We start from the raw sequence: 54746 nt of genomic DNA on the forward strand, positions 1-54746 counted from the left end.
CTGAGGACGGCCACCGACCGCTTTTCCGTTCGAGAATCCGCCCGCGGGCGAATCTTCCCGCTCAGACGCTCTGCCAGTATCACGTCCCCGTCCGTCGATTCGAGCGACGCGGCACAGCCGCGTCGCTCGCTCGGTCGGGCTGTCCCCGGCCGCCATCGCCTACCCTTTTGGCCTCCCACGACGATTCCCCGACATGACCTGTCCCGAGTGCGGAAGCGACCAGTTGGCGTTCGCCGTCCCCGGCGACCTCCGGGGATATCTCCCCGAGGACCCCGAACGCGTGGCGGTCTGTAGCCGATGTCTCGCCGTCGAACCGACAGCCGACGCGCCCGACGACCTCCCCGACTTCCGGCGTATCAGCGACGCGCTCCCGACCGGCGAGGGGGGCGCGGCGATGGTACTCGCGCTCGGCCTGCTCGACTCGCTGGCGCTGTACCGGACCGAGTTGGCGGCCCTGCTGGAGCGGGTCGAGCGCGCTGGCACGGACCCCCTGCTGGTCGTGGACCGGCTCGCGGCCGACCCCGACGTATCCCTGCACTTCGACGTCGAGCGGCGACGCCGACAGGTCGAGCAGTTGCTCTACGAGTAGCGCGTCGAGTCGTGGCTCTCGGAGTCGGTCACCGTGGCCGGTGTCGTTATGTCCGTGGCCGTGGTCCTACGACCCACCATGGCCGACTCCGTGTTCGACCGCGAGACGATGCTCGACATCTCGGTCAACATCATCCCGCTGGTCATCCTCGCGTTCTTCATCGCGTTGCTCGTGCTCACATCGCCGTTCGAGCCCAACCTCTTCCTCGAAGTGGTCGCGCTCTTGCTTCACCTGATTCCGCTCGTTCTGCTTGCCCTGCTGACCTACGTCGCCGCCCACTACATCTGAGTCGCGTCGGTCTCGCCCGCCCTTCGACCCCGTGGGTTCCGCGCTACCGATTTCCACAGCCGTCCTTTCGGGCAGTTTCACTTTCACTCCGGATGGCTGACCTTCATATCGCTCCCCGACAAGTCTCGGGTATGACACTCACGTTCGCTCGCGAGGAACCGGCGACCGCCGACGACGACGCCAGGGCGGTACTCGACGTCTCGGACGTAGAGACCGACCGCCTGCAGGAGTACGTCGGCGAGTGGTTCGCCGACGTGAGCGACGTCTACCTCGAACGCAAGGGCGGCAGGACCTTCCTCGTCGCCGGGGAGTAGGTCGACTGCGGTCGGCGGTGCGGATGCGGTCGGGGTCAGTCCCCGCTATTGTACCGCGAGCGACCGCTCGCGGGTCCTGAGCGCAGTAAACGGTTGTACGTAAAGGTTTAGGCCGCCGGGCCAGTAGCCACAGGCATGCCGGACTGTCCACTCGCGGAAGACTGCCCGAGTTTTCAGGAGCGAATCGAGGGAATGGGATGCCAGCACTACGGCGACCGGGGCGGCGCGGAGTGGTGTGACCACTACAACCAGCCCATCCGCGAACTCAAGACCGCGCCCGTCCAGCCGGGCGAGGAGGTCGTGGTGGACATCGAGGACATCCACGAGAGCGGCGCTGGCGTCGGCCGGACCGAGGACGGCTTCATCGTCATGGTCGACGGCATCCTCCCGGACGCCCGCGCGCGGGTGGAGATCACGAACGTTCACGGCAACCACGCCCGGGCCGACCCCATCGAGCGACTGCCGATGGACGAGGAGGACGAGGAGGGGACTGACGACGGCGACGCCGAGGAGTCTGACGCGGAATCCGGCGACGGAGACGACGAGGACGGCCGGTCCCGGCCGCAACTCGGTAGCCGCGACAACTTCTGGGGAAGCTGAACCCCGGGTCCGAGCGCGGCCGCTGGGTGGACAGTCCCAACAGCGTTCCGCGCCGCGGGTTTTTTCGGTCGGAGTGCGTAGAGGCGAGCATGGACCGACCACCGCAGACGGCGAGGCGGCCGTGGGAGGGTCGACCGTGAGCGAGGCCCCCGACCCCGAGGAGATGCTCGACCGCGCGGGATTCGACGCCGACACCAGCGTGCTGACCCGCCGACAGGCCGAAGTGCTGGCACTGCGCGAGCGCGGGGTCGCGCAGGCGACCATCGCCGACCGCCTGGGCACCTCGCGCGCGAACGTCTCCAGTATCGAGGCAAGCGCCCGCGAGAACGTCCGGAAGGCCCGCGAGACGGTCGCGTTCGCCGAGGCGCTCCACGCGCCGGTCCGGGTCGTCGTCGAGGCTGGGACCGACCTCTACGACGTGCCCTCGCGGGTCTACGACGCCTGCGACGAGGCGGGCGTGAAGGTCAACCACGCCGCACCGGAGCTGATGAAGCGAGTGAGCGACGAGGCCGGGGACGCGGTCGAGGACCGCGCCGTTCGCGAAGATTTGTTGATCGGCGTGACGGCCGACGGCGAGGTGACGGTCCGAAAGTCGGCGGAAGCGAGTCGGGGGTGACGAACGGCGTTTTGTGCTGTCGTCCCTTCCGTCGTCTCGGTGATGTCCGTCAGCGCGAAGCTAGCTATCTCCGGTACCTATGAGGGCCGCACCGCACAGCACCGCGACCGCACCGCACAGCACCGCGACCGCACCGCACAGCACCGCGACCGCACCGCACAGCACCGCGACCGCACCGCACAGCACCGCGACCGCACTGCACAGCACCGCGACCGCACTGCACAGCACCGCGCCCCGTACCTCCCCGCGTGCGGTCGCGCCTTCGGCGAAGGCGCGACCGCGGCGCATCCGGTGGTCTGTGGCGGCTCGCGGAACTCCCGGTGGTCGGCGGAACCCCGCGGAACCTCCCTCCGGTCGCTCCCGCGACCCGGAGCGTCGATTCAGTTCCAAGCAAACGCGCCCGCGTCCCGGAGAGCTTTGAGGGTGGCCTCCGAAACGGGGCACATGGACCTCGGAATCGAAGGCAACGCGGCAATCGTAACGGCGAGTTCGAGCGGGCTCGGCCGGGCGTCGGCCAAGGCGCTGGCCGAGGCGGGCGCGAACGTCACCATCTGCGCCCGCGGCGAGGAGAAACTCGCCGACGCCGAGGCGGAGATTTCGGCCGCGGGCGACGGCGACGTGCTCGCGGTCCAGTGCGACATCACCGACCCCGACGAGGTCGAGGCGCTCGTGGAGGCGACGGTCGAGGAGTTCGGCGGCCTCGACCACGTCGTCACCTCCGCCGGGGGACCGCCGAGCGGAACGTTTCTCGACACCACCGAGCGCGACTGGTACGAGGCCTACGACCTGCTGGTGATGAGCGTGGTCTGGCTGACGAAGGCCGCCCACCCCCACCTCGTCGAGAGCGACGCGGGCACCGTGGTCAACGTCACCTCGACCAGCGTCCGGGAGGCCATCGACGGCCTCGTCCTCTCGAACGCGGTCCGGCGCGCGGTCGTCGGCCTGATGAAGACTCAGGCCCGCGAGTGGGCCCCCGACGTGCGGGTCAACGCGGTCCTGCCGGGCGCACACGAGACCCCCCGCATCCAGGAACTCGTGGAGGCCTCGGTCGAGCGCGGCGAGCACGACACCTACGAGGAGGGGCTGGCCGACTGGTCGGCCGACATCCCGCTGGACCGCGTGGGCGACCCCGGGGAGTTCGGCGACGTGGTCGCGTTCCTCTCCAGCGAGCGCGCGAGCTTCGTCAACGGCGCGGCGCTCCCGGTCGACGGCGGCCGTCTCCGGAGCTGATGGCGACGGTCCTCTCGTGGAGCGGCGGCAAGGACGCCTCGTTCGCCCTCCGGGAGATGCACCGCGAGGGCGTCGAGGTCGTCGAACTCCTCACGACCGTCTCGGCCCAGACCGGCCGGTCGAGCATGCACGGCGTCGGCCGAGAGCTCTACGAGCGACAGGCCGACGCGCTCGGCCTGCCGATCCGGTTCGTCGAGATTCCGGCCGACGCCTCGAACGACGAGTACGAGGCCGCGCTGGCCGAGGCCACCGACGAGTACGAGCGCCGGGGTATCGACCGAATCGCGTTCGCCGACCTCTACGTCGAGGACATCCGCGCGTACCGCGAGAGCCGCCTCGAAGCGAGCGACATCGAGGGGTACTGGCCCGTCTGGGGCCGGGACACCGAATCCCTCGCCCGCGAGTTCGCCGACGCCTTCGAGGCGACCGTGGTCGCGGTCGAGGACTCGGCGCTCGACGAGTCGTTCGCGGGCCGCCCCTTCGACGAGTCGTTCCTCGCCGACCTCCCCGAGGGCGTCGACCCCTGCGGCGAGAACGGCGAGTTCCACACCTTCGTCCACGACGGCCCCGTCTTCGACCGACCCGTCCCGGTCCGGACCGGCGAGACGGCGACGGTCGAACCCCGCCACGGCGACATGGTGGTCCACCAGTGCGAGGTCCTCCCGGCGGAGTGACTCAGGACTCTATCTTCTCGACTATCTCCTTTGCCTTCTCGCGGGCCTTATCCTCGCCCACGTTCTTCTTGATGAGCACGCTCTGGACCTCCCAGTCGTCGCTCCCCTCTCGCTTGCCGGTCCGAACCTCCGAGCCCTCCGAAACGTCGTGGGCGGGATTCTCGGCCCAGTCGGGCGTCCGAATCTCGTCGAACTCGTCGGGGTCGCGGAACCGGACGTGGATGTACTCGTCTTCGGTCTCGACGGTCTGAACGTCTGGAACGTCGGCCATGGCAGGCGTGGTACGGCGTGGACGCCCAAAATTCGGACGGCCGAGAAAACGCGGACTCAGCGGTACTCTTCGATATCGATGACTTCCCGGCAGGAGGGATGGGTGTGGTCGCTATCGCTGGTGACGAGTGGCGCGTCTAGCTCGCGGGACGCGCCCGCGACGAGGGCGTCGATGGGAGAGAGGTGGGGCCCCTGCGCATCTATTTCGGCCGCGATTTCGGTGGCGTGCTCGGCTGTCTCCTCGCCGATAGAGTGGACCTCGACCCATTCCAGATTCTGCTTCGCTTTCCCGGGCGTACTCTCGGTACCGTAAACGCCACCGAGCAGGAACTCGGTGTAAATCGGGGCCGGAACGACGAACGCCTCGTCGCTGTGGTCGAGCAGGTACTCCTTGGTGGTGGGATGGCCGTCCTCGTAGTCCATCAGGAACGAACTGTCGAGGACCTTCATTCGTCGCTCCGATGTCGGGCGATCTCCTCGACCCGGTCTGCGCTCTCGCGCTTCCCCTGCTCGTGTAACTCTTCGACCACGCCGCGCTGGTCGGTCTCTTCCCACGCGCCGAATCCCGCCAGTAGGTCGCGGTCGTCGGCGAGGAGTCGCTCGACCACGTCGTCGAACGTCTCGTCCTCGCGTCGGCGGGCCTTCAGCCGCTCGTAGTTCTCCTCGCTGACCCGGACGTGCTTGTCGGCGGTTCCCATACGAGATTGTAAACTCCCGCGTTAACATCAACGTTGGGGTCAGAACAGTCCCTGTTCGCGCAACGCCGCGACGACCTCGCGCACGCGCTGGGCCTCGTCCTTCGGCACGACCAGCACTCGGTCGTCGTAGGCCGCGACCACCAACCCCTCGACGCCCACCGCGCTGACGTGGGTGTCGCCGTCGCTCGCGACGACGCTGTCGGCCACGTCGACGGTCACGGCGTCGCCCAGAACCGCGTTCTCGGCGTCGTCGGTCTCGACCACGCGCTCTATCGCGTCCCACGACCCCAGGTCGTCCCACTCGAAGTCGGCGGGCACGACGTAGGCGTCGTCGGTGCGCTCCATGACGGCGTAGTCGATGCTGACCGGTTCGACCTCGGCGAATCCGCGCTCGGGGTCGCCCGCCGCGAGCGCCGCGACGAGCGGCGCGAGCGGCGACTCGCGGGCCTCCCGGAGGAGGGCGTCGGGGGTCCACGCGAACAGCCCCGCGTTCCAGTAGAAACCCCGCCCCACGAACTCCCGAGCGGTCTCGGCGTCGGGCTTCTCGCGGAACTGCGCGACCTCGGCGTATCCGTCCCCGGTGTTGCCGTCCTCGGCGTATCCGTCCCCGCCGTTCCCGCCGCCGGGGGCGTCGACGCCCCCGGCGGCGGGTTCGATGTATCCGTAGCCTGTCGCGTGCCGGGTCGGTTCCACGCCGAACGTCACCAACCCCTCGGTTTCGACTGCGGCGCGGGCGGCGGTTCGGGCGGTCGTCTCGAATGCCCCCGAGACGACGTGGTCGCTCGGGACGCAGAGGACGACGCAGTCGCCCACCTGCTCGCGAACGCGGTGGGTCGCGTACACCAGCGCCGGGCCGGTGTCGCTGGCCTCGGGTTCCACGAGGACGCCCGCCCGGGGGACCGCCTCGCGCACGCGCTCGGCGTGCTCGACGGCGGTCGAGACGTACACCTCGTCGGCGAACCCCACGCGTTCGACGGTCCGGGCGAGCAGGGAGCCCTCGCCCCCCAGCGAGAGGAACTGCTTGGGCCGGTCGGCCCGGCTGGCGGGGTAGAGCCGGGTGCCGGTTCCGCCCGCCATCACGACCGCGACGAGCGGGCGGTCGAGGGGTCCGTCGGGCGACATCGTCACCACGTCTCGACCCGGCCGTCGCGTACGTCCTCGGCGCATCCCCGGCAGTCCGGATGGTCGGGGTCGAAGCAACTGGGTCGGGCCCGCGCGTCGAGCGCGACGGCCCGGCGCTCGGCGTAGCGCCGACAGACGATTCTCGCTCGGCCCTCCTCGTCCTGCGGGAGGTCGGCGAGCGCCGACTGGCGGGCGTTCCGGTAGGCCCGCCTCGCGTCGGCGTACTGCCGCCCGGCCGACCGGAGTTTCGCGCGGAGGAAGCTTTCGAGGCGGTCGTCCATGTCGATTCGTGGTAGAGCCTCGGGAAAGATAGGTCTGTTCGTCGGGGGTCGTTCCGACCGGCGCCCGATTATTTCTTCTATCTGACTGGGGGAAAGATTTAAAATGTTTGTTGAACATTTTCAACGCAGATTTCAGAATGAACCTCGAACGACGAACGCTACTCAAGGGACTCGGACTCGCGTCGATAGGCTGGGCCGGAAGCAACGCCGCCGGAGCGGCGCAACTGGGCGACCTGACCTACGCGACTCAGGAACCGTCTGGCGTCGGGAGTGCGGTCGATTACACCGACGACGTGATTTACCAGATCATCACCGACCGGTTCGAGAACGGTAACACCGGAAACGACCCCGACGGGGACCTCGCGAGCGACGACTGCTCGGACCTTCGGAAGTACTGTGGCGGCGACTGGCAGGGCATCATCGACCGAATCGAGGACGGATACCTGACCGAGATGGGAATCACGGCGCTGTGGATATCGCCGCCGTTCGAGAACGTGACCTCGGCCGACCCCGACATCGGGACGTCGTACCACGGCTACTGGGCGCGGGACTTCGAGGACGCCAACGAGTCCTTCGGCGACATGGACACCTTCGAGGAACTGGTGAGCGTGGCCCACGACAACGGCATCAAAGTGGTCATGGACTTCGTCCCGAACCACACCTCCCCCTCGACCGAGGACGGCGACATGGAGGACGGCGTCCTCTACGACGACGGCGAGCGCGTCGCGTCGTACAGCGACGACCCCGACGATTACTTCCACCACAACGGCGGGACCGACTACTCCAGCTACGAGGGTCAGATATACCGGAACCTCTACAATCTGGCCGACTTCGACCAGCAGAACTCGTTCATCGACCGATACCTCAAGGACGCCATCGAGGCGTGGCTCGACAGGGGCATCGACGGCATCCGGGTCGACGCCGTGGCTCACATGGCTCCGAAGTGGCAGAAGACCCTCATGGACACCATCTACGACCACGAACCGGTGTTCACCTTCGGCGAGTGGTTCCTCGGCACCGGCGAGTCGAGCCAGCGCTACTACGACTTCTCGAACGACAGCGGGATGAGCCTGCTCGACTTCCGATTCGGGCAGTCGCTCCGGCAGGTCCTCCGGGAGTTCGACGACGACTGGGAGGACTTCTGGGACGTGCTTCAGGAGACCGCGAGCGAACACGATCAGGTGGTCGATCAGGTCCCGTTCATCGACAACCACGACATGGAGCGGTTCACCGTGGAGGACGGGGAGGTCAACACCGACCTCGCGCTCGCGGTCCTGCTGACCTCGCGCGGAACGCCGACCGTCTACTACGGCACCGAGCAGTACCTGACCGGGGGCAACGACCCCGAGAACCGCAAGCCGATGCCGTCGTTCGACCGGACGACGACCGCCTACGAGATAATCAAGACGCTCGCGCCCCTCCGGCGGTCGAACCCCGCGCTCGCGTACGGAGGGACCCGACAGCGGTGGGTCAACAGCGACGTGTTCTTCTACGAGCGCGAGTTCGGCGACAACGTCGTGTTGGTCGGCATCAACCGCAGCGAGGATACCTACGACGTGTCCGGCCTGTCGACCGCGCTCCCCGAGGGGACCTACGAGGACCACCTCGACGGACTCCTCGACGGCTTCGAGACCACCGTCGGGAGCGACGGTTCAATCGACACCTTCTCGTTCGGGCCCAAGACCGTCTGCGTGTGGGAACACACCGGCGACACCACCGAACCGACGCTCGGCCACGTCGGGCCGACGATGGGCCGACCCGGCCACACCGTGACCCTCAGCGGCGAGGGCTTCGGGAGTTCGACCGGGTCGGTCGGGTTCGGGTCGACCGACGCGTCGGTCGTCTCGTGGAGCGACACGCAAATCGAGGCGGAGGTCCCCTCGGTCGCCGGTGGGTTCTACGACATCACCGTCACCGACGCCGACGGTGTCGAGAGCGACGCGTTCGCGGATTTCGAGGTGCTGAGCGGCGAACAGGTCTCGGTCCGGTTCGTCGCCGAGGACGCCGAAACCGAGACCGGCGAGAACGTCTACGTGGTCGGAAACGTCCACGAACTCGGGGACTGGGACACCGACCGCGCGGTCGGTCCGTTCTTCAATCGGGTCGTCCACGAGTACCCCGACTGGTACTTCGACGTCAACGTCCCCGCCGGAACCGACATCGAGTTCAAGTTCGTCAAGATAGCCGACGACGGCAGCGTGACGTGGGAGTCCGGGTCGAACCGCACGTACACGACGCCAGCCGACTCGACCGGCGAGTACGTCGGCGAGTGGCGGACGTAGGTCGACCGCGGCCCCCGGAATCGACGAGCCGGGGCCTCACGCCCGGCGACTCGTGACCTCACTCCAATCGGCTCGCGCGCCGACCGCGCCCCGGCGCGGTCGGCGCGCGAGCGTGAGGCTTACTTCCGGCGGCCCCGAAAGCGTCCCCGACGCCGATGCTCCCGACCATCGACCTCCACGCCTATCTCGTGTTCGTCGGCGCGGCGCTGGCCCTCATCCTCACGCCCGGCCCCGACACCGTCTTCGTCCTCACGCAGGGGGTCGGCGCGGGCAAGCGCGGCGGTCTCGCCTCGGCGCTCGGGGTCAGCACGGGCATCCTCGTCCACACCGTCGCGGCGACCGTCGGCCTCGCGGCGCTGCTCCGGACCTCGGCGCTGGCCTTCGCCGTCGTGAAGTACGCCGGGGCGGCCTACCTCGTCTATCTCGGCGCGAAGACGCTCCTTCGGGGCGGCGACCTGAACGACCTCGCGGGGTCGAGTTCGAGACCGGGTTCCGCGTCTGAGGTCGGCGTCCCCGGGTCCGGGGACGCCGACCTCAGACGCGGATTCCTGCGGGGCGTGACGGTCAACGTCCTGAACCCGAAGGTCGCGCTGTTCTTCCTCGCCTTTCTCCCGCAGTTCGTGGGGTCGGGTCCCGGAACGACCGCCGAGATGCTGGCGCTCGGTGGGACCTACGCCGCGCTGACCGCGCTGTATCTGGGCGGCGTGGGCCTGCTCTCGGGCGGGGTCCGGACCGCGTTCCGCGCTCGCCCCCGACTCGCCGACGGCCTGCGGTGGGTCTCGGGGTCGGTCCTCGTGGCGCTCGGGGCGGCGCTGGCGCTCGACGGTCGGTAGCCGCAAAATACCGCGAGAGCGTCCGAGAGTTCCACTTTCACTTCCACTCCGCACTCACCGAGGTTTTTATACCATAGCGCACAAACCCTTCGCATGTCTCCCGAAGAAAACGACGCGGAGACGGATACACCATGAGCGATGTGCGCCAGCACGCCGAAGAGATACGCGAACAGTTCTCCGAACATCTCGACCTGACGGCCGACGAGGTCGAGCAGCGCCTCGACAACCTCGTCAACGAGTACCGGGTGCCCCTCGAAGAGGCGCGCCGGAGCGTCGTCAGCCACTACCTCGACGAGGCGGGCCTCGAACGCGACGACATCCGGACCGGTGGCGGCGGTACCGAGAAGGTCAACGTCGAGGACATCGACGAGGACGAGCAGTGGATCGGCCTCACCGCGAAGGTCGTCGACCTCTGGGACCCCCGGAGCGACGCCGTCGGGCAGGTCGGCCTGCTCGGCGACGAGACCGGCACCACCAAGTTCACCAAGTGGGCCAAGTCCGACCTCCCGGAACTGGAGGAGGGGAAGGTCTACCGCCTCGGGAACGTCGTCACCGACGAGTACCAGGGCAACTACTCGGTGAAGCTCAACCGCACGACCACCATCGAGGAACTCGACGAGGACATCGAGGTCGGCGACGACACCGCCGAGGTCGAGGGCGCGCTTGTGGACATCCAGAGCGGCTCGGGTCTCATCAAGCGCTGTCCCGAGGAGGACTGCACCCGCGTGCTCCAGAACGGTCGCTGTTCGGAACACGGCGAGGTCGAGGGCGAGTTCGACCTCCGCATCAAGGGCGTCCTCGACGACGGCGAGGAGGTCCGCGAGGTCATCCTCGACGAGGAGGCGACCGAGGAGTTCACCGGCATCGGCCTCGAAGAGGCACAGGACATGGCGATGGACGCGCTCGACACCACCGTCGTCGCCGAGGAGATGCGCGAGCGGACCCTCGGAAAGTACTACCGGGTTCGCGGCCCCACGATGGGCCGATACCTCCTCGCCGACGAGGTCGAGGAGCTGGCCGGGCCGACGAACGCCGAGGACGTTCTCATCAAAGCGAGGTCGATGTGACATGAGTGGAGCACCAATGCGAGAGGTCGCCCGCCGCGTGTTCGCGCGCGAGTTCAACGACGCGACCCACACGTTCAAGGAGTCGGACGAGGAGCGAGCCCCGGTGTACGCGCTGTTGCCGACCGGCGAGAAGGCCAACCGCATCTTCGTGGTCGGCACGCTCACCGAGACCGAGGACGTGGGCGAGGACAGCGAGTACTGGCAGGGCCGGGTCGTGGACCCGAACGGCGACCCGTTCTTCGTCTACGCGGGCCAGTACCAGCCCGAGGCCGCGAGCATGCTCCGGGAACTCGAACCACCGGCGTACGTCGCCATCACGGGCAAGCCCCGGACCTACGAGACCGACGAGGGCGACGTGAACGTCTCCGTGCGACCCGAGTCCATCACGCTGGTCGACGCCGCGACCCGCGACCGATGGGTGGTCGAGACCGCAGAGCGGACCCTCGACCGAATCGCCGCCTTCGAGGAGGGAGAGACGGCGGAATCGTCTCACGAAGGCGGCATCGCCGCCGGAGCTAACGAGTACGCCCGGATGGCCGAGGAGGAGTACGACCTCCCCCTCGACCGCTACCAGCAGACGGCCATCTCGGCGCTCGAAAGCCTCGAAGACGAGGCGACTGACGACGACACCGACGAGCCCGAACCCGAGGCCGAGCCGCAGGCGTAGGCCTCGGGTTCGGGCGACCGAACCGCCACGAGAATCGACAACGAACCGACTTTCGGGGGGAGGTAGGCGGGACGCTACGCGACGAGGAGTGGGCCGAGAGACAGAGAGCCCAGCGTCGGCGCTCCGAAACGCGTCCGGGTGGTACCAGCACCCGCACGCTGGGCGTGCCCAGACCAGAGCAGCCCAATGTCTACGGATACGCCACGGTCACAAGAAAGTACCGGGACCGTCACCGGGCCCCACGTCGGCCGCGACCGCGAGGGGAGACGCGACCACCGCTTCTGGCGGTGTGAGCGTTGCGGCCTCGAAAGCACCGACCCACGGCTCCGCGAGGGGTGTTTCCGGTGTCACGGAGGAACGAATGCCCCGCGAGCGTGAGTCGCCCAGCGCGGGATGGCGCGAGGTCTACCGCGAGCTGGACGCCGCCACCGACGCCGAGGAAGCGACCCGCGCCTGTCCGTACTGCGGACGGACGTGCGAGAACGTCCTCAGAGACCTGTACGACTGTGACGAACACGGCGTCTTCCGGCCGAGCACCGAGGGTCGGGATTCGGCCGAATCCGGCGATTCGGCCGACCCGTCCCCGGAGCACGACCCAAAAAATCGAGCGTCCGGGACGGCTGACTAGTCGGACCCGGGCTTCTCGCGGCCCGCACCGAGGACCAGCGCGGGCCGGGTCGCCTCCAGGAGCACCTGCTGGGTCACGCTACCGAACAACGCCTTGCCGGTCGGCGACCGGCCCCGCGGCGCGAGACACAGCAGGTCGGCGTCGATGTCGGCGGCGGTTTCGAGGATGGCCTCGGCTGGCGCGCCGCTCGACTCCGCGTAGCCGACTTCGACGCCCTCGTCTTCGAGGTGTTCGGCCGCCCGGCGGACCGCGGCCACTTGATGAACCGAGGCCCCTTCCGGATTGTCGGTGAAGTCGTGGAACAGCGTGACCGACACCTCGGGGCCGACGCCCGGCAGGCCGGTTATGGTTCGGGCCTGTTCGAGCGCGCGCTCCTCGTCGTCGCCGATGGCGGCGAGTATCCTGTACATGCGCGAGAGTACCCTATCGAACCTGATAAATCGGGGACCCTGTTTTCAGATTCCGAGATTCGGAAGGTCGGTTGAAGTGGTTCGTGGGACGACCACTAGACGTGAGGTGACCCACCATGTCCACCCGCCAACTCGAAACCGAGCTGTTCGGTCGACGCACCGACTTCGAATACTCCGAGACGTGGGTTGGTTACGCCCTGTTCGGCCTCCGGGTCGTGATGGGGTGGACGCTGTTCTACGCCGGAATCACGAAGGTGCTCGACCCCGAGTGGTCCGCCGAGGGCTTCCTGCTCAACGCCATTCCCGCGGGCAACCCCTTCACCGGGCTGTGGGCGACGCTCGCGAGCGACTGGCTGTGGCTCATCGACCCGCTCAACGCGTGGGGACTCACGCTGGTCGGGTTCGCGCTACTGGTCGGTGCGTTCGTCCGTTGGAGCGCGTTCTGGGGCGCGGTGATGATGGTGTTCTACTGGGCGGCCAGCCTGCCGCTGGAGAACGGCATCGTCATCGACGACCACATCGTCTACGCGCTGTTGCTGTTCGGTCTCGGGGCGTTCGGCGCGGGTCGAATCCTCGGCGTCGACGAGTACCTAGAGGAGACGAGCGTCGCGAAGCGATACCCGACGCTCCGGTACCTCCTCGGGTGAGCAGATGGCCGATCTCTCGACGCTCCTCCTCGCGTTCGACGCGCTCGTCGTCGCGCTCGGCGTTGCCGTCGCGTGGCTCGCTTTCGGGGCGTTCCGCCGGACCGGCCTGCAGGGCCTGCGACTGGTGGCGTTCGCGGTCGCCCTCGTCGCCCTCGGGGCGGTGCTTCCCGGGGTGACCTACCTCGCCACCGGGGCGTCCCCGGTGGCGAGCATGCTCGCCGGGAGCGTCGTCACGACGGTCGGGTTCGTCGCGCTGTCGTACTCGCTGTACGCCGAGTACTCCGACGATCCGCCCGCACCCGGACGGAACGCGGGCTGAGCTATTCGAGCGACTCGAAGAGCGCGTCCTCGACGCGCTCTTCGAGCAGGCCCGACGCCACCAGCGCGTCGGCGCGCTCTACGTCCTCGTGGACGGGTCGGTCCTCGACCAGCGGAGCCACGACCTCGCGGACCGCCTCGTAGGCCGCGGCGGTGCCGACGCCGTGGTCGAGGTCGTCGGGGAGGAACTCCGCGGCCTGCGCGCCACAGAGGAGTTCGATTCCCACCACCGTGGTCGCGTTCTCGACCGCCGCGCGGGCGTCGAACGCGCTCTGGGCGCTCATGCTGACGTGGTCCTCCTGATTCCCGCTGACCGGCGTGTTGTCCATCGAGGGCCGTCCGGTCGCGCGGTTCTCGTTGAGGAGCGCCGCCGCGGTGTACTGGGCTATCATGTACCCCGAGCGCAGGCCGCTGCCCTCGGTGAGAAACGGCGGGAGGTGGTCCTCCTGGACGTTCGGGTTCACCATCCGGTCGACCCGGCGCTCGGAGATGGCGGCGAGTTCGGTCATCGCGTTCGTCAGGTAGTCGAGCGGCATGGCGAGGGGGTCGCCGTGGAAGTTGCCGCCCGAGAGGACGGCGGCGTTCTCGGTGCCCGACGCCCGGGGGTCGGTCTCGTCGGCGTCGAAGATGAGGGGGTTGTCGGTCGCGCTGTTGAGTTCGATTTCGACCGCCTCACGCAGGTGGCGGGCCGCGTCCCGGACCGCGCCGTGGACCTGCGGCAGGCAGCGAATCGAGTAGGCGTCCTGCACCCGGTCGCAGTTGCGGTGGGACTCGACCACCTCCGAATCGGCGGTGAGGCGCTTGACGTTGCGCGCGCTCTCGGCGTGGCCCGGATGGGGCCGAACCCCGGCGATGGAGTCGTCGGCGGCGGCGGTGGTCCCCATCGTCACCTCGGTCGTGAGCGCCCCGGCCACGTCGGCGGCCCGGACCGCGCGCTCGGCGTCGACCACCGCCAGCGCTGCGAGGCCGACCGTCAACTGGGTGCCGTTGATGAGCGCGATGCCCTCCTTCGCCCGTAGCGTCAGGGGTCCGAGGTCGGCTGTCGCGAGCGCGTCCGCGCCGTCCATCCGCTCGCCGTCTACCTTCGCCTCGCCCTCACCCACGAGCACGAGCGCGAGGTGCGCGAGCGGCGCGAGGTCGCCGCTCGCGCCGAGGCTCCCGCGGGACTTCACGACCGGGTGGATTCCCTCGTTGAGCATGGTCGCGAGGTGGTCGACGACCACCTCGCGGACGCCGGAGTAGCCCTTCACGAGCGCGTTGAGTCGGCCGAGCAGGAGCGCACGGACCTCCTCGCGGTCGAGTTCCCGGCCCGCGCCCGCGGCGTGGCTCCGGACCAGATTCAGCTGGAGTCGCTCGATGTCGTCCTGCGGGATGCGCTGGTCGACGAGCTCGCCGAAGCCCGTGTTGACTCCGTACACTGGGTCGCCGCTCTCGACGACCTCCTCGACGCGCTCGCGGGCGACCCGGACCTTCTCGCGGGACTCCTCGGGAATCTCGACCGGGGCGTTCTCGCGGGCGACGCGCGCCACGTCCTCGGGGGTGAGGGTCTCGCCGTCGGCCCGAACCGGTTCAGCCACGGTGGACCACCTCCCCGTCTTTCAGCACCGCATCGACCGCGTTCACGCCGAAGTTGTACGGGACGTGGACGTGGGTCGGCGCGTCCAGCACCGCGAGGTCGGCGGGCGCGCCCTCTCGGAGCGTCCCGTGGTCGTCGGGGAGGTCGAGGGCGTCGGCGGCGTTGGTCGTCGCGGCCACCAGCGCCTCGGCGGGGGTCATCCCCATCTCGACGCAGGACAGCGAGGCGGCAAAGCCCACGCTCTGGGAGTAGCAGTTGGGGTTGAAGTCGGTCGCTATCGCCACGTCGGCGCCCGCGTCGATGAACGTTCGAGCGTCGGCGTAGGCCGCCCCGAGGCCGAAGGCGGTGCCGGGGAGCAGGACCGGGACCACGTCGGCCTCCACGAGCGCATCGATGTCCTCCTCGGTCGAGTGGAGCAGGTGGTCGGCGCTCGCGGCGCCGACCTCCGCGGCGAGCTTCGTCCCGCCGATGTGGGCGAGCTCCTCGGCGTGGACCTTCGGCGTCATCCCCGCGGCCGTCCCGGCCTCCAGCACCTGACGGGACTGCTCGACGTCGAAGACGCCCTCCTCGCAGAACACGTCGCAGAACCGGGCGATGCCCTGCGAGGCGACTTCCGGAATCTGCTCGTCGACGACCTCGTCGACGTAGTCGTCGGCGTCTCGGCCCTCGGGGACCGCGTGGGCACCCATGAACGTCGGAACCACGTCCACGGGGTGGCGGTCGTTCGCGCGGTCGATGACCGAAAGCATCCGGAGTTCGGTCTCGGTGTCGAGTCCGTAGCCCGATTTGACCTCGACCGTGGTGGTCCCGTGGGCGAGCATCGTGTCGAGGTGACCGAGCAGGTTCGCGAGCAGTTGCTCGTCCCCGGCCTCGCGGGTCGCCCGGACCGTCCGGAGGATGCCCCCGCCCTCCGCCAGAATCTCCTGATACGTCTTGCCCCGCAACTTCGCCTCGAACTCGTCGGAGCGGTCGCCCGCGAACAGGGCGTGGGTGTGGGGGTCAACGAACCCGGGAATCACCGACTTGCCCGAGGCGTCGACCGCGTGAGCCGCGTTCTCCGGCGGGAACTCCCGGGTGACCGGGCCGGTCGAGCCGACTCGCGCGACCTCGCCGTCCTCGATTGCCACGGCGGCCTCCTCGTAGACGCCGAGTTCGCCGTCTTCGTGTACCGTGACGACCTCCGCGGCGTCGTGGACGACTGCCGTCAGGGTCACGCGCGACCACCTCCCGCGGCCCGCGCGCTCAGGAGGTGGGCGACCGCGCGCGCCCCGGCGGTCGCGGTCAGATTCGCGGTCCCGGATTCGAGCGGCGGCGCGCACTCGACGACCTCGAAGCCCGCGAGTCGGTCCTCGCTCCCGAGCAGGCGCACCATCCGGAACAGCTCTCGCGTCGTGATGCCGCCGGGCGTCGGGGCGCTCACGCCGGGCGCGGCCGATGCGTCGAGCACGTCCAGATCGACGCTGACGTAGACTCGGTCCACGTCGCCCATCGCGTCGAGCGCGCGGTCGGCGGCCTCGACCCCGTCGTCGCCGACCTCCTCGGCAGTGACGACCTCGCCGCCCCGCTCGGCGACGTAGTCGGCGTACGCGGTGGAGGTCTCGAAGTGGCGCGCGCCGACGCAGGCGTAGGCGTCCAGCCCCGCCTCGTAGAGCTGGCGGTAGGGCGTCCCGCTCGTGGGGTCGTCCCGTACTTCGCGCACGTCGAGGTGGGCGTCGAAGTTGACGACGCCGAGCGTTCCCTCGTCGAGGAGGGGCGCGGCGTTCGGGTAGGTCATCGAGTTGTCGCCTCCGAGGAACACGGGGAAGGCGTCCGCATCGTGGACCCGCGCCGCGATGGTCCAGACGCGCTCTTGGAGGTCCATCACCGACTCGGGCTCGGAATCACCGAAGGTCACGTCGCCGAGGTCGGCGACCGACCCCACGGGTCCGGCGTCGAAGTGGTGGGTCTTCGCGCCCGCGAGTCGCCCGCGGAGCGCGGACGGCCCCTCGGCGGCCCCCTTCCGGCCGATGACCGCCCTGTCGAACGGTTCCCCGACCAGCACGGCGTCGAAGCGGTCGGCGTCGTCGATGCTCGCGAGTTCGACCACATGGCCGAACTGCTCGTCGTTGGAGTCGCTTGAGGTGCCCATCCAGTCGAAAGTTGGTTCCAGTCCGGTCATTCGTCGGCCCTGTCCCGCATCGGCACCGAGACGTTCGAGTCCTCGGCCTCGGCTATCGCCTCGTCGTAGCCCGCGTCGGCGTGGCGAATCACGCCCATCCCGGGGTCGGTGGTGAACACCCGCCGGGCCTTCTCGGCCGCGAGGTCCGACCCGTCGAGCACGACGTGGTTGTTGGCGTGAAGCGCGTTGCCGATGCCCACCCCGCCGCCGTCGTGGACGCTCACGATGTCGGCCCCGGCCGCGCAGTTGAGCAGGGCGTTCAGGATGGGCCAGTCGGCGACCGCGTCCGACCCGTCCTTCATCGCCTCGGTCTCGCGGTTGGGGCTGGCGACGCTCCCCGCGTCGAGGTGGTCGCGCGTGACGACGATGGGCGCGGAAATCTCGCCCTCGGCGACGAGTTCGTTGATGCGCAGGGCGAACTTCGCGCGCTCGGTGAGGCCGTCTTCCGAATCGGTTTGATAGCCGAGCCAGCACACCCGCGAGGGAAGCCCCTGGAACTCGACCTGCTCTTGGGCGAGGTCTATCCACCGGTGGAGTCCTTGCTTCTCGGGGAACAACTCCTTGACGGCCTCGTCGGTCCGGTGGATGTCGCTCTCCTCGCCCGAGAGCGCGGCCCACCGGAAGGGACCCTTCCCCCGGCAGAAGAGGGGTCGGATGTACGCCGGGACGAATCCGGGGTAGTCGAAGGCGTCCCGCTTGTTCCGATGCTCGTTCACCTGCCCGCGGATGTTGTTGCCGTACTCGAAGGCCACCGCGCCCTCCTCCTGCATGTCGAGGATGGCCTGTACGTGGCGTTCCATCGTGTCCAGACTCTCCTCGACGTAGGTCTCGGGGTCCTCCTCGCGGAGTCGGTCGGCCTCCGCCACGGTGTACCCCGAGGGGTAGTAGCCCTCCAGTTCGTCGTGGGCGCTGGTCTGGTCGGTGATCACATCGGGCACGAACCCCCGGTCGAGCATCCCCTCCAGCATGTCGGCGGCGTTGACGTGGACGCCGACGGAGTAGGGCTCGCCCTCCTCGGCGGCCTCCTGAGCCCTCTCGATGGCCTCCTCTACGTCGTCGGTCTTCTCCTGACAGTACCCCGTCTCGATGCGGCGGTCGATGCGGTCCTCGTCGACCTCCGCGGCGATGCAGACGCCCTTGTTCATCGTGACCGCGAGGGGTTGGGCACCGCCCATCCCGCCGAGACCGCCCGTGACGACGATGCGCCCTTCGAGGTCGCCGTCGTAGTGCTGGCTCGCGAGTTCCGCGAGCGTCTCGTAGGTCCCCTGGATGATGCCCTGCGTGCCGATGTACGCCCACGACCCCGCGGTCATCTGGCCGTACATGATGAGGCCCCTCGCTTCGAGTTCGTGGAAGTGCTCCCAGTCGTCCCACTTGCCGACGAGGTTGGAGTTGGCGATGAGGACCCGCGGCGCTCTCTCGTGGGTCGTGAACCGACCGACGGGCTTGCCCGACTGGACGAGCAGGGTCTCGTCGTCGTCGAGGTCTCGCAATTCCGCGAGGATGGCGTCGTAGGCGTCCCACGACCGCGCGGCCCGGCCGGTACCGCCGTACACCACCAGTTCCTCGGGCTTCTCGGCGACCTCCGGGTCGAGATTGTTGTTCAGCATGCGGAGCGCGGCCTCTTGGCGCCATCCCTCGCACTCGATGTCGGTGCCGGTGGGTGCGCCCCGGTACTCGCGCCACTGGTCGCTCGGCTCGCCGACGCCCGCGCCAGCGCGGGCGTCGGCGTCGTCGGCGTCGATTTCGGTCTGTGGGCTATCGCTCATTTCTATTGTACTCTTCGCGCGCGAGACGCAAATAGCTGAACACCGCCTAAGGGAGGGTGTTTTAAAATGTTGTGGCGGTAGTCCCAGTCGGGTCGGTCGTAGCACCGTCGAAGCCACCGCAACATATATTAATGAATTGGTGATTATGGTAAGATACGCGCGTCCCATATCCGGGACGTCTTCCTGTAGTCCCTTTCCCGGGACACAAATACAGACTCATCCTCGGTCCCCTATCAGGGACCGGACTTCAAAAGTACTCCCGAGCCGTCAGTCCCGGAGTCTGTTCGTGAAATACGCGATTGCGTCGCCGCGAGTTATGACCTCGACTGACTTCCTCGTATTCAACTCGGCGTAATCTCCGAGATGTCCCGCTGTATCGTTCAAGCTTACGATGATGTCGCCCTCTGAGAGGAAGTCTCGATCTTGATTCTCCTCGAAGAACTTGACGCACCCGTTCTCTTCCATCGCGTACCGACAGGCGTGTGCGAAGAGGTCGAGCGACGTGAGTTTATCTTTCGGCATTCCAGCGCGGTCGATGTGAATCGTCGGACTGGGATAATGGAGTTCGTTTCGAATGCTCTTGTTCTTGTGAGGAACGAGACGCTCTAATTCGCTGTCGTCGATGTTGTCCGAGTCGACGTACCCGACCGTCCGGTCTTTCAGGTGTTCGTAGATGTTCTGCGCAAACAGCGGGTAGACCTCCTGTTTCAGAAGCCCCATGACGAGGTCCGCAGTCGCCAGAAGCGGATAGGTAACGTCGCCCTGTGGAATCACGCGAAGCGAGTCAGCATTCCGACCGACCTCTTCCCACGCTGGGAACACTTTCCCGGAGAAATCGTCGGTCATGATGTTGTATCGGTTCTCGGTCGGACGGCCTCGACCGGTTCCGTTTTCGAGGTACTTCCAGATAGAGACGACGTTGTAGTACGACGAGAGGACGTTGTTCATGAAATCGTCCGAGTTCATCCGCTCGAACTCGCCTTCGTCCTCGCCGTAGAGTTCTATCCACTGCGTTTTGAGCGACGTTTCCGTAATCTGAATAGTTTCGATGCAGTCGATATCGAGTATTTGCTCGACGATATCGCGGCGAGCGCTCTCCTGCGCCCAGTTCGGTAGCCAGCGCGTGATATCCTGATCCTTGATGATCGGATACGGTATCTGGATTCCCAGTTCCTCGGCGAAATCCCTCACGACGGCCGTATATTCGGCGTTGTAGGCCTCGATATCGTCCACTGCGACGGCGACCGAGACGAGACTCATCCCTCCCGGACGTTTGTTGTGAAACCGATTGACGACCGAGTCCGACGCCACCATTCCTTCCGACATACTCGTTTCGAATGATTTCCCGATGATAGTCTTATCGCTATTATCTGGAATATAGTCGAGAAAGACTGAAACAAGTTACTTGTACGCCCACCTGCATCTCCGAACGATGCACGAGGCCGTCCTCGGAATCGAGCAACCCGGCGCGTACGCCGACGCGACCGCGGGCACCGACACCACCGTCGAACTCTGGTGCAACGACCACTGCGACCTCCTCCACGTCGGCGGTGCGGGCGGGACGGCGGTCGTCGAACACGTCGAGGAGGCGGTCGGCGTGCGCGAGCGACTCGTCGAGGGCGACGAGCGCCTGCTCATCACCGACGCCTGCCTCAAGGAGCGGGCCGACGACAACATCGAACCGATGCTCGCGGCCCACGACTGCCTGCTCGTGCCGCCGCTCCGGTACTCGCGGGGCGCGAAGTGGTGCCGGGTGCTGGCGCTCGACCCCGCGAGCCTCACCGGGTTCTATCGGGACGTGGCCGCCGAGTACTCGGTCACCGTCGAGTCAAAGCGCGAGGTCGAATCGGTCGCGGCCGACCGACCGCTCCTGACGCTCGACTCGGCACTCCCGGACCTCTCGGCCCGCCAGCGCGAGGTCCTGCTGGCGGCGGCCGAGGCGGGCTACTACCGCATCCCCCGCGGGGTGACGACCGCCGAACTCGCCGCCGAGGTCGGCGTCGAGCGCCGGACCCTCGAAGAGCACCTCCGGCGCGCGGAGAACAAGCTGGTCGCGTCGCTCGCGGAGTACCTCTAGTTCTGCTCGCGCGGCAGGTCGATGCCCTCCGACGCGAGCCGCCTGCTCACACGGCCGAGGTACTCGGACTTGACGGTCACGAACGTCTCGCGGGAGGGGCTGTCTATCCAGAACCGCGCCTGCATCCCCGCCCGACCGTCGTCCAGTTCCACCACTCGCGCGGTCGGCGTCGGGCGTTCGAGTATCTCCTCGTGGCCCTCGGCCTCGGTGACGAGGACGGAGGCGACCCGGCCGAGGTCGGCGTCGGCGTCGACGTGGAGGGTGTGAGAGACCCGCCGGGGGGACTTGGCGACCGCGTTGACGACCGCGGAGGTCGCGAGCTGGGAGTTGGGCACCGTCAGGAGTTCGTTGTCGAAGGTCCGGACCCGGGTGACCCGGAAGCTGATGTCCTCGATGACGCCCTCTCGGTCGTTCCACCGGATCCAGTCGCCGATGTTGAACTCCGGGTCGGTCACGATGAACACCCCGCCGACGAGGTTCGAGGCGATGTCCCGGCTCGCGAACCCGACCGCGACCGTCAGCGCGGCCACCACGGTCGGGGGAAGAGACAGCAGGTAGCCGTAGTCGGCCACGTCGAGCGCCACCCGGAGCGCGGCGACCAGCACCGCGACGTGGAGTATCTTCAGCAGGGCGTTCGCGGCGGTCCGGTCGACGCGCCACGCGTCGAGCGTCCGCTCTGCCAGCGGTTCGACTCCCCACCGCCCGACCGCGTAGGCCGCCCCGAACGCCACGAGGAACTCCGCGACGCTCCACGCGAGGTCGACGTACCTCCCCGCGGGTATCTCGGTGACGCCCACCCCGAGAGCCACGCTCACCACCGTCACGCCGACGCTCACCGCCGTCACGCCGACGCTCACCACCGTCACGCCGACGCTCACCACCGTCACGCTGAGGCCCGCCACCGCCGCACTGAGGCCCGCCACCGTTCCAGCCACGGCGGCGAGCGCCCTCAAAATTCCGGCCGGTCAGTACGCCTCCTCGGCGTCTATCGGCCCGCTGAACGCCGAGTAGAGCACCGCGAAGTACGTCACCACCAGCGGTATCAGTATCGCGGCACCGACCGTGAGGAGTTCGACCGCTGGCGACCCGATGATGGCCGACTCGACGGTCAGGCCCGCCACCGGGTCGACGACCGGATACCGGAGCCACGCGACCAGCGCGACCAGCGCGCCCGTGAGACCGCCGGACGCCGCGAGCGCGGCGTACCGGCGGTCGCGTCGGATGGCGACGGCGTAGCCGCCCGCGAGTACCACCGAAACCGCGACCAGCGCGAGTGCGGGGCCGGTGAGGAGTTCGGCCCGGAACGCGGGCCGCGTCCAGAGGCCCGCCAGCGCGACGACCACGAGCGCGAGGTAGGCGACCACGGCCCGGGTCCCGTAATGGGCCATCTCCTCGCGGAGGGGGCCGCGGACCTTCAGCGCGAGGAACGCCGCCCCGGAGACGACGGTGAGCGCGACCACCGCGAGGCCGACGACGACGCTCGTGAGGGCGAGGCCGGTCGCGCCCACAAGCCAGTTCCCGACGAAGATTCCCAGCAGGAGGGGCGCGCCCACGCTCCCGACGACGAAGGCCCGGCCCCACCACCGGTGCCACGCCTCGTCGTGGCGCTGTTCGTACATCTCCGGCGCGAGTCCCCGGAGGATGAGCGCGCCGAGGACGCCGAACAGCAGGAGGTAGTGCCTGCTGAACAGCGCGGCGTACACCGGCGGGAAGGCGGCGAACAGCGCCCCGCCGAACACGACCAGCCACACCTCGTTTCCGTCCCAGAAGGGACCGATGGCGGCCAGACACTGCTCGCGCTCGCGGGGGTCCTCCCGGGTGGCGAATATCGCGCCGACCCCGAAGTCCCAGCCGTCGAGGAACAGGAAGACCCCGAGGAACGCGAACACGATACCGAACCAGAGGGTCCCGAACGAGACGGGCAGATCAATCATCGACGCTCGCCTCCGGCGACTCGACGACCGTCGGGTCCTCGCGCTCGCTCTCGGGGAGCGCGGGCTCGGGTCCGCGACGGACGAGCCGTCCCACGACGTACGTGTAGAGGCCGAGCAGGCCGAGGTAGGCGACCGCGAACCCCGCGAGCGTCAGGGTCGCCTCCCCGCCAGTGAGGTTCGGCGAGACGCCCGCGTCGGTCTTCATCACACCCTGAATCACCCACGGCTGGCGGCCGACCTCGGTGACGACCCACCCGACCTCGACCGCGACGATGCCGAGCAGGGAGGAGGCCATCAGCGCCTTGTGGAGCAGGCGGTCCTCGTAGAGTTCGCCCGAGTACCACCGGTAGGCCGCCCAGAACGCCAGCAGGACGAACCAGAATCCCAGACCCACCATGAGGCGGAACGACCAGAAGACGATGGCGACCGGCGGGGCCTCGCCGAACTCGTTCAGTCCCTGGATTTCGGCCTGCGGGTCACCCCCGCTGGCGAGCCACGACGCCCCGCCCGGGATGCCGATACCGAAGATGTCCTTGGCGCGCGGGTCGGTCAGGTCCTCGACGCTGGTCGGGAACGCGATGATGTACTCGGGGACGTAGCTGTCGGTCTCCCAGACCGCCTCCATCGCGGCGAACTTCTGGGGCTGGGTCTCGGCGACGTGTCGACCGTAGGCGTCGCCGTGGACCACCTGAAACGGCGCGGTGATCACGAGCACGACCAGCGCGACCTTGAGGGTGGTCCGCCAGAACTCGGCGTCGAGGTTGCCCGAATCGACCACATCGAGGTGGCGTCGCCGGTAGATGTGATAGGCCGCCACGCCCGCCATGAACAGCGCGACCGACAGCACCGCGGCGTTCTGCATGTGGACGAACATCCACGGGAACCGCGGATTCGCGTAGGCCGCCAGCGGGTCGGTCAGCAGGACCACCGGCTGGCCGCCCCGCGTCGCCATCTCGAAGCCCCGCGGCGTCTGCATCCACGAGTTCGCGATCAGAATCCACACCGCCGACAGCCACGTCCCCAGCCCCACGAGGACGCTCGACACGAAGTACAGCCGGTCGGAGACGCGCTCGCGCCCGAAGACGAAGATACCGAGGAACGTCGCCTCCAGCATGAACGCCATCATCCCCTCGACCGCGAGGGGCCCGCCGAACAGTTCGCCCGCCGCGGTCGAGAACGCCGCGAAGTTGGTGCCGAACTCGAACTCCAGCACGAGGCCGGTCACGGTGCCGACCGCGAAACTCAGCGCGAATATCTTGACCCAGAACCGGCGCAGGCGCTCGTAGAGCGCCTCGCCGGTTCGAATCTCCTTCCATGTGAAGTAGACGAGAAACGGCGCGAGTCCCATGCTCATCACGGGGAAGATGATGTGGACGATGGTCGTCAGCGCGAACTGGAGTCGGCTGGCGATTACCGGGTCTACCATCGTCCCACCTCCACCCCTCCCCTCCGCGGCGCGTCGAGCGCTACCGTCGGCCGACTGCGTTGCTCCCGATTCATCGAACGTCGTTACGGACCGCTCGGGCAAGAGGGGGGAATCCGGTTCCCAACCGAACGGAATCGGGGTCGAATTCAAGTAGGTTCGACCCCAAGTATACGGGGCAGTCGCCCGCTAACTCCGCCCGGCGTCTGACGAACCATTAAGTGGCGTCGCGTCCGACGTGTCACCGAGATGGGCAACAAGAACAAGACGATCTCGTTCCGGGTCAACGAGGACTCCTTCGAGACGCTCCGCGAGATAGCCGAGGAGCGCGACCTCTCGCTGTCGGCGGTGTTCCGCGACTACGTCGACACGCTCGTCGCCCACGACGGCCGGGTGAAGGTCGTCCCCGAGAGCGAGGTCGGCGAGGCGACCGACGGCGAGGAGTTCCCGCCGACGGTCGAGGTGCCCAAGAGCTTCGTCCGCGAACACGAGCGACTCGAACTGGAGGCCGAACACCTCCGCGAGCAGTTACAGGAACACAAGCAGTACGTCACCCACCTCCAGAAGCGCGTCGAGAGCGACGAGAGCGTCGAGGAGGTCGTCCAGTTGGAGGAACTGGACGAGGAACTCGACACCGAGGAGACCTACCGGCTGGGTTAGCCCGACAGATTCCGCTTCTTCCGGCGGGCCTCGTCGGCCATCTCGCGGTCATCCTCCACGTCGGCCAGTTCCTCGACCGCTTCGAGGGTCCGGACCGAGTCGTCGAGAAACGAGAGCACGTCTCCGGGATAGGCGTACACCATGTAGTCGTCGGTCATCACGTCCACGATGGCCTCCGGGCCGAGCCCCTGCTCGCGGAGTTCGAGCAGGTAACGCATGAACTTCTTCTCCGCACACCCGCAGTAGGGATTGGCCTGACAGTCGCAGTCGAGGAAGTCCTCCGCGAAGTCGAGCACGCGCTCCTGAGTCGTGTCGTCCAACTGCGCGAGGTTCTCGCCCTGAAACAGCATGTCGAGCGTCGCGCCCTTGAAGGCCCCCTTGGGGATGTTGGTCTCCAACTGGGAGCCGAGTTGGCGGTGGTTCTTGACGTATATCTTGTCCGTGATGGCCACGCTTGCGCGGGAATTGGGGCGTCCCGGTCAAAAGCGTGTCGTCACCCCGCGTTTCGGACGTGGGTGCCGTCTCGGGACTGTGAGCGAATATCAGTCTCGCACCGAGTCGTAACGTATTTTAATCGCCGACGGCTACGACTACGTGCGTGTCCGGGTTGGGGTAGTGGTTATCCTTCAGCCTTGTGGAGGCTGAGATGTGGGTTCGATTCTCACACCCGGACTGCCAAAAATTTCACACTTTTTCGTCGGTTTTGATCCAGTATCCTCACCATTTCAACCAGTGATCTCTATCTTTATTATCTGGCCTGCTCGGATGCCTCTTAATTTTTGATTTCGTTTCCTATCGAAAATTATTTTTGGGCCTACTGTGACTATATAGTCGATACTGATGCATACCTGCCCCACATGTGGCCGCGAATTCGAAACGGGACGTGGTCTGGGTGTTCATCACAGTTCCGTCCACGACCAGCGATTACCGAATAGAACGTGTTCGAACTGCGGTGAGGAATTCCACTGCGAATACGAGAAGAAGTACTGTTCCGACGACTGCCACGACGAGGCCGTCTCGTACGAGGGGGAGGCGGCTCGAAATTTCCAGGGGAAGCTGGAACGCACCGAGTGCGAACTCTGCGGTGAGGAGTTCGAGTACTATCCGTCCGAGAAGGAGGGGTTGTACTGTTCTACGTGCGTCGAAGAGGAGAACTGGCGACACCGCCCGTCAATCGAAGGCGACGACAATCCCCGCTGGAACGGCGGCAAGGTCGAACTCGACTGCGAGGTCTGTGGCGAAACGGTCGAACGCTACCCGAGCAACGTCACGGGCGAGGTCACGGTCTGTGGCGAGGACTGCCGAACCGCGTGGCTCTCGGACGCCTTCACCGAGTCGGGCCACCCCAACTGGAAGGGCGGCGGAAACGGCGCGTACGGCAAGGGGTGGAGCAGGGTCCGGCGGAAGGCGCTCGAACGCGACGGCTACGAGTGCGTCGTGTGCGCCAAGACGAGCGAGGAGATCGGCCGTAACCCCGACGTCCACCACATCACGCCCGTCAGGCTGTTCGCCGAGTCCGAGAGCCACTCGAAGACCGACGCCCACTACCTCGCGAACGTGGCGTCGCTGTGCGTCGAGTGCCACCGGAAGGCCGAGTTCGGGAAGATATCGAAGCGCGAACTCCGCTCGCGAATCGGCGTTCCGACCGCGGCCCCGCCGTCAGCCGCGTGCTGACCCGCTACAGACCCCTCTTGAAACCGAGATGACACCCCATAACAAAGTCCGAACCCGCCAAACAAGCGAATGCGCCCGGCGGCTCGGGCGCAGAGCGTGCAACGACGCGGCGACCCGGCGGAGCCGGAGGCGCTGGTGGCGGGCTGGCCTCCCGCCGACGTGTCACCAACCCTTCCACGAAAGTTCTCGTTCCGGCCGCCGCGATGTCTCGCTACCTCTCTTTCCGATTCCGTGATGGCCGCTCTATTTCCTCATATTTCCAAGCGAAACGAAGGGGTGGTTCCGAGGCCGTGGTCTAGAATTCGTCGAGTCCCGTCTGGACCTCCTCCTCGGCGGGAACCTCCTCGACGACCGCGGGCGAGTCGTTTTTCGGATTGCCGACCGCGTCCGGGACCGGGTAGGCTCGTAGCTCCTCGGCGGGATACGGACCGAGGAGGTCGCTGTCGCCCTCCCGGAGCCACCGGGACTCCTCGCCGCGCCGGAGCATCGCTGGCATCCGGTGGTGGATCGGCTCGACCACGGCGTTCGGTTCGGTGGTGACGATGGCGAACGTGGCGGGTTCCGCGTCGGTTCCGCCGCTCGGCTCCCACAGACCCGCGAACGCGAACGGTTCGCGGTCGACGCGCTCGACCCGGTAGGGTTGCTTGCCGGTCGGCGTCTCGGTCCAGTCGTAGAAGCCGTCGGCGAGGACGAGACACCGCCGCTCGGCGAACGCCTCGCGGAAGCTGGGCTTCTCGGCGAGCGTCTCGGCGCGGGCGTTGATGTGCCCGCGGTTCGCGTTGCGTCCGCCGCTATCGCGGTTGCGCTCGGGAACGAGCCCCCACGTCGGGAACCGGATTTCGTCGGTCGCGTCGTTCCGGACGACGGGGTGTCGCTGTCCGGGCGAGACGTTGTACCGCGGTTCGAGGGGCCGAATCGGCTCGGCGTCGAATCGCTCGCAGACGAGTTCGGGCGGCGCGAACAGCGAGGTTCTCCCGCACATAGCGTCCGAATCGGTTGGTCACCGGAAGGATTGTTCGGTTTCGGGCGACGGGCGCTCGGTCTCGGGTGCGACCTCTTGGACCCGGCCGCTCTGCTGGATGACGTCGAATGCGGTCATCAGGTCGGTTCGGGAGATGAGCCCCGCGAGTTCGCCGTCGGCGTCGACGACCAGCAGGCGACCGATGCCGTGTTGCTGTATCTGCTCGAACGCGGTCATCGCGTCGGCGTGGGCGGGAATCGTCTTGAGGTCGGTCGACATCACCTCCCGGACGGTGTAGGCGTCGCGCTCGACCTCCCGCACGTCGCGGGCGTCTTCGAGGGTCACCATCCCGACGAGGTCGCCGTCCTCGACCACCGGGAAGCCGGTGTGGCGCTCGCGGAACATCGCCTCCAGCAGGTCGGCGACGCTGGTATCGGGGGTCACCACGTCGAGTTCCTCGGCCTCGGTCATGACGTCGCGCACCCGGACGTTCCGGAACGCGGCGTTCATCACGGTCTGCTGGGCCTCGCTCGTCGCACCGATGTAGATGAAGAAGGCGATGCCGATGAGGATGATGTTCAACTGGAAGATACCGAACAGGCCGAGCAGGATGGCGAACAGCTTCCCGACCTCTGCGGCGGTCCGGGTCGCGTCGGCGAACGGGCGGTTGCGAGCCAACAGCGCCCGGAGAACCCGGCCGCCGTCCATCGGGAACCCCGGCAGGAGGTTGAACGCCGCGAGGACGAGGTTCATCAGCGCGAGATAGGCGACGACGAACCGGACCGACGCCAGCCCCTCGGGAATCACGAACACCGCGGCGTAGGCGACGACCCCGATGGCGATGCTCACCGCGGGCCCGGCGATGGCGATGTTGAACTCCTCGCGCCACTCCTCGGGCTGCTCGGTGAGGTGAGCGATGCCCCCGAAAATCCACAGCGTGATGGAGTCGATGGGGAAGCCGTACCGCATCGCCACGAGCGAGTGGCCGAGTTCGTGGAGGATGACCGCGACGAACAGCCCGACCGCGGCTATCGCGCCCAGGACCCACCGCTGCGACCCGGCCGTGAGCACCTCGGGGTCGAGGTTCACGCCCCAGAGAAGGTTGAGGTTCTCCACCCAGAGTTCGACCTGCGAGCCGATGACCCACGCGAATATCGGCAGGATGAGCAGAAACGTGAGGTCGAGCTTGATCGGGATGCCGAACAGCCGCCCGATAGTGAAGCTTCGCATACCCGTGTGTTACCGTGGCAGACCCTTAACAGTAGCCGTGGCAGACTCTACACAGTAGCCGTGGCCGTCCCGACGGGAGCCGGAGTCGGGCTCCGTCGACCGATTCGGACGGCACCGCGGGGGCCGACCCGCGGGTCGGCCCCCGCGGTCGGCGTTCGGCGAGCGCCAACCCAAGTATTCAAGAGGCCCCCTGAGACAGACACGTACAACGTGGCAGACACCGAGTACTGCAGACGGACGGCGGTCACCGGACTCTCCGTGTCTCCGACGGACGCCACACGGCTCCGCGAGCTGGTCGAGGAGTGGAAGCGCGGGTGCCAGCTCGCGGTCAACGAGGCGTGGGGTGTCTGTCACACGCGGAGCGAGGTCCAACAGCTCGCGTACGACGTTCTCCGGGAGGAGACCGACCTCGGGAGCCAGCACGCGGTGCTGGCGACCCACCGGGCGGCGGAGGCGATAAAGCGCGCCCGGGACGGCGGCGAGAAGCCCGAGTTCACGGCCCCGACGGTCGCGTTCGACACCCGGACGATGACGGTCTTCGACGACCGGACCGTCAGCCTCACCACGACCCGCGAGCGGGTCCGTTGCGAACTCGACGTTCCCGACGACGGCGGGTATCAGACCGAGTACCTCGACGACGAGCGGTGGGAGCCCGCAAAGAGCGCGCTCCACTACCGGGACGGCGAGTTCGTCTTCCACCTCGGATTCCGCACGCCTCGGCCGGGGATGGACCCGCCCACGGAGGGGGCGACGGTGCTGGGCGTCGACCTGGGCGTCGAGAACCTCGCGGTCACCAGCACGGCCCGCTTTTTCCCCGCGGGCGACCTCCAACACCGCCGCGAGGAGTTCGAGCGGGTGCGGGCGTCGCTCGAAGCGACCGGCACTCGCAGCGCCCAGCGGACCCTCCGGCAGGCGGGCTACCGGCTCGACCAGCAGGTCGGCCACCGCCTCCACGAGGTCGCCAACGGCATCGTCGCCGAGACCGACCGGTACGACTGCGACCTCGTCGCGTTCGGCGAACTCGACGAGGTCCGCGAGATGCTCCCCGACGCCGGGCCCTACCACCAGTGGCTGTTCGAGCGCCTCCTCTCGTTCGTGGAGTACCGGGCGGCCGAGCGCGACATCGCGGTCGTGGAGGTCAACCCCGAGTACACCAGCCAGCGGTGCATGGAGTGTGGGTTCACTCACCCCCAGAACCGCAACCTCGACGCGGGCCAGTTCGAGTGCCTGAAGTGCGGCGCGTCGGCCAACGACGACTACAACGCCGCCAAGAACATCGCGTTCCGGTGCGTCCGTCGCGGGCCGCTCTCCTCGCGGGGGCTGGGCGCGGCCGCGTGTGCCCTCCAGTCGGGCGTGGTGACGCCCGACGACGGCTTTACGCCCTACGCGGAGCTGTCGGAAGCGCCGAAGTCGGACTGAGATTCGTCCGTTTCTGCGGTCTCCGCTATTCGTCGGCTTCGAATCCGCTCGCGTCTAATTCTCCGTCGAGATATCGGCGACCGCGCTCCGTAATCGTGTAGTACGACGTGTAGTTTTCGTCACGCGCCACGAACTCGTGCGCTTCCAACTCCTCCAGCGCTCGCTTTATCGTCCGATAACCGGGGTCGAGTTCGTTGTCGAGAACCCCGATGGGAACCGAAATATCGTGGTCGTTCAAAAATTCCAGAACGGGGTCTGTCGCCGTATTCATCCACTGACCCCGCTTCCGGCGTGCCATTGACAATAGCAGTACAACGGGCTACTTACGGGATTTGGTTTGTCACCAACTAGACAATTTGGGGTGCCATATTGGCACTTTAAACTGCCAAATTATAAGTGTATGTATCGGCAATTCTGAATCACGGAAGCAAAACGCGGACCAGTCACTCGAAACGAGGTCTCGATGAATCGAAACGGACCGGTGTGTGTGTGCACCGGGTCCGCGAGACGCTCCCGTAAGCAAGGTACGAGAGCATGACCCACTACAGGTGTGCGGGACAAAAAGTTCCCGCTCGACTGGATCGGTTTACGACCACCTTCGACTACCGGAGCCTCGACAAATGAAGGCTACTCACCTCCTCTTGGAGGGCGTTTCCGAGGACGATATCACGACCGAGTTTCTGGTCGCGGTGATGGATGTGGCCGACGAGCAAGGACTCGGTCTTCGAGGAATTTCGGTTCGTCACCGCGACGACGCCGGGGAGTAACTGCTGTCGAGGACCTTCACAGCTCCCGCTCGAAGTCCTCGTCCATCTCCGACTTTACCTCGCGGACGACTTCGTCGATGCCCCGTGTCGCTCCACGCCCCAAATCCGGCGAGGGGGTCGTCCTCTAGCTCGTGGGCGATTACCGCGTCGAAACTCTCGTCCATCTACACAGGGATGTGTACGCTCGTTTCATTTCGGTGTTTCCCCGCCTACTACACGGGAGGCTTCGAGTGCTACTCGGGGACTTCCGACGACGCCAGCTACTCCCGTCACCGGTGAAACCGCACCGCGACCGCAGGCCTCACGCCTCCCCAGCCTCGGCGGCCGCGTCGCGGCCGCCTCCCTCGCGCGCGTTGCTCGCGCGCGCCGACGACCATAAGAATAGGATGCGCTCGGACTCCACCTTTTTATCCCTCCGCGCGCGTACTCACGCCCATGAGTCAGAACCCCGAACCGCTGGTGCGCCGGAGCGACGACATCGAGTACGAGGACGTGGGTGCCGCCGAGGGAATGCGAAAGGGCGTCCTCGTCGACGAGAGCCGCGGCGCGCCCAACTTCGCGATTCGTCGGTTCGAACTCGACCCGGGCGCGTCGGTCCCCGAACACACCAACGAGGTCGAACACGAGCAGTACGTCCTCTCTGGCGAGTACGTCGTGGGAATCGGCGACGAGGAGTACACGGTGGCGGCGGGCGACTCCCTGCTAATCCCCGCGGGCGTCGTCCACTGGTACCGAAACGAGGGCGACGAACCGGGTGCGTTCCTCTGTGCGGTGCCGAACGGCGACGACGAGATAGAACTGGTCGAGTAGTCGAGCGGGAGGCTACTCGTACTCGGGGAGCGAGACGAGGGCCGAGATGTCGGCGGAAATCCATTCCTCCGGGGAGGTCCGGTCCTGCATCCTGACCGTGGGTCGTCCGTCGGCGTCGTCCTCGATTTCGAGTGTCACTCGGTCGTCGAACCGCTTGGGCAACTTCCTGTTGTGGCTCCCCCTCATGTCTTCTGTGGGTATCCGGCGGTAGCGACGAGTCGGTCTTTGTTATTTGCCGATTGCCGGGTCGGTATTCCCGGAATACCGCCTGCCGGACTCGGTTATGCCGAGCTTACCCAGCGTTATCGGCGCGTTTCCCGGGGGCTGTGCGCTCCGCGGCGGTCCACGGCGGTCGCGAGGGCGGGCGGTCGGTTCGCGTCGCCGACGCGAACCGACCGTTCCGAACCGCTCAAATACCGCGAGCCACTACGGAGGGGTGTGTCGAAGCAGGTCCCGCAGGTGGACACGCTGTTCCTCCACGAGCAGTCGGGCGACTACCTCGCGGTCGTCGAGCGCGAGGGGTCGCGCGTCTTCCGCGCGAAGCTCGAACTCAAGGAGACGGGCGCGGGTCCCCGGCCCGCGAAGCTCCGGATTCAGCGCGGGTCGAGCGAGGAACCGCGGAGTCCCGACCAGTTCGTGGAGATCGCGCGCAGAGCCGACCGCACCCGCATCTCCGAGCAGACCTCCCCGGAGGGCCGCGAGGAGCTACGGGAGATGCTCGACGGCTACCAGCTCGACGCCAAGGTCGTCCGGACGTGTCGGCTCTGCGCGTCGGGCGGCCACTACTCGCCCATCACGAGCGAGACGGCCGTCGATGCGGGCGAGGAGTACATCTGCCCCGACTGCGCCACGGAGGAGCTGGAGCGCGAACTCTCCTTCCGGGGCGACCTGACGGGGCAGGCCCAGGACCGGCTCGAAGACCTCCTGCTCGAAGTGCAGGACTTAGAACGCATCACCAACCTCCTCAAGGGTCAGCTCGACCCGGACCTCACCAAGTTCGACGAGATAAGCGCGAACGTCGAGGACGTAGACAACATCCGGGTCGAAACGCTTTCCCTCCATCCGGGCATCCAGAACCTCCTCGAAGACCGCTTCGAGGAACTGCTCCCGGTCCAGAGCCTCGCGGTCCAGAACGGACTGCTCGACGGCGACGACCAGCTCGTGGTGAGCGCCACCGCGACCGGCAAGACCCTCGTGGGCGAGATGACCGGCATCGACCGCGTGCTCAACGGCAAGGGCAAGATGCTCTTTCTCGTCCCCCTCGTCGCGCTCGCCAACCAGAAGCACGAGGACTTCGCCGAGGAGTACGGCGACCTCGTGGACGTGACCATCCGAGTCGGCGCGAGCAGGGTCCGCGACGACGGACAGGCGTTCGACCCGAGCGCCGACGTCATCGTCGGCACCTACGAGGGCGTCGACCACGCGCTCCGGACCGGCCGCGACTTGGGCGACATCGGGACCGTCGTCATCGACGAGGTCCACACCCTCAAGGAGCAGGAACGCGGTCACCGACTCGACGGCCTCATCGCGCGGCTCAAGCACTACTGCGAGACGCGCGCCTCGCGCCGCGAGAGCTACGACGGCGCGCAGTACGTCTACCTCTCGGCGACGGTGGGCAACCCCGCCAGCCTCGCCGAGTCGCTGGCGGCCAACCTCGTGGAGTTCGAGGAGCGGCCGGTCCCGCTCGAACGCCACGTCACCTTCGCCGACGGCAAGGAGAAGGTCGACATCGAGAACAAGCTGGTCAGACGCGAGTACGACTCCAAGTCCTCGAAGGGCTACCGGGGCCAGACCATCATCTTCACCAACTCCCGGCGGCGGTGTCACGAGATATCGCGCCAGCTGGAGTACAGCTCCGCGCCCTACCACGCGGGGCTCGACTACGGCCGCCGGAAGAAAGTAGAGCGCATGTTCGGGAATCAGGACCTCGCGGCGGTCGTGACGACCGCCGCGCTCGCCGCGGGAGTGGACTTCCCGGCGTCGCAGGTCGTCTTCGACACGCTCGCGATGGGCATCGAGTGGCTCTCCGTGCAGGAGTTCCACCAGATGCTCGGGCGGGCGGGCCGCCCCGACTACCACGACGAGGGGACGGTGTACGTTCTCGTCGAACCCGACTGCGCGTACCACAACAGCATGGAGATGACCGAGGACGAGGTCGCGTTCAAGCTCCTCAAGGGCGAGATGGAGGACGTGCGGACCCTCTACGACGAGAGCGCGGCGGTCGAGGAGACGCTGGCGAACATCACGGTCGCGGGCAAGCGTGCCAAGCGGCTCAACGACCGGATGATCGGCGAGGTCCCGACCAAGCACGCGCTGGGTAGGCTCCTCGAATACGGCTTCATCGACGGGCTGGAACCGACCGACCTCGGTCGCATCGTCACGACCCACTTCCTCGCGCCCGACGAGGCGTTCAAGATACTCGACGGGATTCGAAAGGACAAACCGCCGTTCGAAATCGTCGCGGAACTCGAACTCCACGGCGAGGACGAGTGACCGGTCGCCCCTCGAATCGCCGGACAGCCGTCGAATCGCCGGTTCGTCGACCGAACCGGGTCGAGCGTCTGCACTCGTCTACCGGGTTTTAATAGGCTGTACTATCAAACCCCGTACCGATGGCGACAGCAAACGGCGACCGACCATACTGCGGCGTCTCTCCGGTTTGCGAACTCCGCCACGACACGTCCGGTGACACACATCTCAGCTCGTCGATAATCGAGGCCGTTTCGACCGCCAAGAAGGTCGACCCGACCGACTGCGACCTCGAACTGTACGACGCGGTGGACCTCGAAGCGCTCGATACCCTGTTCGAGCGGCGAGCGCCCGACGGCCACTGGAAGTTCGAGTTCGGAGTCGGCGACCACGTCGTCGTGGTGAACGGTTGCGGTCGCATCGCCGTGTACGACAGCTCGTAGTCCCGACACGTTTCCCGCCGAAACCGGGCCGGTCGGCCCGGTTTCGGCGTTCGGCCGGGACTGGTCGGCGTTCGGCCGGGACCGGTTGGCTTCGTCCGGAACTGGTCGGCGTTCGGTCGGGACCGGTTGGCTTCGTCCGGGACCGGTCGGGGGACCGCGAAGTCCGTACCATTTTTCCGCCCCCGTCGAGTTGTAACCGCCGTGGTAGTCTCGGAGCTGACAGCTGGCATCGTGGTCGTCCTCCTCGTCATCCTGGCGGCGCTCGTGCTGTTCGCCACGGAGCCGGTGCCCATCGATATCACCGCTATCGGCATCATGGTGGCGCTGATGGTGCTGGAGCCGTGGACCCGGGTCTTGCCGACCGAGGGCGTCTCGGGGTTCGCCAGCACTGCGACCGTCACGGTGCTGGCGATGTTCGTGCTGAGCTACGGCGTCCAGCGGACCGGCGCGGTCCAGATACTCGGGCGCAAGATAGCGGGGTTCACCCGCGAGGACGAGAACCGCCAGCTCGGCGCGACAATCGGCGTGGTCGCGCCCATCTCGGGGTTCATCAACAACACCGCGGCGGTCGCCATCCTCATGCCGATGGTGACCGACCTCGCCCACGAGGGCAAGACCTCCCCCTCGAAGCTCCTGCTCCCGCTGTCGTACGCCTCGATGTTCGGCGGGACGCTCACCCTCATCGGCACCTCGACCAACATCCTCGCCAGCGACCTCTCGGCGCGGCTCGCCGTCGACCACCCCGACCTCCACGCGTTCTCGATGTTCGAGTTCACCGCCCTCGGCCTCCTCGTGTCGGTCGTGGGCGCGGCGTATCTCATGACGGTCGGGAAGTGGCTCACCCCCGCGCGCATCCCCGTCCGGGACGACCTCACCGAGGAGTTCGAGCTTGAGGAGTACCTGACCGAGGTGGTGGTCGAGGAGGACTCGCCGCTGGTCGGTAGGATAGTCGCCGACGCGCTCGCGGAGACCGACTTCGACATCGACCTCCTCCAGCTCATCCGTGGGCGACAGACGTTCGTCGAGCCGCTCGGTCCCAAGGAGATACAGGCGGGCGACGTGTTCGCGCTCCGGACCGACCGCGAGACGCTCGTCGACCTCCTCGACGCCGAGGGGCTGTCGTTGCTCCCCGAGGTGGACGTGACCGACGAGGAACTCGAAGAGCGCGGCGACGCCGAGCGGAGCCTCGTGGAGGTCGTCATCGCGCCCCGGTCGTCGCTGGTCGGCGAGACGCTCGCCTCCGCGAGCTTCCGCGACCGATACGACGCGACCGTGCTGGCGCTCCGGCGCGGCCCGGAGTACATCCGCAAGCGCATGGACCACACCGCGTTGCGGGTCGGCGACACCTTGCTGGTGCAGGCGACCGAGGACAGCATCTCGCGGCTGAACGTCAACCGCGACTTCATCGTGGCCCAAGAGATCGAACGCCCCGATTACCGGGAGTCGAAGATACCGCTCGCGGTCGGCATCGTCACCGTGGTGGTCACGGTGGCCGCGCTCGACCTGCTTCCGATCATGGTGTCGGCGCTCGCCGGGGCGCTCGCGATGGTCGTGACCGGCGTGCTCAAGCCCCCGGAGGTCTACGAGGCCGTCGAGTGGGACGTCATCTTCCTGCTCGCTGGCGTCATCCCGCTGGGCATCGCGCTGGAGAAGACCGGCGGGGCCGACCTCCTCGCCGACCTCGTGGTCGCGTCGGCCGACTTCCTGCCCGCTATCGCGGTGCTGGGGCTGTTCTACGTCGTGACCGCCGCGCTCACCAACGTCATCAGCAACAACGCCAGCGTGGTGCTGATGATCCCGGTCGCCGCGGAGGCCGCGGCCCAGCTCGGAGCCAACGCCTTCGCGTTCGTGCTGGCGGTCACGTTCGCGGCGTCCACCGCGTTCATGACGCCCGTGGGCTACCAGACCAACCTCTTCGTCTACGGCCCCGGGGGCTACAAGTTCACCGACTACATGCGCGTCGGCGGGCCGCTCCAGTTGGTGTTCGCGCTCGTGACGACCTTCGGCATCGCGGCCATCTGGGGCGTGTGACTCGGCGTCTTTTCGGACCTCCCACCGCCGCCACAAACGAAACCCTTTACAGGACCTCGCGCGCTATTGAGAGATGCGGGACCGTGGGGTAGCTTGGTATCCTTTCGGCCTTGGGTGCCGATAACCTCGGTTCGAATCCGAGCGGTCCCATCTCCGGCGACAAAACGGTGAGCGACGCGTAGCGGCGCGAACTACTACTGTCGCCGAAAGTGGCCCTACCGAGGATTCGAACCCTGCAAGTCGCACGCCTGGAACGGCCGGACCGAGGCGCGAAGTGCTGTCCGGAGTGCGATTCGCGGTGCCCGTCCAGTACGAACCTTCGACGTGGTGTGTCGGGTCGCCACGGGACCGAGAGGACACCAATTACTATGTTCCGGTTCGGTCCTCCTGGATTCGAGCGCCGGTAATGCAAGCTTCGACGTTGGGGTGTGCGCTGGCCGCTTGGTCTCCTTCGCTCACTCTTCGGACTCCTCGCCGCCGACTAACTGACGCTTTAACAAGTACACGGCACCAGTCAGTGCGCCAATCGCTGTACCGAACCCGAAGCCAGGTTGGTCTGCCTCCGATGCCGTCGACGTTCCGCGAGCCGTGCTTTCCGTCCCCGACTGGTGGGTAGTCGTCGTTTCCGAGGTATCGATACGTTCGGACTCATTCGTCTCGCCCGTGGTTGACGTGAGAGTAGAGGTCGATGTCGAAGTCTCGGTCGAACTAGTCGTCTCCGTGGTGGGTACCTCGCTCCCATTCTCCGGAACGGTCGCCGACGCGGTTGATAACGCCTGTCTCGCGTACGGGTCCGTACCGTCGACGAGCGCGAGTTCGATTTCGTCACCGGGACGGAACGGCACACTTGGCTCGTCGTAATTGACCCGGACGCTTGTCCGCTGGTCTGCGCCGGGAGAAGGCTCTACCAGTAGTGTTCCCCACGAGGAACCTGCCTCGGTGTAGAGTCGGATAGCTGGCGACCGCTCAGGCGAATACCCTTCTTCGAGCCCGTAATCGATAGTGAGGGAATTCGTGTAGGGTGCTGGCGGTTTCGCGATTTCGACGACGGTTTCTTCACCCGCCGTCGTGACCGTCGCGACATCCACTGGGTCGTCCACCGACTCGTGAACCAATGCGAGTTCCACGTCGGTGTCGGACGGCAATCCATCATTGAGGTCGGCCACCTCGTCCAAAACGAACGTCCGGCGGTCGTACGCCCCCGGTTCGACGCTTGTAAGCGTCGCAGTACGCTCGCCGCCGATGCGTAGTTCCACCTGCCCCTCACCGGTGAGGGTTCCGGGAAGCAGGAACTCGGCCGTGAGGTCAGAGGCTCCCGCGATAGGAGCTTCTACGTACTGAATTCCCGCCACTACGGTACATTTGACCACGATAGCATCGTCGATGTGCCCCCAATCTTCCGGAAACGCACGTAGCGTGGCGGTCTCGCCGAGTTGGAGCGTCCCCGACGGAATCTCGTAGGCGTCCGTCCCGGACGATCCGGGATCGACGAAGTCCAACCCAATACCCCACTGACCTCCACCGTTTTCGGGAAAGAGACGCGTTCGAACCGCCTTACCGAACGACTCGGCGACACTGGTCTCCACCTGAATAGATGTCTCGTCGACAGTCGGGGGCCCGGCGAAGCTGATGTCGACTTCGTCGTGTTGCATGGTCTCGACATCACAGGAGCTCATCTCCGTCTCCTCTCCGGTAGCGTCCCCGCCGACCGTGACCGAATCCGTCGCGACCGCACGGGACGGGGTGATATTGCCGGGAGGGATCAGCCAGACTTCCACCTCGTCGCCAGACGCGAACGGAATTCCGGTTTCGCTGGACGACAGTTCGAACGTTTCCGTTCGACTCTCACCAGGCCTGACGCTAGTCAATTGAAGGTTACGCTCCCAGTGCGGCCCTTCCCCGTCGGGGACGAGATACAGATCCGCCCTGTCGGCGGATTCGGAAGCTCCGTACGTAATTTTGACCGTGTCATCGTCGGGCCCCACGGTCCGTTCGAACTTGGTCGCGTAACGTACCGTCGCTGACCGAGACAGCACCACGTCCCCCTCTGGCGGTGACACCCGAAGGGTGACTTCGTCGCCGAGTGACAGTGGGCCTTTGAGTTCGATTCGGACACGATTCGAGACACCGGCGACCACCGTCGTTGGCTCTACGGAAATCTCTTCGCTTCCGCGATAGACCCGAACCCGCAACCGGTCCTCTGCTGTACCTTCCACGTAACAATCGACGGTGAGCCGTTCCACGCCCGCAATCAGCTCCTCCCGAAACGAGACTCCCTCGATTTCGTTACGGCTTCGATGGTGTGCGATCAGGTCTGAAACGATTTTCGGCGAGTACGAGTGATCCGTATCGTCGTACACCTCGAATCGGGTGTCGGCATCGACACGGTCGTGAACCGCTTCGCTGAACGTCATTCTATCCTCTTGCATGTCCTCTCCGTACACCTCCTGGGCCTTCTCGGCCTGCTCCTCGCTCCAGACGTCCCGGTACGGTAGCGTGTCGTCGTTCGGACTCGTCTCCGTTTCGCCCATGTAACAAAACAGCGCTACGTCCCGCCAGGCGTTGAGGTCGAACGGCGAGCCGGTGAGTTCTTCCAAATCTGCGATGCCGATCTGATAATTGAGAGTGTGGTCCTTCGCTTCCCGTACCGGGAGCGTGGCCATCCCGTTCACCGCCCCGGCAGTCACTGACGTGAGACGCTCCGGGTGCATGACCGCGAAATTATCGACGAAGTTGCCGGATGCGGAGAACCCGTTCATCATGAAATCGGACGGAAGCTCGAGGCCGTCCTCGGCAATCCGCTCTCGGGCGTCGTCGACCATCGCGATGAGTTGTCGGTCGATTCGCTCGAATCGCCCGGAGTCGATATGCATCGTCTCGGTATCCAGCGACTGGACGAACTTCTCGTAGAATCCGTCGGAGACGGGGTTCGCAAATACGGGTACGACGAGCGCAACTCGAAGTTCGTCACAAAGACGCCGTGCTACCCCGTCTGTTACGGTGCTCTCGGCCGCGTCCAAATCCTCTTGGAACTCGTCGGAGCCAGCCCCCGAGTTCACTGGTTCGACGAGTAGCGGCTTCTCACGCGCCTCTGGAGGCACGTACAGATAGTACGGGAAATTGAACCCTGCGTCCGGATCCTTCTCGATGAGCGTCGGCCCGCGGCGAGACTCCTGTGACTGCTGATTCGCCGACCCTGTTCGGGCGCTCGCGTCACTCAGGAGCCCCATCCCGACAGCGACAGAGAGCGATTGCAACGCCGCCCGGCGCGAAAATCCCGTGTCGCCGTGACACCCCTTTTTTATCGGTCTCCGGTGCCCGTCCGTGGTGTCCTTCGGAGATTTAGTCAATTGTGGCCCTCCATGGTAGTTGTTCCCGATAAATCAAGCTGTCATCTTAAATTATTTGTACTGGAGAGGGTTCATCGAGAACATATAATATAGCAGAATACTATCACCATGTCCGAGCGGTCCCATTCTGCTGACCCGAGTCGCGAGGGAGGCGTCGCGTCTATCGCTGTCCGGTCCCGAGCAGAGGAGCCGGAGAAATAATTATGTTCTATGGTGGCAAACTGTTGCCCGGTACGGAGCTCACATGAGCGACTCGACACCGACGCGCTCGGCGACCGCCGACGAGGACCGCTCGATGTCCCTCGACGAGATCCGCGGGGTGTACGCCGACCAGGCCGACTGGGTCGCCCGGATGGCCCCGCTCGACCGGCTGTTCATGGGGCGGTACCGGCGTCGGCTCTTCGGGCGGGCGGAGGGCCGCGTGCTCGACGTCGCCTGCGGAACCGGGACGAACGTCCCCCACCTCCCCGACTCGGTGGCGTACGTCGGCGTCGACATCAGCCCCGAGATGCTGGCGAAGGCCGCAGAGCGGTTCGACGACCTCGAACTCGGCGAGGACCTGCTGGAGATGGACGCCCAGGAACTCGACTTCCCGGACGACAGCTTCGACACCGTCATCTCGGCGCTCTCGACCTGCACGTTCCCGGACCCGGTCGCGGCCCTGCGGGAGATGAGCCGGGTCTGCAGGCCCGACGGACGGATTCTCCTGCTCGAACACGGACGCAGTGACGTGGGTGCCGTCGCGCGGTTCCAGGACTGGCGCGCCGACGCCCACTTCGAGAAGCACGGGTGTCGGTGGAACCAGGAACCGCTGGCGGTCGTCTCGCGCGCCGACCTGCCGATTCGGGAGGCCACCTCTCGATTCCTCGGGATTCTCACCGCAGTCGAAGCGCGACCCAAACGGTAGTTTGCTCGAACGAACCCTCCGCCATCGCGCACTCGAACTTCCACCGTCTCGATTGGGCAGTTGCTCACCCCGGGTCGGCCCGGTCTCTCTCGTCAGTTCCGTCTCACTCCCCGCCGTCCCACTCCTGCACGATGGGTTCCTCGTCGCGAACCGCCATGTAGCAGAGCGGGTCGTTCTCGTACACCGCCACACCCTCGGGTCGCCCGGTGACGTAGCCGTCGTGATCGGACTCGACGGTCGCCTTCGGGTCGCCGTGGGGTGTGACGATGTCGGCGACGGGGTCGCCAGCCTCGACCACGTCGCCCGGTTCGACTCGGTGGCGCACGATGCCCGCCGTCTCGGCGTGGGGGTGCTGGGCGCGTCTCACCGGGTACTCGACGGGCGACTCGTGGCCGGGGTCGGCGGCCGCGATTTCGTCGGCCACCGAGTCGAGCATCCCGAGTTCGACCATCACCCGGTGACACCCCGCGACCCCCGCGGCCACCAGGTCGTCGTCGACGACGCTGTGGCCCCCGATTTCGGGCGTGAACGCGGGGATACCCGAGGTGTCGAGCGCCGCGCCGGTCGTCGAGCGCTGGAGCCCCCGGTCGGTGTACTCCCCGCCGGGGTACTGATTCACGATAGGGAGGCCGAACGCCTCCATCAGGCGGCCCTGGAGCTCGGCGAGCTCCTCGGCCTCCTCGCGGGTCCGGCGGTTACCGTAGAACACCCGGTGGCGGATGTCGAACGGGACCGAGTCGACGACCGAGGTGTGGAGGTTGACGAGAGCGTCGGCGCTGTCGACGAACGCCTCGTAGATGCGTCGGTCGATGAGTTCCTGGACCTTGGGCGGGCGAGCGCTCTCGCTCGTGGGGTCGGGGAAGTAGCGGTTCGGGTCGTCGTCGTGGTAGTAGGAGGTCCGCTCGTTGCGGCGCAGGCCCGCGGGGTTGAGGTTCGGGATGCAGACCACGGTGCCCGCGAGGTCGTCGGGGAGGTCCTCGCGCATCGCGTCCTGAGCGCCCGCGAGGCCGGTCACCTCGTCGCCGTGGAGCGTGCCCGTGATCCAGAGTTCGGGCCCGTCCTCGTCGCCGAGGGCGACGAGGACGGGCAGGCGCTCGGCCCCGCCGGTCGGGAGGTCCGTGACTTCGAGGTAGCCGGTCGACAGCTCGCCCGCGTCGGCATCGGCGGTGCCCAGTTGCATGCTTCGGTCGTCCATCCCCGGCTACAAAAGCTCGGAGCATCCGGCAGTTCGCTCGTTCGGAGCATCCGGCAGGGACAGCCTCGCGACCGGGCGGGCAAGCCCGCCCGGTCGCGGGGCGGTTTCACTTTCGGCGCGCTTTCGGCGTCTCTCCGGCTTCACTTCCGGGATGCTTTACGAACCTTCTTATCGGAGGAGGAACTACGAAATGCCTGAATGGCTCGCGCGGAGAACACGGAGCTAGTCGACGATTTCGAGCAGTTCTACCGGCGGTACTACAGCGACGAAATCGGGGACCTCGCCGCGAAGTACCCGGGGGAGAAGCGGTCGCTGTTCGTCGACTGGAACGACCTCTACCGGTACGACGCCGACCTCGCCGACGACTACCTCTCGAAGCCCGAACAGCTACAGGAGTACGCCGAGGAGGCCCTGCGCCTCTACGACCTCCCGGTGGACGTGAGCCTCGGACAGGCCCACGTTCGCATCCAGAACCTCCCGGAGACGACCGACATCCGCGCGATTCGCGCCCGCCACGTCAACACGCTGGTCAGCGTGCAGGGCATCGTCCGGAAGGCGACCGACGTCCGGCCGAAGATTCGGGAGGCCGCCTTCGAGTGCCAGCGATGCGGCACCCTGACCTACATCCCACAGAGCGGCGGCGACTTCCAGGAACCCCACGAGTGTCAGGGGTGTGAGCGACAGGGCCCCTTCCAGATAAACTTCGACCAGTCGGAGTTCATCGACTCCCAGAAGCTCCGCGTCCAGGAGAGCCCCGAGGGACTCCGGGGCGGCGAGACCCCCCAGAGCATCGACGTCAACATCGAGGACGACATCACGGGCGAGGTCACGCCCGGCGACCACGTCACCGTCACGGGCGTCCTCCACCTCGAACAGCAGGGCAGCGGGCAGGACAAGTCGGCGGTCTTCGACGTGTACATGAACGGCGTCTCGGTGACCATCGAGGACGAGGAGTTCGAGGACATGGACATCACCGACGAGGACAAAAAGGAGATCATCGAACTCTCGAACGAGAGCGACATCTACGAGCAGATGGTCGGTTCGATGGCTCCCGCCATCTACGGCTACGACGAGGAGAAGCTCGCGATGATTCTTCAGCTGTTCTCTGGTGTGACCAAGCATCTTCCGGACGAATCTCGTATTCGTGGCGATTTGCACATGCTCCTTATAGGGGACCCCGGAACTGGTAAGTGTATTAAAGGCGACACGAAAGTCACGCTCGCAGATGGGGCCGAGAAGCCGATACGTGAAATCGTCGAATCCCATCTTACCGACCCGAAACCGATAGACGATGGCGTGTACCAAGAGGTCGATATTCCGCTTCCGTCGATGAGTGCCGACGGGACACTCGTTCAGAAACGCGCGACGAAGGTCTGGAAGCGTGAAGCCCCCGACGAGATGTACCGGATTCGGACGAGGAGCGGAACGGAAATCGAGGTCACTCCCTCTCACCCGCTTTTCGTCCAAAGTCAAGGTGAGTTTAGCCCCGTCCAGGCTGAGGAAATTGGCGAAGGTGATTTCATCGCGACTCCTCGGTCACTCCCGACAGAAGGAGACAATAGTCTCGAAGTCGACTATAGGTCGTCACAATCGTACAATGCAGTCGAACTTGATTTACCGAACAAATGGACACCGAAGTTAGCTCGATTACTCGGGTACATCATTGCAGAGGGGTATGTAGAATCCCGGTCCGACAACACAGGCTACGTCACTGTTACAAACAAGGATCGAGAGATTCTTGACGATGTCGCCGGCGCTTTTGACGAACTCGGTTTGAATTACACTGAGCGAGCGTCACGCCCGGACAAATCTGCCGAAGAAATCACTTGTTCGTCTGGCGAGTTTGTTAGCTTCCTCAGGAATCTTGACCCTGCAATCACTCAAGGTTCCGCTGAACAGCGAGTTCCGGATACTCTAATGAATGCCTCTACGGAGGTGAAATGTGAGTTCCTTCGAGCATATATCGATGCAGAAGGTCACGTTTCGGTTGGCCAGAGAGAAGTCAGTGTTGCTTCAGTGAGTGAGGAACTGCTCAAACAGGTCCGAAGTCTTCTACTTTCAGTCGGTATTACATCACAACTCTCCGAACGCCAAAAAGGCAGTTATCGACTTCGAATTAGTGGTAAACAGTTCCAACAGTACCTCCAAGATATCGGCTTCGTCACAGCACGAAAATCTGCCAGTGCCAGAGCAGTCGATAACGGAACGAAGAACACGAATTGTGACGTAATTCCCGCTCTCTCCGCCGACCTTCGGCGTATCAGAGAGTCACTTGCACTTTCGCAATCCGAGTGTGGACTTGCACGATCCACCTACCAACACTATGAACGAGGCGACCGAAACCCGAGCCGAGAGAGTCTGCAAACCGTCGTAGAAACCTTTAGAACTCGACTTGATCGAATCTACAAACTCCGTCAAAAAGTCGAAAACGGTGATTGGGAAGCCATCGAAACGGCACGACAAGAGTTGAATCTCTCCCAACAGGAGCTTGCAGATGGTATTGGCGTTTGCCAGCGTTCGGTCAGCTTGTACGAACTAGGGGAAGTCGTTCCAGACGGTGGCCGAGTAACCGATGCGAGGAGCGTCGTTCTCGACCGTATCGACGAAGCTCTCCGTGTTGAAGGCGATATAGAGGCGCTTTGGGCACTCGTAGATAGCGACATCACTTGGGACCGCATCAGGTCCATCGAATCTATCGAACCCGACTACGACTGGGTGTACGACCTCGAAGTTGCTGGAACCCACAACTACCTGACGAACAACGTCGTCTCGCACAACTCCCAGATGATTTCGTACGTCCAGAACATCGCGCCGCGCTCGGTGTACACCTCCGGGAAAGGTAGTAGCTCCGCGGGTTTGACCGCCGCAGCGGTCCGCGACGACTTCGGCGACGGCCAGCAGTGGACCCTCGAAGCCGGGGCGCTCGTGCTCGCCGACAAGGGCATCGCGGCGGTCGACGAACTCGACAAGATGGCCCCCGACGACCGCTCTGCGATGCACGAGGGGCTCGAACAGCAGAAGATCTCGGTCTCGAAGGCGGGCATCAACGCGACGCTCAAGTCACGATGCTCGTTGCTCGGGGCGGCCAACCCCAAGTACGGTCGGTTCGACCAGTACGAACCCATCGGCGAGCAGATAGACCTCGAACCCGCGCTCATCTCGCGGTTCGACCTCATCTTCACGGTCACCGACCAGCCCGACGAGGAGCACGACCGGCGGCTGGCCGAACACATCCTCCAGACCAACTACGCGGGTCAGCTCAACACCCAGCGGACCGAGATGAGCGCGCCCAACATCTCCGAGGAGGAGGTCCGGAGCCAGACCGAGGAGGTCGCGCCCGCCATCGACGCCGACCTGTTGCGCAAGTACATCGCCTACGCCAAGCGCAACTGCTTCCCGACGATGACCGACGAGGCGATGGCGACCATCGAGGACTTCTACGTCGACCTCCGGTCGAAGGGCGTCGACGAGGACGCCCCGGTGCCGGTCACCGCCCGCCAGCTGGAGGCGCTGGTCAGGCTCGCGGAGGCCAGCGCCCGGGTGCGACTCTCCGACGAGGTCGAAGTCGGGGACGCCGAGCGCGCGGTGGATATCACCCGGTCGTGTCTCCAGGACATCGGCGTCGACCCCGAGACGGGCCAGTTCGACGCCGACGTGGTCGAGACCGGGACCTCGAAGACCCAGCGCGACCGCATCAAGAACATCAAACAGCTCATCGCCGACATCGAGGACGAGTACGACGAGGGCGCGCCAATCGACGTCGTCCTCGACCGCGCCGAGGACATCGGGATGGACCACTCGAAGGCCGAACACGAGATAGACAAGCTGAAACAGAAGGGCGAGGTGTACGAGCCCTCGACCGACCACCTCCGGACGACCTGACATGGACCGCATCTCCGCCCTTCGGAACGTCGAGGACGCGCTGGCCGACTTCGAGTCGGGCGAGGCCGACCTCCGAGCGACCGAGAAGCGCGTCCTGACGGTCCTGCGGACCTACGCCACCGAGTTCGAGGACGACGACCTGACGGCCTTCCGCGCGTCGGGCGAGGCGCGCGCCGACGGGCTGGTCGTGGTCGCCGAGTCGCGCTCGGAGGCCCGGAGTCGGGTCGAGGCCCTGCTCGGCGACGACTGCGATTCGTCGGGCTCGCGGGACCGCTCGGACGCGGCCGACGTTCCCACTGGCGACCCCGATGTCGAATTCGAGATCGAGCGGCTGTGACGGGACTTCCCGAGAAGGGAAAATAAATAAGTTCGGCTGTCTAAACCAAACTAACGACGAATCTTTGTCGACCGGGGCCAGAAACCGAACGGAACACACTCACGATGCAAACGAAGGGTCACAACGGGGATGGGTCGTTGCAGGACGCCGTCGAGCGAGGGGCTTGCGTCCTAGTGCTCTCGCCGTCGATCCACGACGCCACCGACGACGCGTGTCTCGACCTGCTCTCGCTCGACGACCCTTCCGAGCAGAACGTCCTCTGGGTCGCGTACACGCGCTCGCCCGACGCCTGCATCCAAGACTGGGTCTCGTCCGTGGGCGAGCGCCCGCGGAACTTGCGGTTCGTCAGCGTCGGCGAGACGACCCGCTCGGCGTCGGCGGTCTCCGGTGGTGACGGGACCCGCGGGGAGGTCGTCGACGCGCTGTCGAGTCCGGGCGACCTGACGGGACTCGGAATCAAACTCAGCGAGGTCCTCAAGGCGTGGGACAGCAACGACAACGAGACGGTCGCGTGTTTCGACTCGCTGACCGCCCTGCTCCAGTACGCCGACCTCCAGACGGTCTACAAGTTCCTCCACGTCCTGACCGGCCGGTTCGACGCCGCGGGCGTGACCGCCCACTTTCACCTCGACCCCGACGCCTGCGACGACCAGACGGTCAGCACCCTCACCTCGCTGTTCGACACGGTTCTCGAACTCGACGACGACGGCGAGTGGGCCGTCCGGACCAGATAGAGTAATTTTAAGACGAATCAAGCCGAATTTATCGGCGTGTTGCTGGTCGTGACGTACTCGCAGGCGGCCCGCCAGACCCTCCGGAACGTCTGTAACGGCCACGAGGAGGCGGTCGTCCAGCGGTTCGGGCGGGCGGTCCTGTTCGAGGCGACCGAACTCGGCGCCTTTCTCGCGCTCCGTCTGCGCGCGAAGCACACGGGCGACGTCCAGATAGAGCGGACCGCGCCGTTCAACGAATTCGACGAGGTACCGCGCGCGGTCCGCGAGGCCGCCGCGGCGTACGAGGGCCGCGACAGTCCGAGCACGCCGTACGCGAAGTTCGCGGCCGGAACCGACCACCCCGACCCCGAGGAACTGGTCGACGCCGAGCTATGAGGTTGCGAGTCGCCGAGGACACCTGGACGGGTCGGGCCGTCGACCTCCGGGCGGCGACTCTCGACGTTTCTGCGCGCGAGGTGGTGCGCGCGGTCCGGGACGGCGACTCCGGAGGGCCCGACGGCGTCTCGGTCGCGTGTCCCGACCCCGGACCGGCCCACGAGCGCGTCGGCGCGATTCGCCCCGACGTGGCGCTCGCCCTGCGGCCCGCGCTCGCGGCCGCCGCCCGCTCGCGCGGTCGCGCGGCCCCGCAGGACGACGAGCTGGCCGCCCTCCGCGAGCGCCTCGACGCGCTCGCTCCCGACGACATCGACCTCGCGGGCGCACGGCGGCGGGTCGCCGAGACCGGCGACGAGGAGGCCCGACTCCGCGAGCGGGTCGCGAGCCTCCGGGGTCGAGTCCGGGCGCTCCGCGAGCGCGGCGGGGACGCCGACCTCGCCGACGCGGAGGCCGACCTCTCGGCGGCGACCCGCCGACTCGCGGAGGTCGAGACCGAGCGCATCGCCGCCGAGCAGTCGCTCGCCCGGGCCCGCTCGCGGGCCCGGGCGAGTCGCGCCGACCGCCGCGAACGCCTCCGGCTCCGGGACCGCGCCGACAACCTCCGTCGGGCCGCCCGCGAACACCTCGCGGGGCGGTCCGGGAGGCGTTCGACGACGCGCTCGCCGCGGTTCCGCCCCGTTCGGAATCGTCCTGTTCGGAATCGTCCCGTCCGGAATCGTCCCGTCCGGAATCGACCGCCAGCGCCGACGCGACCGAGTCGGTCGCGTCGGCGCTTGCGGTCGCGCGCGTGGCCGACCTCCGCGCGCCGGTGGTCCTCGATTCCGAGATTCGTCGGTTCCCCAGCGCTGCGCGGGCGTCCCGGTGGCTCGACGCAGCCGTCGTTCGCGTGTAGGTTTAACACCGAAGACGCCCCGAATCGGGGCCATGGCGAACTCCTTCGAAGCCGACCCCGCAGTCGGTTCCGACCCCGCGGTGGACCTCGACTGGCGCGTCGATTCCAGCGCCGGAATCTCGCTCGTGGAACTGACCGTGACGAACTCTGCTGGGACCCCGCGGCGGGTCCGACTCGGGAACCGCCTCGACGGACCGGTGTGCCCGCCCCGCCGCGAGGGCGTCCCCGAGGCCGGGTGGGACGACGGCGGCTTCGAGGGCGTCCTCGCGCCCGGCGAGCGGCGCGCGCTCGGCTACGCCGCGCGCGCCCCGCCCGCCGACCCCCCGGTCGAGGTGGTCTGGTCCGAGCGCGCCGGGGACTCCGAGACCGACGGGAACCGTACCGAAATCGACCGCCCCGCGGTCGAAGCGACCCCCGAGGGCGTCGTCCGGGCGCTCGGCGACGCCCGGCCACCTGCCGACGCCGTGCCGGTGCCCGCCGTCGAGGACTGTGGGACTCCCTCGGACGCCGACCCGGTCCCCGACCCGGTCGACGCGTGGCTCTCGGCGGTCGAGACGCGCGCCGACGACGGGACGGCCGACCTCTCCGAGGACGACCGCCGAGCGCTCGACGCGGTGGCCCGCCGAATCGGGGCCCTGCGCGACCGCGCCGACGAATCGGCGACGGGAGGGTCGCCGTGATACTCGCGGTCGCGGGCGGCAAGGGCGGTGTCGGCAAGTCGACCCTCTCGCTCAACCTCGCGGCGGAACTCGACGCGGTGGTCGTGGACGCCGACCTCGGGATGGCAGACCTCCCCGGGGCGCGCGGGCCCGACCTCCACGACGTGCTGGCCGGGCGGGCCGACCCCGTCGAGGCGGTCTGCGAGTCGGGGCCGGTCGACATCCTCCCGTGCGGTCGGACGCTGGCGGGCGCGCGGGCGGGCGACGTGACCGGCCTCGTCGCGGCGGTCGAGGCGGTCGCGGGGGCGTACGGTCGGGTCGTCGTGGACTGTCCCGCCGGGATGGCCGCCGACGCCGGAATGCCCCTGCTGGCGGCCGACGCGTCGTTGCTGGTCGCCTCGCCACGGACGTTCGCGCTGGCCGATGCGCTCCGGACGCGGGCGCTCGCGCGAGAACTCGACGCCGGACTCGCGGCGGTCGCGCTGAACCGCGCGGGAAAGAATCCGCCGACCGACCAGATTCGGTCGGCGCTCGGCGCGCCGGTCGTGGCGGTCCCCGACGACGAGCGGGTCGCTCGCGCCCAGCGCCACGGAATCGCGGTCCGGTCGCTCGCGCCCGGGAGTTGCCCAGCCGAACGGTTCTCGGAACTGGCCGACGAAGTCCGGTTTCGCGAGAATCAGTCCTGCAGGTCGTAGTACGCCGACCGGAGGGTCACGGCCGTCACGTCGGCCACCTCGGCGGCCTCCGCTTGGGTCACGTCGCGACCCCGCTCGCGCGCCGCGGCGTAGAGGCAGGCCGCGGCGAACCCGCCGGGGTTGCGGCCGCTGACGAGGTTCTCGTCGAACCCGCGCTCGACCAGTTCGGCCGCGCGGCGCTCGACCTCGGTGGGGAGGTCGAGGCGGCTGGCGAACCGCGGCAGGTACTCGCGGGGGTCGATGGGGCCCGTGGGCAGGCCGAGTTCGCGGTTCAGGGCGTCGTAGGCGGTCTTGAGTTCGCTGCGGGTCGCGCGAGCCACGTCGAGGACCTCGTCGAGCGTGCGCGAGACCGAGGCGGTCCGGCAGGTCGCGTACACCGCGGCCGACGCGAACCCCTCCAGCGACCGCCCGCGGAGCAGGTCCTCCGACTGGGCCGACTCGAACAGGACGCAGGCGCGGTCCCGAACCGTCTCCGACAGCTGGAGCGCGCTCACGAGGCGGCGAATCTCGGTGAAGGCGTACACCTGATTGCGTTCGGTCTTCGAGGCGATTCGGGCGCGGTCGTGTTCCCTGCGCATCCGGGCGACCCGCCTGCGCTTTCGCCCCGTCAGCCGGAGGTCGCCGGAGTGGCCGATCTCGGTACTCAGCCCGCGGTCGTGGCGCGACCGGGTGAGGGGCGCGCCGGTCCGCTCCTTGCTCGTGTCGTCGTCGCTGAACGACCGCCACTCGGGACCGCGGTCGATGCGGTCCTCGGCGACCACCAGACCGCAGTCGGCGCAGACCGTCTCGTCGCGGTCGGCGGTCAGTCGTCCGTCGCACTCGGGGCAGGTCGGCGAGGGAGAGCGTGCTTTGCTCATCACAACTCGAACTTCGCCCGGAACGGCATTTAAAGCAAGGTAGGTGGAAGGTGAAACGACCCAACTCGCCCCGAGGAGCCTACCGGTAACCGGTAGGCTCCTCGCGGCGTCGCTCCGCTATTTCCCGATTTCGGGTGCGGGAATTTAAGTCGGTGTCGGGACAACTCACGAACGTGACGCTCTCGGACATCGCCGACGGCCTCGAAGTCACCACCGAGCAGCGCGACCGCGGGGTCGCGGCGGTGGACGCTCGGCCCGGCGAACTCCGCGAGCGACTCGCGGAGTTCGCCGACGACCTGCCCTGCGACCCCGCGTCGGCCGCCGCGATTCTGGAGGGCCACACCGCCGGGAAGTCGGTCGGCGCGAGCGCCCGCGAGGCGGGAGTCGCGCCCGTCACCGCGTCCAAGACCCTCCACCTGCTCGGCTGTGAGGGCGTCTCGCCGCTGACGCCGCGCGCACACGAGGTCCTCAGAGATTGGCTCTCGGCCGACCTCTCTCGGACCGAGGCCCGCGAGCTGACCGGCGCGTCCGAGACGGAGTTCGCGCTGGCGGCGTTCGTCGAGACCCACGACCCGATTCCGGGGTCAGGCGGCGTCGTCGAGGGAGCGTTCGAGGACCGCGGGGGCGCGACGCTCGCCAAGCGCGACGAACTCGGTGAGACCTACAGTAGCGTGGGCGACCTCCTGTAGTTCGGTCGCGTGGGTCCCGTTCATCCGATACCTCCGACGGCTCCGAGCGATTTCGATTCGCTCGACCCGCTCGACCCGCTTGACTCGGGCGTAGCTACGAGTCCAGATAGGTAGTCTGGCAGTTCTCCTCGATTCTCACGTCGATGTCCGAGTCCGACTTCCCGCGAATCCACACCTCTATCCCCATCCACGTCCCGTCGCGACACTCCGCGTTCGGCCACCGTCTCTCGAACTCTACGCCGTCGACGGTGACGAGGACGGTGGACGGGTCACTCGATTCCGGAAACGTCGCGTCCTCGTCCGACTCGTTCGTCTCGGACATCGTGTAGGACTTCTCGAAGAGGGACTCCTCGGCGTCGTTCCGGACGACGACGGTCACGTCCCGAGTTATCTCGTGGTCTACGTGATAGACGGTAACGGTGTGTGCCGGAGTGCGGTCGTCGCCCGAGAGCCGTCTCAGACACCCCGCGCTCGCTATGCTGACGGCTACTGCGGTCCGGAGTGCGTGTCGTCGTTTCATGTCCTGAAGCAAGCGTTGTCGTGTTACTGCTGTAATCGTTCTCTCGTCCCGAAATAACTCGCGAGGTGATGACGGTCTCCGTTCAGTCGAGGGTGGCCTCGGACTGGTCGAGCGTCATCAGCGTGTCGCCGTCTCCTTCGGTTCCGGTCGTCTGTTCGCCGACTTCGGTATCGACCGAATAGCTCACCGAGATGCCAGCCGGGAACGACACCCCGAACGACGAGCTGACCTCTACGTCCGTCCATGTGTGCATGTACTGACCGAACACCTCGCGCTGGTCGATAGTGCAGTCCCCGATGGGTTCGATGTTCAGCCCGCAGTAGAGGTTGTCGCCGTCACCTGCCGAAACGTCGTCGACGGAGTAGGCGATTCCGTCGTTGTTGTTGTCGTCTTCGGCCGTGACGTAGTTGCTGGTGTAGGTCGTCTCGCTCAGGGAGTTGGAGTAGTAGTCCCAGCAGCCGTCGGTGTAGTAGAGCGCGGCCCCGTCGTCGGGCTGTTGGCCGTAGTCGCTGGCTTCGAGGTCGTACGTCCACTCCATGTCGATGGTGTATATCGTGTTCTGGGAGTTGGTATACAGCGTGAAATCGAGGCAGATATCGCAGTCGCTGGGAGAGCCATCGACGTTGTCGAACTCGTCCGTGGAGACCGAATCGTCGTCTTTCTCCGTGATGACCATCGGGCGACGCACGGTGTCGTATCCGATGCCCTTCTTTTCGAGGAACCGCAACATCGCCTGTCGGCCCTGCTTCTCGCGGATTTCGTTGGCCGCTTCCTGGATAGCGAAGTACTTCCGGTCGGGGTTCGCCGCCGACACGCGTCCGAGGACACCGGTTCCGGTGACGGCCGCTCCCGCCACACCGAGCGACTTGAGTGCGCTTCGTCGGTTCACCGTTCTGTTCCGTTCTCGTCCGGATTCACTTTCTTTTTCCATACTGCATCCAACATCTTCCGATGCAATTGTTTAATACTTTATATTAATTATATTATTGGAATTATCCTAGTCATCGTGAATAGTTATCATGGGAGTCGTATGAGTTCTACATACTCGGGTGAGCGAGCGCCACCTCTGGGGGCCGAACGGGTCGTCTCCGACCGTTCGCCGAGCAGCGTATCGGACCGAACGGTTCGAAGTCAGGACAGCGGGTCGGGCAGGTACTCCTCGGCGTCGAGGTCGAACAGCCCCGACTCCTCGAATTCGAGGTCCAGTTCCGCGTCGAAGAGGGCCTCGGCGGCGCGCGCGACCGCGGGCGCGAACTCGGCTTCGGGGTCGGGCGCGCTGGCGGGGACCGCCCGGACGCCGGTCGCGTCGCTCTCGGGGACAGCGGCGTCGGCGCTCCGGACCGGGTGGTCGGGCTCGGCGCGGTTGGCGAGGACGAGGTCCGCGCTCGCGCCCACGTCGGCGACGCGGCCGAGCGCGCGCTGGACCGCGTCCACGCCGCGCTCGCTGGCGGGCGCGACGACGGCCACGCGGTCGGCGGCGTTCACGGCGGCCACGCTCTGGTTCGCGGCGACCGGCGGCGCGTCCACGAGGACGTGGTCGAACGCCTCGGCGGCGTCGGCGAGCAGGGTCTCGAACCGCCGTGCGGCGTCGGCGGTCTTGGCGCGGGCCACGCGCTCGAACGGCGCGCGGGCCGGGCAGACCGCGAGTCGCCCCGCGAGGTCGGCGGCGGCGTCGTGGTCGCGCAGGCCCGCCGAGACCGGTCGGTCCTCCGTGAGCAGTTCGGTCACGTCGGGGTCGATGCGTCCCGAGACGTGGCGGGCGAGTCCCTCGGTGGCGAACGCGGCGTCGAGGACCGCGACGTCGCGGCCGTCGCGGGCGAGCGTCGCGCCGAGTTCGACCGCGAGTCGCGTGGTTCCGGCCCCGCCGGTCGCGCCGACGAGGGTGGCGGTGGAGTGGGCCATTGATTCGGGGCTTGTTCGTGATGATATAAAAGCGTGGGCTTCGCAGGTGGCGGCCGGATTTCGCCCGCCAGAGTCGGTCTACCGCGTGTTCTGAATCTCCGCGGCGATCTCGTCGAGCTTCTCGTCGGAGAGGTCCGGGCGCTGGCCCGCGACCGCGTGGATGGGTCTGCCGCCGTCGTCCTCGAACCGCGGGATGATGTGGCCGTGGACGTGCGGGACCTCCTGTCCGGCGGCGGGGCCGTCGTTGAACGCGACGTTGGCGGCGGGCGCGTCCACCGCGTTCTGGACCGCGGTGTTGAGCCGATGGAGCACGCCGAACAGGTGGGCGGCGGTCTCCTCGGGCACCTCGCTCAGCGTCTCGTAGTGCTCTTTCGGAACGACGAGGGTGTGGCCGGGCGCGAGGGGGTTCGCGTCGAGGAAGGCCTTCGCGGTGTCGTCCTCGAAGACGGTTCGGCTCGGGATGTCGCCCTCGACTATCTGGCAGAAGATGCAGTCGTCTTGGCTCATGGGTCTATCCGGAGCGTTGGACGGCCCGATGTATCAAGGTTGAGGCTACTACGTGGGGACTACTTCGAGGTTCACCGATTCCGAGGCCGACTCCGACGGCGAGACGCTAGCTACTCCCGTCACCTGTGAGAACCGCACCTCGTCCTCCCCAACCGACTGCGCTTCTCGGCCTCCGGCCTGCGATGCTCGTCCCTCGCACGAGAATCGCGGCCAAACCGCGGGCCGCGATTCCGCGCGCCGGGAGGGCAACGAAGATGCGCGATACCGACCCGTCCACCCGGCGCGTGCTGGCGCGGTCGTCGGGAGCGAA

General features: G+C 66.7%; 60 protein-coding genes, 2 tRNA genes and 1 pseudogene (1 of these 63 cut by a window edge). 36 read left to right on the forward strand and 27 right to left on the reverse strand.

Going from position 1 to position 54746, the window contains the following annotated elements; translation table 11 throughout:
- From NGM10_RS09410 to NGM10_RS09435, 6 genes are all read left to right on the forward strand, one after another.
- On the forward strand, positions 1–4 hold the 3' end of the coding sequence (locus NGM10_RS09410; protein ID WP_253477746.1) for a V-type ATP synthase subunit D. It extends 695 nt beyond the left edge of the window; only the last 4 of its 699 coding nucleotides appear in the window; its start codon lies off the left edge, out of view; it ends in the stop codon at positions 2–4.
- Between the two features lie 189 nt (positions 5–193).
- Entirely contained in the window at positions 194–589 is a 396-nt protein-coding gene (locus tag NGM10_RS09415) for a DUF6276 family protein (protein WP_253477749.1), read from the forward strand.
- 78 nt (positions 590–667) lie between these two features.
- Positions 668–877 (forward strand): DUF6684 family protein, encoded by a 210-nt coding sequence (locus tag NGM10_RS09420; protein ID WP_253477753.1) that lies wholly within the window; start codon positions 668–670, stop codon positions 875–877.
- Positions 878–1008: 131 nt separating this feature from the next.
- The gene (locus NGM10_RS09425; RefSeq protein WP_253477757.1) at positions 1009–1191 is read left to right on the forward strand and encodes a hypothetical protein; all 183 of its coding nucleotides are present in this window, start codon (positions 1009–1011) and stop codon (positions 1189–1191) included.
- A gap of 135 nt (positions 1192–1326) precedes the next feature.
- Positions 1327–1791: a TRAM domain-containing protein gene (locus NGM10_RS09430; RefSeq protein WP_253477760.1), complete on the forward strand. Its 465-nt coding sequence runs from the start codon at positions 1327–1329 to the stop codon at positions 1789–1791.
- A gap of 136 nt (positions 1792–1927) precedes the next feature.
- Positions 1928–2407, forward strand: coding sequence for a Tfx family DNA-binding protein (locus tag NGM10_RS09435; protein WP_253477763.1), 480 nt, complete (start codon positions 1928–1930; stop codon positions 2405–2407).
- Positions 2408–2467: 60 nt separating this feature from the next.
- On the opposite strand, the gene NGM10_RS09440 is transcribed toward NGM10_RS09435, so the two are convergent.
- Entirely contained in the window at positions 2468–2695 is a 228-nt protein-coding gene (locus tag NGM10_RS09440) for a hypothetical protein (RefSeq protein WP_253477766.1), read from the reverse strand.
- Positions 2696–2851: 156 nt separating this feature from the next.
- Between NGM10_RS09440 and NGM10_RS09445 the strand changes: the two genes are divergently transcribed.
- Together NGM10_RS09445 and NGM10_RS09450 are read left to right on the forward strand one after the other, a co-directional pair.
- A complete protein-coding gene (locus NGM10_RS09445) occupies positions 2852–3637 on the forward strand; it encodes an SDR family oxidoreductase (protein WP_253477769.1) in 786 nt (261 codons plus the stop codon).
- The gene (locus tag NGM10_RS09450; protein ID WP_253477771.1) at positions 3637–4311 is read left to right on the forward strand and encodes a Dph6-related ATP pyrophosphatase; all 675 of its coding nucleotides are present in this window, start codon (positions 3637–3639) and stop codon (positions 4309–4311) included. Before NGM10_RS09445 ends, NGM10_RS09450 begins: the two co-directional genes overlap by 1 nt.
- 1 nt (position 4312) lies before the next feature.
- Here NGM10_RS09450 and NGM10_RS09455 read toward each other — a convergent pair whose 3' ends face one another.
- From NGM10_RS09455 to NGM10_RS09475, 5 genes are read right to left on the reverse strand one after another with little or no spacing between them, the layout of a single operon-like run.
- Entirely contained in the window at positions 4313–4582 is a 270-nt protein-coding gene (locus NGM10_RS09455; protein ID WP_253477773.1) for a hypothetical protein, read from the reverse strand.
- Between the two features lie 56 nt (positions 4583–4638).
- Positions 4639–5031, reverse strand: a complete 393-nt coding sequence (locus tag NGM10_RS09460; RefSeq protein WP_253477775.1) for a PIN domain-containing protein — start codon at positions 5029–5031, stop codon at positions 4639–4641.
- On the reverse strand, positions 5028–5279 hold the full coding sequence (locus NGM10_RS09465) for an antitoxin VapB family protein (protein WP_253477777.1): 252 nt from the start codon (positions 5277–5279) through the stop codon (positions 5028–5030). The genes NGM10_RS09460 and NGM10_RS09465 overlap by 4 nt, the downstream gene beginning before the upstream one ends.
- Positions 5280–5318: 39 nt before the next feature.
- The gene (locus NGM10_RS09470) at positions 5319–6401 is read right to left on the reverse strand and encodes a mannose-1-phosphate guanylyltransferase (protein ID WP_253477779.1); all 1083 of its coding nucleotides are present in this window, start codon (positions 6399–6401) and stop codon (positions 5319–5321) included.
- Between the two features lie 2 nt (positions 6402–6403).
- A complete protein-coding gene (locus tag NGM10_RS09475; RefSeq protein WP_253477781.1) occupies positions 6404–6682 on the reverse strand; it encodes a DUF7091 family protein in 279 nt (92 codons plus the stop codon).
- Between the two features lie 137 nt (positions 6683–6819).
- Between NGM10_RS09475 and NGM10_RS09480 the strand changes: the two genes are divergently transcribed.
- The 6 genes from NGM10_RS09480 to NGM10_RS09500 all read left to right on the forward strand — a co-directional run bounded on the left by NGM10_RS09480 (position 6820) and on the right by NGM10_RS09500 (position 12159).
- Positions 6820–8964, forward strand: coding sequence for an alpha-amylase family glycosyl hydrolase (locus tag NGM10_RS09480; protein ID WP_253477783.1), 2145 nt, complete (start codon positions 6820–6822; stop codon positions 8962–8964).
- Positions 8965–9119: 155 nt separating this feature from the next.
- Positions 9120–9797, forward strand: coding sequence for a LysE family translocator (locus tag NGM10_RS09485; RefSeq protein WP_253477786.1), 678 nt, complete (start codon positions 9120–9122; stop codon positions 9795–9797).
- A gap of 131 nt (positions 9798–9928) precedes the next feature.
- Positions 9929–10864 carry a replication factor A gene (locus tag NGM10_RS09490; protein WP_253477789.1) on the forward strand — a complete coding sequence of 312 codons (936 nt, stop codon included), beginning with the start codon at positions 9929–9931 and terminating at the stop codon, positions 10862–10864.
- 1 nt (position 10865) lies between these two features.
- The gene (locus NGM10_RS09495) at positions 10866–11531 is read left to right on the forward strand and encodes an RPA family protein (protein WP_253477792.1); all 666 of its coding nucleotides are present in this window, start codon (positions 10866–10868) and stop codon (positions 11529–11531) included.
- Positions 11532–11717: 186 nt separating this feature from the next.
- A complete protein-coding gene (locus tag NGM10_RS18415) occupies positions 11718–11909 on the forward strand; it encodes a DUF8118 domain-containing protein (RefSeq protein WP_497007311.1) in 192 nt (63 codons plus the stop codon).
- The gene (locus NGM10_RS09500) at positions 11893–12159 is read left to right on the forward strand and encodes a hypothetical protein (RefSeq protein ID WP_253477795.1); all 267 of its coding nucleotides are present in this window, start codon (positions 11893–11895) and stop codon (positions 12157–12159) included. Before NGM10_RS18415 ends, NGM10_RS09500 begins: the two co-directional genes overlap by 17 nt.
- Here NGM10_RS09500 and NGM10_RS09505 read toward each other — a convergent pair.
- Complete coding sequence (locus NGM10_RS09505; RefSeq protein ID WP_253477798.1) at positions 12156–12569, reverse strand: universal stress protein; 414 nt, start codon at positions 12567–12569, stop codon at positions 12156–12158. The genes NGM10_RS09500 and NGM10_RS09505 overlap by 4 nt on opposite strands.
- A 116-nt stretch (positions 12570–12685) precedes the next feature.
- On the opposite strand from NGM10_RS09505, the gene NGM10_RS09510 reads away from it, so the two are divergent.
- On the forward strand, positions 12686–13216 hold the full coding sequence (locus NGM10_RS09510) for a DoxX family protein (RefSeq protein WP_253477802.1): 531 nt from the start codon (positions 12686–12688) through the stop codon (positions 13214–13216).
- A 4-nt stretch (positions 13217–13220) separates the two neighbouring features.
- Positions 13221–13535 (forward strand): DUF7521 family protein, encoded by a 315-nt coding sequence (locus tag NGM10_RS09515; protein WP_253477805.1) that lies wholly within the window; start codon positions 13221–13223, stop codon positions 13533–13535.
- A gap of 1 nt (position 13536) precedes the next feature.
- On the opposite strand, the gene hutH is transcribed toward NGM10_RS09515, so the two are convergent.
- From hutH to NGM10_RS09540, 5 genes are all read right to left on the reverse strand, one after another.
- Positions 13537–15111 (reverse strand): histidine ammonia-lyase, encoded by a 1575-nt coding sequence (hutH, locus tag NGM10_RS09520; protein WP_253477808.1) that lies wholly within the window; start codon positions 15109–15111, stop codon positions 13537–13539.
- Entirely contained in the window at positions 15104–16324 is a 1221-nt protein-coding gene (gene hutI / locus NGM10_RS09525) for an imidazolonepropionase (protein ID WP_438267136.1), read from the reverse strand. Before hutI ends, hutH begins: the two co-directional genes overlap by 8 nt.
- Positions 16321–17268, reverse strand: coding sequence for a formimidoylglutamase (gene hutG / locus NGM10_RS09530; RefSeq protein WP_253477811.1), 948 nt, complete (start codon positions 17266–17268; stop codon positions 16321–16323). The genes hutI and hutG overlap by 4 nt, the downstream gene beginning before the upstream one ends.
- A complete protein-coding gene (gene hutU, locus NGM10_RS09535) occupies positions 17265–19037 on the reverse strand; it encodes a urocanate hydratase (protein WP_253477815.1) in 1773 nt (590 codons plus the stop codon). Before hutU ends, hutG begins: the two co-directional genes overlap by 4 nt.
- 267 nt (positions 19038–19304) lie before the next feature.
- Positions 19305–20363, reverse strand: coding sequence for a DUF8203 domain-containing protein (locus tag NGM10_RS09540; protein WP_253477819.1), 1059 nt, complete (start codon positions 20361–20363; stop codon positions 19305–19307).
- Between the two features lie 106 nt (positions 20364–20469).
- Here NGM10_RS09540 and NGM10_RS09545 point away from each other — a divergent pair, with 106 nt between their 5' ends.
- Positions 20470–21114: a helix-turn-helix domain-containing protein gene (locus NGM10_RS09545; protein WP_253477822.1), complete on the forward strand. Its 645-nt coding sequence runs from the start codon at positions 20470–20472 to the stop codon at positions 21112–21114.
- Here NGM10_RS09545 and NGM10_RS09550 read toward each other — a convergent pair.
- From NGM10_RS09550 to NGM10_RS09560, 3 genes are read right to left on the reverse strand one after another with little or no spacing between them, the layout of a single operon-like run.
- On the reverse strand, positions 21111–22037 hold the full coding sequence (locus NGM10_RS09550) for a mechanosensitive ion channel family protein (protein ID WP_253477824.1): 927 nt from the start codon (positions 22035–22037) through the stop codon (positions 21111–21113). The genes NGM10_RS09545 and NGM10_RS09550 overlap by 4 nt on opposite strands.
- A gap of 42 nt (positions 22038–22079) precedes the next feature.
- Positions 22080–23048 (reverse strand): cytochrome d ubiquinol oxidase subunit II, encoded by a 969-nt coding sequence (locus NGM10_RS09555; protein ID WP_253477826.1) that lies wholly within the window; start codon positions 23046–23048, stop codon positions 22080–22082.
- Positions 23041–24474: a cytochrome ubiquinol oxidase subunit I gene (locus NGM10_RS09560; protein ID WP_253477828.1), complete on the reverse strand. Its 1434-nt coding sequence runs from the start codon at positions 24472–24474 to the stop codon at positions 23041–23043. The genes NGM10_RS09555 and NGM10_RS09560 overlap by 8 nt, the downstream gene beginning before the upstream one ends.
- Positions 24475–24720: 246 nt before the next feature.
- Here NGM10_RS09560 and NGM10_RS09565 point away from each other — a divergent pair, with 246 nt between their 5' ends.
- Positions 24721–25131, forward strand: a complete 411-nt coding sequence (locus NGM10_RS09565) for a DUF8146 domain-containing protein (RefSeq protein WP_253477830.1) — start codon at positions 24721–24723, stop codon at positions 25129–25131.
- Here NGM10_RS09565 and NGM10_RS09570 read toward each other — a convergent pair.
- A complete protein-coding gene (locus NGM10_RS09570; RefSeq protein ID WP_253477832.1) occupies positions 25128–25583 on the reverse strand; it encodes a DUF5814 domain-containing protein in 456 nt (151 codons plus the stop codon). The two genes, NGM10_RS09565 and NGM10_RS09570, sit on opposite strands and share 4 nt — an antisense overlap.
- A 149-nt stretch (positions 25584–25732) precedes the next feature.
- Between NGM10_RS09570 and NGM10_RS09575 the strand changes: the two genes are divergently transcribed.
- Positions 25733–25804: transfer RNA gene (locus NGM10_RS09575), tRNA-His, on the forward strand.
- A 167-nt stretch (positions 25805–25971) separates the two neighbouring features.
- Positions 25972–26805, forward strand: a complete 834-nt coding sequence (locus NGM10_RS09580) for an HNH endonuclease (protein WP_253477834.1) — start codon at positions 25972–25974, stop codon at positions 26803–26805.
- A gap of 295 nt (positions 26806–27100) precedes the next feature.
- On the opposite strand, the gene NGM10_RS09585 is transcribed toward NGM10_RS09580, so the two are convergent.
- Together NGM10_RS09585 and NGM10_RS09590 are read right to left on the reverse strand one after the other, a co-directional pair.
- Entirely contained in the window at positions 27101–27787 is a 687-nt protein-coding gene (locus tag NGM10_RS09585; protein ID WP_253477836.1) for an SOS response-associated peptidase, read from the reverse strand.
- Between the two features lie 18 nt (positions 27788–27805).
- Entirely contained in the window at positions 27806–28996 is a 1191-nt protein-coding gene (locus NGM10_RS09590; RefSeq protein WP_253477840.1) for a CBS domain-containing protein, read from the reverse strand.
- Positions 28997–29206: 210 nt separating this feature from the next.
- Here NGM10_RS09590 and NGM10_RS09595 point away from each other — a divergent pair, with 210 nt between their 5' ends.
- On the forward strand, positions 29207–30415 hold the full coding sequence (locus tag NGM10_RS09595; protein WP_253477844.1) for an RNA-guided endonuclease InsQ/TnpB family protein: 1209 nt from the start codon (positions 29207–29209) through the stop codon (positions 30413–30415).
- Positions 30416–30440: 25 nt separating this feature from the next.
- On the opposite strand, the gene NGM10_RS09600 is transcribed toward NGM10_RS09595, so the two are convergent.
- On the reverse strand, positions 30441–30713 hold the full coding sequence (locus NGM10_RS09600) for a winged helix-turn-helix domain-containing protein (RefSeq protein ID WP_497007312.1): 273 nt from the start codon (positions 30711–30713) through the stop codon (positions 30441–30443).
- A gap of 322 nt (positions 30714–31035) precedes the next feature.
- Here NGM10_RS09600 and NGM10_RS09605 point away from each other — a divergent pair, with 322 nt between their 5' ends.
- Positions 31036–31182, forward strand: a complete 147-nt coding sequence (locus NGM10_RS09605; RefSeq protein WP_253477850.1) for a hypothetical protein — start codon at positions 31036–31038, stop codon at positions 31180–31182.
- Positions 31183–31617: 435 nt separating this feature from the next.
- Positions 31618–31992: a cupin domain-containing protein gene (locus tag NGM10_RS09610; protein WP_253477852.1), complete on the forward strand. Its 375-nt coding sequence runs from the start codon at positions 31618–31620 to the stop codon at positions 31990–31992.
- Positions 31993–32004: 12 nt separating this feature from the next.
- Here NGM10_RS09610 and NGM10_RS09615 read toward each other — a convergent pair whose 3' ends face one another.
- Positions 32005–32178: a hypothetical protein gene (locus tag NGM10_RS09615; RefSeq protein ID WP_253477855.1), complete on the reverse strand. Its 174-nt coding sequence runs from the start codon at positions 32176–32178 to the stop codon at positions 32005–32007.
- A 252-nt stretch (positions 32179–32430) separates the two neighbouring features.
- Between NGM10_RS09615 and NGM10_RS09620 the strand changes: the two genes are divergently transcribed.
- The 4 genes from NGM10_RS09620 (at position 32431) to NGM10_RS09635 (ending at position 37085) form a co-directional block, all read left to right on the forward strand.
- Complete coding sequence (locus tag NGM10_RS09620; RefSeq protein ID WP_253477857.1) at positions 32431–34485, forward strand: DEAD/DEAH box helicase; 2055 nt, start codon at positions 32431–32433, stop codon at positions 34483–34485.
- A gap of 119 nt (positions 34486–34604) precedes the next feature.
- Positions 34605–34904, forward strand: coding sequence for a HalOD1 output domain-containing protein (locus tag NGM10_RS09625; RefSeq protein WP_253477860.1), 300 nt, complete (start codon positions 34605–34607; stop codon positions 34902–34904).
- Positions 34905–35105: 201 nt separating this feature from the next.
- The gene (locus NGM10_RS09630) at positions 35106–36935 is read left to right on the forward strand and encodes an SLC13 family permease (protein WP_368408622.1); all 1830 of its coding nucleotides are present in this window, start codon (positions 35106–35108) and stop codon (positions 36933–36935) included.
- Positions 36936–37012: 77 nt separating this feature from the next.
- Positions 37013–37085, forward strand: a tRNA-Pro gene (locus NGM10_RS09635).
- Between the two features lie 305 nt (positions 37086–37390).
- Here the strand turns inward: NGM10_RS09635 and NGM10_RS09640 are convergent.
- Positions 37391–40285 carry a DUF4249 domain-containing protein gene (locus tag NGM10_RS09640; protein WP_253477863.1) on the reverse strand — a complete coding sequence of 965 codons (2895 nt, stop codon included), beginning with the start codon at positions 40283–40285 and terminating at the stop codon, positions 37391–37393.
- Positions 40286–40529: 244 nt separating this feature from the next.
- Between NGM10_RS09640 and NGM10_RS09645 the strand changes: the two genes are divergently transcribed.
- Entirely contained in the window at positions 40530–41192 is a 663-nt protein-coding gene (locus tag NGM10_RS09645; protein ID WP_253477866.1) for a class I SAM-dependent methyltransferase, read from the forward strand.
- A gap of 103 nt (positions 41193–41295) precedes the next feature.
- On the opposite strand, the gene NGM10_RS09650 is transcribed toward NGM10_RS09645, so the two are convergent.
- Complete coding sequence (locus NGM10_RS09650) at positions 41296–42372, reverse strand: succinylglutamate desuccinylase/aspartoacylase family protein (protein ID WP_253477869.1); 1077 nt, start codon at positions 42370–42372, stop codon at positions 41296–41298.
- Positions 42373–42585: 213 nt separating this feature from the next.
- Here NGM10_RS09650 and NGM10_RS09655 point away from each other — a divergent pair, with 213 nt between their 5' ends.
- The 7 genes and pseudogenes from NGM10_RS09655 (at position 42586) to NGM10_RS09680 (ending at position 49961) form a co-directional block, all read left to right on the forward strand.
- On the forward strand, positions 42586–46269 hold the full coding sequence (locus NGM10_RS09655; RefSeq protein WP_253477872.1) for an LAGLIDADG family homing endonuclease: 3684 nt from the start codon (positions 42586–42588) through the stop codon (positions 46267–46269).
- Position 46270: 1 nt separating this feature from the next.
- Positions 46271–46606, forward strand: a complete 336-nt coding sequence (locus tag NGM10_RS09660; protein WP_253477876.1) for a DUF7854 family protein — start codon at positions 46271–46273, stop codon at positions 46604–46606.
- Positions 46607–46710: 104 nt separating this feature from the next.
- Positions 46711–47340: a DUF7504 family protein gene (locus NGM10_RS09665; protein WP_253477879.1), complete on the forward strand. Its 630-nt coding sequence runs from the start codon at positions 46711–46713 to the stop codon at positions 47338–47340.
- A 36-nt stretch (positions 47341–47376) separates the two neighbouring features.
- Entirely contained in the window at positions 47377–47715 is a 339-nt protein-coding gene (locus tag NGM10_RS09670) for a DUF7855 family protein (protein WP_253477882.1), read from the forward strand.
- Positions 47712–48607 (forward strand): annotated as a pseudogene (locus tag NGM10_RS18360) (DUF7856 family protein). The gene NGM10_RS09670 and the pseudogene NGM10_RS18360 overlap by 4 nt, the downstream one beginning before the upstream one ends.
- Positions 48608–48639: 32 nt before the next feature.
- Positions 48640–49287: a DUF7857 domain-containing protein gene (locus NGM10_RS09675; protein ID WP_253477885.1), complete on the forward strand. Its 648-nt coding sequence runs from the start codon at positions 48640–48642 to the stop codon at positions 49285–49287.
- Positions 49284–49961: a MinD/ParA family ATP-binding protein gene (locus NGM10_RS09680; protein ID WP_253477888.1), complete on the forward strand. Its 678-nt coding sequence runs from the start codon at positions 49284–49286 to the stop codon at positions 49959–49961. Before NGM10_RS09675 ends, NGM10_RS09680 begins: the two co-directional genes overlap by 4 nt.
- Here the strand turns inward: NGM10_RS09680 and NGM10_RS09685 are convergent.
- On the reverse strand, positions 49943–50818 hold the full coding sequence (locus NGM10_RS09685) for a transcription initiation factor IIB (protein ID WP_253477891.1): 876 nt from the start codon (positions 50816–50818) through the stop codon (positions 49943–49945). The genes NGM10_RS09680 and NGM10_RS09685 overlap by 19 nt on opposite strands.
- Before the next feature lie 173 nt (positions 50819–50991).
- Between NGM10_RS09685 and NGM10_RS09690 the strand changes: the two genes are divergently transcribed.
- Entirely contained in the window at positions 50992–51507 is a 516-nt protein-coding gene (locus NGM10_RS09690; protein WP_253477894.1) for a DUF7858 family protein, read from the forward strand.
- Between the two features lie 94 nt (positions 51508–51601).
- Here NGM10_RS09690 and NGM10_RS09695 read toward each other — a convergent pair whose 3' ends face one another.
- The 4 genes from NGM10_RS09695 to NGM10_RS09710 form a co-directional block, all read right to left on the reverse strand.
- The gene (locus NGM10_RS09695) at positions 51602–52027 is read right to left on the reverse strand and encodes a hypothetical protein (protein WP_253477897.1); all 426 of its coding nucleotides are present in this window, start codon (positions 52025–52027) and stop codon (positions 51602–51604) included.
- An 82-nt stretch (positions 52028–52109) separates the two neighbouring features.
- Positions 52110–52916, reverse strand: a complete 807-nt coding sequence (locus NGM10_RS09700) for a hypothetical protein (protein WP_253477899.1) — start codon at positions 52914–52916, stop codon at positions 52110–52112.
- Between the two features lie 242 nt (positions 52917–53158).
- The gene (locus NGM10_RS09705) at positions 53159–53929 is read right to left on the reverse strand and encodes a ParA family protein (RefSeq protein WP_253477902.1); all 771 of its coding nucleotides are present in this window, start codon (positions 53927–53929) and stop codon (positions 53159–53161) included.
- Between the two features lie 78 nt (positions 53930–54007).
- On the reverse strand, positions 54008–54436 hold the full coding sequence (locus NGM10_RS09710) for an HIT family protein (RefSeq protein ID WP_253477905.1): 429 nt from the start codon (positions 54434–54436) through the stop codon (positions 54008–54010).
- Between the last annotated feature and the right edge of the window lie 310 nt (positions 54437–54746).

It is taken from the genome of Halorussus salilacus (genome assembly GCF_024138125.1).
Lineage (GTDB): Archaea > Halobacteriota > Halobacteria > Halobacteriales > Haladaptataceae > Halorussus > Halorussus salilacus.

Bases quoted from the DNA above. Each gene is read 5' to 3' on its own strand.
- NGM10_RS09415 (WP_253477749.1), top strand. From the start codon at position 194: ATGACCTGTCCCGAGTGCGGAAGCGACCAGTTGGCGTTCGCCGTCCCC.
- NGM10_RS09420 (WP_253477753.1), top strand. From the start codon at position 668: ATGGCCGACTCCGTGTTCGACCGCGAGACGATGCTCGACATCTCGGTC.
- NGM10_RS09425 (WP_253477757.1), top strand. From the start codon at position 1,009: ATGACACTCACGTTCGCTCGCGAGGAACCGGCGACCGCCGACGACGAC.
- NGM10_RS09430 (WP_253477760.1), top strand. From the start codon at position 1,327: ATGCCGGACTGTCCACTCGCGGAAGACTGCCCGAGTTTTCAGGAGCGA.
- NGM10_RS09440 (WP_253477766.1), bottom strand. From the start codon at position 2,695: ATGCGCCGCGGTCGCGCCTTCGCCGAAGGCGCGACCGCACGCGGGGAG.
- NGM10_RS09445 (WP_253477769.1), top strand. From the start codon at position 2,852: ATGGACCTCGGAATCGAAGGCAACGCGGCAATCGTAACGGCGAGTTCG.
- NGM10_RS09450 (WP_253477771.1), top strand. From the start codon at position 3,637: ATGGCGACGGTCCTCTCGTGGAGCGGCGGCAAGGACGCCTCGTTCGCC.
- NGM10_RS09455 (WP_253477773.1), bottom strand. From the start codon at position 4,582: ATGGCCGACGTTCCAGACGTTCAGACCGTCGAGACCGAAGACGAGTAC.
- NGM10_RS09460 (WP_253477775.1), bottom strand. From the start codon at position 5,031: ATGAAGGTCCTCGACAGTTCGTTCCTGATGGACTACGAGGACGGCCAT.
- NGM10_RS09465 (WP_253477777.1), bottom strand. From the start codon at position 5,279: ATGGGAACCGCCGACAAGCACGTCCGGGTCAGCGAGGAGAACTACGAG.
- NGM10_RS09470 (WP_253477779.1), bottom strand. From the start codon at position 6,401: ATGTCGCCCGACGGACCCCTCGACCGCCCGCTCGTCGCGGTCGTGATG.
- NGM10_RS09475 (WP_253477781.1), bottom strand. From the start codon at position 6,682: ATGGACGACCGCCTCGAAAGCTTCCTCCGCGCGAAACTCCGGTCGGCC.
- NGM10_RS09480 (WP_253477783.1), top strand. From the start codon at position 6,820: ATGAACCTCGAACGACGAACGCTACTCAAGGGACTCGGACTCGCGTCG.
- NGM10_RS09485 (WP_253477786.1), top strand. From the start codon at position 9,120: ATGCTCCCGACCATCGACCTCCACGCCTATCTCGTGTTCGTCGGCGCG.
- NGM10_RS09490 (WP_253477789.1), top strand. From the start codon at position 9,929: ATGAGCGATGTGCGCCAGCACGCCGAAGAGATACGCGAACAGTTCTCC.
- NGM10_RS09495 (WP_253477792.1), top strand. From the start codon at position 10,866: ATGAGTGGAGCACCAATGCGAGAGGTCGCCCGCCGCGTGTTCGCGCGC.
- NGM10_RS18415 (WP_497007311.1), top strand. From the start codon at position 11,718: ATGTCTACGGATACGCCACGGTCACAAGAAAGTACCGGGACCGTCACC.
- NGM10_RS09500 (WP_253477795.1), top strand. From the start codon at position 11,893: ATGCCCCGCGAGCGTGAGTCGCCCAGCGCGGGATGGCGCGAGGTCTAC.
- NGM10_RS09505 (WP_253477798.1), bottom strand. From the start codon at position 12,569: ATGTACAGGATACTCGCCGCCATCGGCGACGACGAGGAGCGCGCGCTC.
- NGM10_RS09510 (WP_253477802.1), top strand. From the start codon at position 12,686: ATGTCCACCCGCCAACTCGAAACCGAGCTGTTCGGTCGACGCACCGAC.
- NGM10_RS09515 (WP_253477805.1), top strand. From the start codon at position 13,221: ATGGCCGATCTCTCGACGCTCCTCCTCGCGTTCGACGCGCTCGTCGTC.
- hutG (WP_253477811.1), bottom strand. From the start codon at position 17,268: ATGACCGGACTGGAACCAACTTTCGACTGGATGGGCACCTCAAGCGAC.
- hutU (WP_253477815.1), bottom strand. From the start codon at position 19,037: ATGAGCGATAGCCCACAGACCGAAATCGACGCCGACGACGCCGACGCC.
- NGM10_RS09540 (WP_253477819.1), bottom strand. From the start codon at position 20,363: ATGTCGGAAGGAATGGTGGCGTCGGACTCGGTCGTCAATCGGTTTCAC.
- NGM10_RS09545 (WP_253477822.1), top strand. From the start codon at position 20,470: ATGCACGAGGCCGTCCTCGGAATCGAGCAACCCGGCGCGTACGCCGAC.
- NGM10_RS09555 (WP_253477826.1), bottom strand. From the start codon at position 23,048: ATGATTGATCTGCCCGTCTCGTTCGGGACCCTCTGGTTCGGTATCGTG.
- NGM10_RS09560 (WP_253477828.1), bottom strand. From the start codon at position 24,474: ATGGTAGACCCGGTAATCGCCAGCCGACTCCAGTTCGCGCTGACGACC.
- NGM10_RS09565 (WP_253477830.1), top strand. From the start codon at position 24,721: ATGGGCAACAAGAACAAGACGATCTCGTTCCGGGTCAACGAGGACTCC.
- NGM10_RS09580 (WP_253477834.1), top strand. From the start codon at position 25,972: ATGCATACCTGCCCCACATGTGGCCGCGAATTCGAAACGGGACGTGGT.
- NGM10_RS09585 (WP_253477836.1), bottom strand. From the start codon at position 27,787: ATGTGCGGGAGAACCTCGCTGTTCGCGCCGCCCGAACTCGTCTGCGAG.
- NGM10_RS09590 (WP_253477840.1), bottom strand. From the start codon at position 28,996: ATGCGAAGCTTCACTATCGGGCGGCTGTTCGGCATCCCGATCAAGCTC.
- NGM10_RS09600 (WP_497007312.1), bottom strand. From the start codon at position 30,713: ATGGCACGCCGGAAGCGGGGTCAGTGGATGAATACGGCGACAGACCCC.
- NGM10_RS09605 (WP_253477850.1), top strand. From the start codon at position 31,036: ATGAAGGCTACTCACCTCCTCTTGGAGGGCGTTTCCGAGGACGATATC.
- NGM10_RS09610 (WP_253477852.1), top strand. From the start codon at position 31,618: ATGAGTCAGAACCCCGAACCGCTGGTGCGCCGGAGCGACGACATCGAG.
- NGM10_RS09615 (WP_253477855.1), bottom strand. From the start codon at position 32,178: ATGAGGGGGAGCCACAACAGGAAGTTGCCCAAGCGGTTCGACGACCGA.
- NGM10_RS09625 (WP_253477860.1), top strand. From the start codon at position 34,605: ATGGCGACAGCAAACGGCGACCGACCATACTGCGGCGTCTCTCCGGTT.
- NGM10_RS09645 (WP_253477866.1), top strand. From the start codon at position 40,530: ATGAGCGACTCGACACCGACGCGCTCGGCGACCGCCGACGAGGACCGC.
- NGM10_RS09650 (WP_253477869.1), bottom strand. From the start codon at position 42,372: ATGCAACTGGGCACCGCCGATGCCGACGCGGGCGAGCTGTCGACCGGC.
- NGM10_RS09655 (WP_253477872.1), top strand. From the start codon at position 42,586: ATGGCTCGCGCGGAGAACACGGAGCTAGTCGACGATTTCGAGCAGTTC.
- NGM10_RS09660 (WP_253477876.1), top strand. From the start codon at position 46,271: ATGGACCGCATCTCCGCCCTTCGGAACGTCGAGGACGCGCTGGCCGAC.
- NGM10_RS09665 (WP_253477879.1), top strand. From the start codon at position 46,711: ATGCAAACGAAGGGTCACAACGGGGATGGGTCGTTGCAGGACGCCGTC.
- NGM10_RS09675 (WP_253477885.1), top strand. From the start codon at position 48,640: ATGGCGAACTCCTTCGAAGCCGACCCCGCAGTCGGTTCCGACCCCGCG.
- NGM10_RS09685 (WP_253477891.1), bottom strand. From the start codon at position 50,818: ATGAGCAAAGCACGCTCTCCCTCGCCGACCTGCCCCGAGTGCGACGGA.
- NGM10_RS09695 (WP_253477897.1), bottom strand. From the start codon at position 52,027: ATGAAACGACGACACGCACTCCGGACCGCAGTAGCCGTCAGCATAGCG.
- NGM10_RS09705 (WP_253477902.1), bottom strand. From the start codon at position 53,929: ATGGCCCACTCCACCGCCACCCTCGTCGGCGCGACCGGCGGGGCCGGA.
- NGM10_RS09710 (WP_253477905.1), bottom strand. From the start codon at position 54,436: ATGAGCCAAGACGACTGCATCTTCTGCCAGATAGTCGAGGGCGACATC.